Source organism: Pantoea sp. SIMBA_079, from assembly GCF_046940275.1.
GTDB classification, from domain to species: Bacteria; Pseudomonadota; Gammaproteobacteria; order Enterobacterales; family Enterobacteriaceae; genus Pantoea; species Pantoea borealis.
In genome coordinates this window covers 1-57,671 of record NZ_JAWRYR010000012.1, presented here as the reverse complement: position 1 = coordinate 57,671, position 57,671 = coordinate 1, and the positions used below count along the sequence as shown (strand labels likewise).

Annotated in this window: 47 protein-coding genes; 33 read left to right on the top strand and 14 right to left on the bottom strand. The window is 58.2% G+C overall.

Annotated elements, in window-relative coordinates; genetic code table 11:
- Positions 1 to 34: 34 nt before the first annotated feature.
- Both yfhb and tadA read left to right on the top strand, forming a co-directional pair.
- Complete coding sequence (yfhb, locus tag SB719_RS15045; RefSeq protein WP_065648661.1) at positions 35 to 673, top strand: phosphatidylglycerophosphatase C; 639 nt, start codon at positions 35 to 37, stop codon at positions 671 to 673.
- 57 nt (positions 674 to 730) lie between these two features.
- Positions 731 to 1,225, top strand: a complete 495-nt coding sequence (gene tadA / locus SB719_RS15040) for a tRNA adenosine(34) deaminase TadA (RefSeq protein WP_075050724.1) — start codon at positions 731 to 733, stop codon at positions 1,223 to 1,225.
- Here tadA and mltF read toward each other — a convergent pair.
- Positions 1,222 to 2,679: a membrane-bound lytic murein transglycosylase MltF gene (gene mltF, locus SB719_RS15035; protein ID WP_065648663.1), complete on the bottom strand. Its 1,458-nt coding sequence runs from the start codon at positions 2,677 to 2,679 to the stop codon at positions 1,222 to 1,224. The two genes, tadA and mltF, sit on opposite strands and share 4 nt — an antisense overlap.
- Before the next feature lie 270 nt (positions 2,680 to 2,949).
- Here mltF and purL point away from each other — a divergent pair, with 270 nt between their 5' ends.
- From purL to glnB, 5 genes are all read left to right on the top strand, one after another.
- Positions 2,950 to 6,840, top strand: a complete 3,891-nt coding sequence (purL, locus tag SB719_RS15030) for a phosphoribosylformylglycinamidine synthase (RefSeq protein ID WP_293006058.1) — start codon at positions 2,950 to 2,952, stop codon at positions 6,838 to 6,840.
- A gap of 568 nt (positions 6,841 to 7,408) precedes the next feature.
- Complete coding sequence (locus tag SB719_RS15025; RefSeq protein WP_304233991.1) at positions 7,409 to 8,839, top strand: sensor histidine kinase; 1,431 nt, start codon at positions 7,409 to 7,411, stop codon at positions 8,837 to 8,839.
- The gene (gene qseG, locus SB719_RS15020) at positions 8,836 to 9,510 is read left to right on the top strand and encodes a two-component system QseEF-associated lipoprotein QseG (RefSeq protein WP_065648667.1); all 675 of its coding nucleotides are present in this window, start codon (positions 8,836 to 8,838) and stop codon (positions 9,508 to 9,510) included. Before SB719_RS15025 ends, qseG begins: the two co-directional genes overlap by 4 nt.
- Positions 9,507 to 10,838, top strand: a complete 1,332-nt coding sequence (gene glrR, locus SB719_RS15015; RefSeq protein WP_065648668.1) for a two-component system response regulator GlrR — start codon at positions 9,507 to 9,509, stop codon at positions 10,836 to 10,838. Before qseG ends, glrR begins: the two co-directional genes overlap by 4 nt.
- An 81-nt stretch (positions 10,839 to 10,919) precedes the next feature.
- A complete protein-coding gene (gene glnB / locus SB719_RS15010) occupies positions 10,920 to 11,258 on the top strand; it encodes a nitrogen regulatory protein P-II (protein ID WP_007886217.1) in 339 nt (112 codons plus the stop codon).
- A 58-nt stretch (positions 11,259 to 11,316) separates the two neighbouring features.
- Here the strand turns inward: glnB and hmpA are convergent, their stop codons facing one another.
- Positions 11,317 to 12,501, bottom strand: coding sequence for an NO-inducible flavohemoprotein (gene hmpA / locus SB719_RS15005; protein WP_065648669.1), 1,185 nt, complete (start codon positions 12,499 to 12,501; stop codon positions 11,317 to 11,319).
- A 324-nt stretch (positions 12,502 to 12,825) separates the two neighbouring features.
- Here hmpA and glyA point away from each other — a divergent pair, with 324 nt between their 5' ends.
- Positions 12,826 to 14,079, top strand: a complete 1,254-nt coding sequence (gene glyA, locus SB719_RS15000) for a serine hydroxymethyltransferase (RefSeq protein WP_065648670.1) — start codon at positions 12,826 to 12,828, stop codon at positions 14,077 to 14,079.
- A gap of 166 nt (positions 14,080 to 14,245) precedes the next feature.
- The gene (locus SB719_RS14995) at positions 14,246 to 15,394 is read left to right on the top strand and encodes a 3-phenylpropionate MFS transporter (RefSeq protein WP_065648671.1); all 1,149 of its coding nucleotides are present in this window, start codon (positions 14,246 to 14,248) and stop codon (positions 15,392 to 15,394) included.
- Here SB719_RS14995 and csiE read toward each other — a convergent pair.
- Positions 15,376 to 16,644 (bottom strand): stationary phase inducible protein CsiE, encoded by a 1,269-nt coding sequence (csiE, locus tag SB719_RS14990; RefSeq protein ID WP_065648672.1) that lies wholly within the window; start codon positions 16,642 to 16,644, stop codon positions 15,376 to 15,378. The genes SB719_RS14995 and csiE overlap by 19 nt on opposite strands.
- A gap of 158 nt (positions 16,645 to 16,802) precedes the next feature.
- Between csiE and SB719_RS14985 the strand changes: the two genes are divergently transcribed.
- The 3 genes from SB719_RS14985 (at position 16,803) to SB719_RS14975 (ending at position 19,598) form a co-directional block, all read left to right on the top strand.
- A complete protein-coding gene (locus tag SB719_RS14985; RefSeq protein WP_304233937.1) occupies positions 16,803 to 17,429 on the top strand; it encodes a DUF1007 family protein in 627 nt (208 codons plus the stop codon).
- Positions 17,420 to 18,394 carry a nickel/cobalt transporter gene (locus SB719_RS14980; RefSeq protein ID WP_293006068.1) on the top strand — a complete coding sequence of 325 codons (975 nt, stop codon included), beginning with the start codon at positions 17,420 to 17,422 and terminating at the stop codon, positions 18,392 to 18,394. The genes SB719_RS14985 and SB719_RS14980 overlap by 10 nt, the downstream gene beginning before the upstream one ends.
- A 190-nt stretch (positions 18,395 to 18,584) precedes the next feature.
- Complete coding sequence (locus SB719_RS14975; protein ID WP_065648675.1) at positions 18,585 to 19,598, top strand: TIGR04086 family membrane protein; 1,014 nt, start codon at positions 18,585 to 18,587, stop codon at positions 19,596 to 19,598.
- A gap of 45 nt (positions 19,599 to 19,643) precedes the next feature.
- On the opposite strand, the gene suhB is transcribed toward SB719_RS14975, so the two are convergent.
- The gene (suhB, locus tag SB719_RS14970) at positions 19,644 to 20,447 is read right to left on the bottom strand and encodes an inositol-1-monophosphatase (RefSeq protein ID WP_065648676.1); all 804 of its coding nucleotides are present in this window, start codon (positions 20,445 to 20,447) and stop codon (positions 19,644 to 19,646) included.
- A 121-nt stretch (positions 20,448 to 20,568) separates the two neighbouring features.
- Between suhB and trmJ the strand changes: the two genes are divergently transcribed.
- The 5 genes from trmJ to sseB all read left to right on the top strand — a co-directional run bounded on the left by trmJ (position 20,569) and on the right by sseB (position 25,469).
- Positions 20,569 to 21,312, top strand: a complete 744-nt coding sequence (gene trmJ, locus SB719_RS14965) for a tRNA (cytosine(32)/uridine(32)-2'-O)-methyltransferase TrmJ (RefSeq protein WP_039385614.1) — start codon at positions 20,569 to 20,571, stop codon at positions 21,310 to 21,312.
- A 140-nt stretch (positions 21,313 to 21,452) separates the two neighbouring features.
- Positions 21,453 to 21,950 (top strand): Fe-S cluster assembly transcriptional regulator IscR, encoded by a 498-nt coding sequence (iscR, locus tag SB719_RS14960; RefSeq protein WP_065648677.1) that lies wholly within the window; start codon positions 21,453 to 21,455, stop codon positions 21,948 to 21,950.
- 179 nt (positions 21,951 to 22,129) lie between these two features.
- Complete coding sequence (locus SB719_RS14955; protein ID WP_412159368.1) at positions 22,130 to 23,302, top strand: IscS subfamily cysteine desulfurase; 1,173 nt, start codon at positions 22,130 to 22,132, stop codon at positions 23,300 to 23,302.
- Between the two features lie 61 nt (positions 23,303 to 23,363).
- Positions 23,364 to 24,650, top strand: a complete 1,287-nt coding sequence (gene pepB, locus SB719_RS14950; protein WP_313067021.1) for an aminopeptidase PepB — start codon at positions 23,364 to 23,366, stop codon at positions 24,648 to 24,650.
- 51 nt (positions 24,651 to 24,701) lie between these two features.
- The gene (sseB, locus tag SB719_RS14945; RefSeq protein ID WP_065648680.1) at positions 24,702 to 25,469 is read left to right on the top strand and encodes an enhanced serine sensitivity protein SseB; all 768 of its coding nucleotides are present in this window, start codon (positions 24,702 to 24,704) and stop codon (positions 25,467 to 25,469) included.
- Positions 25,470 to 25,753: 284 nt separating this feature from the next.
- Here the strand turns inward: sseB and sseA are convergent, their stop codons facing one another.
- Positions 25,754 to 26,596: a 3-mercaptopyruvate sulfurtransferase gene (sseA, locus tag SB719_RS14940; protein ID WP_412159367.1), complete on the bottom strand. Its 843-nt coding sequence runs from the start codon at positions 26,594 to 26,596 to the stop codon at positions 25,754 to 25,756.
- Positions 26,597 to 26,923: 327 nt separating this feature from the next.
- Here sseA and ndk point away from each other — a divergent pair, with 327 nt between their 5' ends.
- The 10 genes from ndk to SB719_RS14890 all read left to right on the top strand — a co-directional run bounded on the left by ndk (position 26,924) and on the right by SB719_RS14890 (position 39,333).
- Positions 26,924 to 27,355, top strand: a complete 432-nt coding sequence (gene ndk / locus SB719_RS14935; protein WP_039379630.1) for a nucleoside-diphosphate kinase — start codon at positions 26,924 to 26,926, stop codon at positions 27,353 to 27,355.
- Positions 27,356 to 27,542: 187 nt separating this feature from the next.
- Entirely contained in the window at positions 27,543 to 28,712 is a 1,170-nt protein-coding gene (locus tag SB719_RS14930; RefSeq protein ID WP_065648681.1) for a bifunctional tRNA (adenosine(37)-C2)-methyltransferase TrmG/ribosomal RNA large subunit methyltransferase RlmN, read from the top strand.
- 72 nt (positions 28,713 to 28,784) lie between these two features.
- The gene (gene pilW, locus SB719_RS14925) at positions 28,785 to 29,519 is read left to right on the top strand and encodes a type IV pilus biogenesis/stability protein PilW (protein ID WP_412159366.1); all 735 of its coding nucleotides are present in this window, start codon (positions 28,785 to 28,787) and stop codon (positions 29,517 to 29,519) included.
- Positions 29,509 to 30,534 (top strand): cytoskeleton protein RodZ, encoded by a 1,026-nt coding sequence (gene rodZ / locus SB719_RS14920; RefSeq protein ID WP_065648683.1) that lies wholly within the window; start codon positions 29,509 to 29,511, stop codon positions 30,532 to 30,534. The genes pilW and rodZ overlap by 11 nt, the downstream gene beginning before the upstream one ends.
- A gap of 38 nt (positions 30,535 to 30,572) precedes the next feature.
- Positions 30,573 to 31,694, top strand: coding sequence for a flavodoxin-dependent (E)-4-hydroxy-3-methylbut-2-enyl-diphosphate synthase (ispG, locus tag SB719_RS14915; protein ID WP_065648684.1), 1,122 nt, complete (start codon positions 30,573 to 30,575; stop codon positions 31,692 to 31,694).
- 107 nt (positions 31,695 to 31,801) lie between these two features.
- A complete protein-coding gene (hisS, locus tag SB719_RS14910; RefSeq protein ID WP_065648685.1) occupies positions 31,802 to 33,076 on the top strand; it encodes a histidine--tRNA ligase in 1,275 nt (424 codons plus the stop codon).
- 39 nt (positions 33,077 to 33,115) lie between these two features.
- Complete coding sequence (locus SB719_RS14905) at positions 33,116 to 33,733, top strand: YfgM family protein (protein WP_412159365.1); 618 nt, start codon at positions 33,116 to 33,118, stop codon at positions 33,731 to 33,733.
- A gap of 19 nt (positions 33,734 to 33,752) precedes the next feature.
- The gene (bamB, locus tag SB719_RS14900) at positions 33,753 to 34,934 is read left to right on the top strand and encodes an outer membrane protein assembly factor BamB (RefSeq protein WP_065648687.1); all 1,182 of its coding nucleotides are present in this window, start codon (positions 33,753 to 33,755) and stop codon (positions 34,932 to 34,934) included.
- 174 nt (positions 34,935 to 35,108) lie between these two features.
- Complete coding sequence (gene der / locus SB719_RS14895) at positions 35,109 to 36,593, top strand: ribosome biogenesis GTPase Der (RefSeq protein ID WP_065648688.1); 1,485 nt, start codon at positions 35,109 to 35,111, stop codon at positions 36,591 to 36,593.
- Positions 36,594 to 36,888: 295 nt separating this feature from the next.
- Positions 36,889 to 39,333, top strand: coding sequence for a glucose/quinate/shikimate family membrane-bound PQQ-dependent dehydrogenase (locus tag SB719_RS14890; RefSeq protein WP_412159364.1), 2,445 nt, complete (start codon positions 36,889 to 36,891; stop codon positions 39,331 to 39,333).
- Between the two features lie 40 nt (positions 39,334 to 39,373).
- On the opposite strand, the gene SB719_RS14885 is transcribed toward SB719_RS14890, so the two are convergent.
- The 3 genes from SB719_RS14885 to xseA all read right to left on the bottom strand — a co-directional run bounded on the left by SB719_RS14885 (position 39,374) and on the right by xseA (position 42,184).
- The gene (locus SB719_RS14885; RefSeq protein WP_292969911.1) at positions 39,374 to 39,700 is read right to left on the bottom strand and encodes a protealysin inhibitor emfourin; all 327 of its coding nucleotides are present in this window, start codon (positions 39,698 to 39,700) and stop codon (positions 39,374 to 39,376) included.
- Positions 39,697 to 40,710 carry a M4 family metallopeptidase gene (locus SB719_RS14880; RefSeq protein WP_293006080.1) on the bottom strand — a complete coding sequence of 338 codons (1,014 nt, stop codon included), beginning with the start codon at positions 40,708 to 40,710 and terminating at the stop codon, positions 39,697 to 39,699. Before SB719_RS14880 ends, SB719_RS14885 begins: the two co-directional genes overlap by 4 nt.
- 97 nt (positions 40,711 to 40,807) lie before the next feature.
- On the bottom strand, positions 40,808 to 42,184 hold the full coding sequence (xseA, locus tag SB719_RS14875; RefSeq protein ID WP_304233906.1) for an exodeoxyribonuclease VII large subunit: 1,377 nt from the start codon (positions 42,182 to 42,184) through the stop codon (positions 40,808 to 40,810).
- 169 nt (positions 42,185 to 42,353) lie between these two features.
- On the opposite strand from xseA, the gene guaB reads away from it, so the two are divergent.
- The 3 genes from guaB to SB719_RS14860 all read left to right on the top strand — a co-directional run bounded on the left by guaB (position 42,354) and on the right by SB719_RS14860 (position 46,424).
- The gene (gene guaB, locus SB719_RS14870) at positions 42,354 to 43,820 is read left to right on the top strand and encodes an IMP dehydrogenase (RefSeq protein ID WP_304233905.1); all 1,467 of its coding nucleotides are present in this window, start codon (positions 42,354 to 42,356) and stop codon (positions 43,818 to 43,820) included.
- Between the two features lie 72 nt (positions 43,821 to 43,892).
- Positions 43,893 to 45,473, top strand: coding sequence for a glutamine-hydrolyzing GMP synthase (gene guaA / locus SB719_RS14865; RefSeq protein WP_065648694.1), 1,581 nt, complete (start codon positions 43,893 to 43,895; stop codon positions 45,471 to 45,473).
- A 174-nt stretch (positions 45,474 to 45,647) separates the two neighbouring features.
- The gene (locus SB719_RS14860) at positions 45,648 to 46,424 is read left to right on the top strand and encodes a DUF3750 domain-containing protein (RefSeq protein ID WP_412159363.1); all 777 of its coding nucleotides are present in this window, start codon (positions 45,648 to 45,650) and stop codon (positions 46,422 to 46,424) included.
- 32 nt (positions 46,425 to 46,456) lie between these two features.
- Here the strand turns inward: SB719_RS14860 and SB719_RS14855 are convergent, their stop codons facing one another.
- From SB719_RS14855 to ppk1, 6 genes are all read right to left on the bottom strand, one after another.
- Positions 46,457 to 46,636 (bottom strand): hypothetical protein, encoded by a 180-nt coding sequence (locus tag SB719_RS14855; RefSeq protein ID WP_039379580.1) that lies wholly within the window; start codon positions 46,634 to 46,636, stop codon positions 46,457 to 46,459.
- A gap of 71 nt (positions 46,637 to 46,707) precedes the next feature.
- On the bottom strand, positions 46,708 to 48,141 hold the full coding sequence (gene mgtE / locus SB719_RS14850) for a magnesium transporter (RefSeq protein WP_065648697.1): 1,434 nt from the start codon (positions 48,139 to 48,141) through the stop codon (positions 46,708 to 46,710).
- An 85-nt stretch (positions 48,142 to 48,226) separates the two neighbouring features.
- Complete coding sequence (locus SB719_RS14845; RefSeq protein ID WP_065648698.1) at positions 48,227 to 48,412, bottom strand: YfgG family protein; 186 nt, start codon at positions 48,410 to 48,412, stop codon at positions 48,227 to 48,229.
- Between the two features lie 129 nt (positions 48,413 to 48,541).
- A complete protein-coding gene (gene tehB, locus SB719_RS14840) occupies positions 48,542 to 49,141 on the bottom strand; it encodes a tellurite resistance methyltransferase TehB (protein ID WP_065648699.1) in 600 nt (199 codons plus the stop codon).
- A 27-nt stretch (positions 49,142 to 49,168) separates the two neighbouring features.
- Positions 49,169 to 50,692 (bottom strand): exopolyphosphatase, encoded by a 1,524-nt coding sequence (gene ppx / locus SB719_RS14835; protein WP_292969900.1) that lies wholly within the window; start codon positions 50,690 to 50,692, stop codon positions 49,169 to 49,171.
- A 5-nt stretch (positions 50,693 to 50,697) separates the two neighbouring features.
- On the bottom strand, positions 50,698 to 52,758 hold the full coding sequence (ppk1, locus tag SB719_RS14830) for a polyphosphate kinase 1 (protein ID WP_065648701.1): 2,061 nt from the start codon (positions 52,756 to 52,758) through the stop codon (positions 50,698 to 50,700).
- A gap of 181 nt (positions 52,759 to 52,939) precedes the next feature.
- Here ppk1 and SB719_RS14825 point away from each other — a divergent pair, with 181 nt between their 5' ends.
- The 3 genes from SB719_RS14825 to pstB are packed head-to-tail and all read left to right on the top strand — an operon-like array spanning position 52,940 to position 57,411.
- On the top strand, positions 52,940 to 55,033 hold the full coding sequence (locus SB719_RS14825) for an ABC transporter permease subunit (RefSeq protein ID WP_412159362.1): 2,094 nt from the start codon (positions 52,940 to 52,942) through the stop codon (positions 55,031 to 55,033).
- Complete coding sequence (pstA, locus tag SB719_RS14820) at positions 55,030 to 56,631, top strand: phosphate ABC transporter permease PstA (RefSeq protein ID WP_412159361.1); 1,602 nt, start codon at positions 55,030 to 55,032, stop codon at positions 56,629 to 56,631. The genes SB719_RS14825 and pstA overlap by 4 nt, the downstream gene beginning before the upstream one ends.
- Before the next feature lie 12 nt (positions 56,632 to 56,643).
- Complete coding sequence (gene pstB / locus SB719_RS14815) at positions 56,644 to 57,411, top strand: phosphate ABC transporter ATP-binding protein PstB (protein WP_065648704.1); 768 nt, start codon at positions 56,644 to 56,646, stop codon at positions 57,409 to 57,411.
- Positions 57,412 to 57,671: the final 260 nt, after the last annotated feature.

Genomic DNA, 57,671 nt, shown 5'->3' with positions numbered 1-57,671 from the left:
TAGAGCAGCAACTGATTTAAAAAAGGAGAGAGGTTTGACACAGGACTCGCAACGCCGCGTCGTATTTTTCGACCTGGATGGCACGCTGCATCAGCAGGATATGTTTGGAACCTTTATGCGCTTTTTGCTGCGCCGGCAGCCGCTGAATCTGCTGCTGGTGGTTCCGCTGCTGCCGGTTATCGGGCTCGGGCTGCTGGTTAAAGGCCGGGCAGCGCGCTGGCCAATGAGTCTGCTGCTCTGGGCAATCACGTTCGGGCACAGCGAAACGCGCCTGCGCGCGCGTGAAGCGGAGTTTGCGCAGTGGTTCCGCGAGCGGGTAGTGGCGTTTCCGGTGGTGCAGCAGCGCCTGACAGATTACCTGCAGAGTGACGATGCCGATGTCTGGCTAATTACCGGCTCACCGCAATCACTGGTGGAGCAGGTCTATTTCGATTCCGCCTTTCTGCCGCGTGTGAAACTGATCGCCAGCCAGATGCGGCCAGGACGCGGCGGACGCGTGCTGGCAATGCGCTGCCTCGGCCACGAAAAGGTCGCGCAGCTGGAAGAGCAGATTGGCACGCCGCTGCAGCTTTACAGCGGCTACAGCGACAGCAAACAGGACAACCCGCTGCTGTTTTTCTGTCAGCATCGCTGGCGCGTAACACCGCGTGGCGAACTGCAGCAGCTGGAGTGAATCGCGCGGCGTTTTTGTCTATAATGCGCCGCCTTTTCATTCTGCAGGAGTTACCCGGTGAAACCACAAACTGATGAATACTGGATGCGTCACGCGCTGCAGCTGGCGCAGCGTGCCCGGGAGCAGGGTGAGGTGCCGGTCGGGGCTGTACTGGTGCAGGGAGAGCGGATCATAGGGGAGGGCTGGAACCGGCCCATCGGCCAGTGCGATCCTACCGCACACGCGGAGATCATGGCGCTGCGCCAGGGCGGTAAAGTGCTGGATAACTACCGCCTGCTGGATACCACGCTCTATGTCACGCTGGAGCCGTGCGTCATGTGTGCCGGTGCCATGGTACACAGCCGCATTACCCGGCTGGTTTACGGCGCAAAAGATGTCAAAACCGGTGCGGCCGGTTCACTGCTGGACGTGCTGGGGCATCCGGGGATGAATCATCAGATCGAGATCGCCTGCGGCGTGCTGGCGGAGGAGTGCGCCGGCATGCTGAGCGACTTTTTTCGTATGCGACGCGAGCAGAAGCGCGCGCTGCGTCAGGCACAGCGCGCAGATTAATTCATGGCGATTTTGGGCTCAACCGCCGGATAACCGGCGCCCAGCTCCGCTTCCAGCGCTGAACGCTGCGCCAGGCGCCGCTCCTGCTCCTGCAGATAGCCCACCAGACTTAGCTGATACTTACGGATATTCTCCACGTAGTTATACGCTTCGTGCCCGCGCGCATAGCCATAGGCGGTTTGCGCGTAGTAGCGCTTCTGACTGAGCATCGGCAGGCGCAGCTTCACATCAGCCCAGCTGTCAGGGTTGCCGCCCTGTTTCGCCGTCAGCCGGCGCACATCGAGCATGTGCGCATATCCCATGTTATAGGCCGCCAGCGCAAACCAGATGCGCTCGTCGTCAGGCACGCTCGCCGGCACTTTATCCATCATACGCTGCAGATACTCACTGCCGCCGCGAATGCTCTGCTCCGGGTCAAGCCGGTCATCAACATTAAGGCTATCCGCCGTGTTACGCGTCAGCATCATCATGCCGCGCACGCCGGTGGGTGAGGTCGCCTGCGGATTCCAGTGCGACTCCTGATAGGAGATCGCCGCCAGCAGACGCCAGTCCATGCTGGCAGAATACTTTTTAAACAGCGGTTTGATATCCGGCAGCGTATTGTCAATCGCGCGCAGGAAGGTGCGGGTATCGACATAATCAAATGTGCCAACGTGACCGAGGTATTTCTCCTCCAGTCGCGCCATCGTGCCTTCTTCACCCATCTGGCTGTAAAAATCGAGCATGGCCGCGTTAAGGCTGCTGTCATCATTGCGCGGCAGATACCAGGTCACCGGCTCTTCATCGGTGATATCAAAGGCGACCGCCAGCTGCGGGTGAATACGCTGCAGCAGGCCCACGGTAACCGAGTCGCCTACCGTGTAGTCAAGTTTGCCGTCAGCCACCGCCTCCAGCAGCGCTTTCTGTCCCTGATCGGTGGCGATTGCCCAGTCGAGATCGGGATAGCTGTTGGCTTTTTCTGTCCGCAGCGTTGAGAGATAAGCTGAGCCGGACTGCACCACCAGGCGGCCTTTCAGGTCGCCCAGCGTGCGCGGACGCGGTTTATCGATACGGTAAACCAGCTGCTGCGACACCGAATAGTAGCTGGGGCCGGCCTGATAGTGCGCCAGACGCTCGCTGTTATAGATAAGCCCGGCGGCGAGCAGATCGGCTTTTCCCTCATCGAGATCGTCAAACAGATCGCCCAGGCTGGGCCGCACAGTGACCTCCAGCCTGACGCCGAGGTAGTCTGCAAAGCGTTTTGCCAGCTCGTAATCCATGCCAGCCGGTGCCTGGTTGATGGTGTAATACGTCAGCGGCGAATTGACCGTACTGATGCGTAACACGCCGCGTGATTTGATCGCTGTCAGCGCGTCCCGATCGCCCCCGTACCAGGGGATTGCCGGCCATAGCGCCAGCGCCAGCAGCACGGTGATCAGACCGATGAACAGATAATTTAATTTTAGGCGTTTCAAATGGTTGTCTCTTAATGGCTCACAGGCCTCTGTCCTTTAAAGGCAGTATTGGTATTGTTTTTTACTCCCAGAGCGAGGGGCATTTTGCGCAACAAAGCGAAACAGGGCAACTCATATAGCAGGTTTTGCGCAAAATTCAGGCAAATCCCGTATGGCAGTTTTTCTGCGCAAACGGTTTCGTTACCTGCGCGCTTTCTCTATAATACCGCCCGTTTTCCCTGTTGCGCCCAATGAAGCGTCGCCCGGCGCTTCGAAGACGAGAGATCTTTAATGATGGAAATTCTGCGTGGTTCGCCCGCTCTGTCAGCATTTCGTGTAAACAAACTGCTGACCCGCTTTCAGAACGCTCATCTGCCGGTGAGTGATATTTACGCCGAGTATGTCCATTTTGCTGATGTTGCTGCACCGCTCAGCGCGGATGAACACGCCCGCCTGCAGCGCCTGCTGAAATATGGCCCTTCTCTCGCTGAACATGCGCCTCAAGGGCGTCTGCTGCTGATTACGCCGCGTCCTGGCACTATCTCTCCCTGGTCATCGAAAGCCACGGACATTGCTCACAACTGCGATTTGCCGCAGGTTAAACGCCTGGAGCGCGGCCTGGCGTTCTATGTTCAGGCGCCGCAGCTGACAGAAACGCAGTGGCAGCAGCTGGCTGGCCTGCTGCACGATCGCATGATGGAGTGCGTATTCAGCGACCTGCAGGCAGCAGAGCAGCTGTTTGCTCATCACACACCGCAGCCGCTGCAGAGCGTTGATGTGCTGGGAACCGGACGTCAGGCGCTGGAGCAGGCGAATACCACGCTGGGGCTGGCGCTGGCAGATGATGAAATAGACTATCTGCTGGATGCTTTTACCCGTCTGGGTCGCAACCCTAATGACATTGAGCTCTATATGTTTGCGCAGGCGAACTCAGAGCACTGCCGTCACAAAATTTTCAACGCTGACTGGATCATTGATGGCGAAAAACAGCCCAAATCGCTGTTTAAAATGATCAAGAATACGTTTGAGCAGCATCCCGATCACGTGCTGTCAGCCTATAAAGACAACGCTGCCGTGATGGAAGGATCAGACGTTGGTCGCTTCTACGCTGATGCACAGCAGGGCGAATACGCTTTCCATCAGGAAGCCGCGCATATTCTGATGAAAGTAGAGACGCATAACCATCCCACCGCTATTTCTCCCTGGCCGGGTGCTGCGACCGGCTCGGGCGGTGAAATTCGCGATGAAGGCGCAACCGGGCGTGGCGCCAAACCGAAAGCGGGTCTGACCGGCTTTTCCGTTTCCGATCTGCGCATTCCGGGCTTTGAGCAGCCGTGGGAAGAGGATTTCGGCAAGCCGGATCGTATTGTTACCGCTCTGGATATCATGACTGAAGGTCCGCTGGGTGGCGCAGCGTTTAACAACGAATTTGGCCGTCCGGCGCTGAACGGTTACTTCCGTACCTATGAAGAGCAGGTTAACAGTCATAACGGCGTTGAACTGCGCGGCTACCATAAGCCAATCATGCTGGCAGGCGGTATCGGTAATATTCGTGCAGACCACGTGCAGAAAGGCGAGATTGTCGTGGGGGCCAAACTGATCGTCCTGGGCGGGCCGGCGATGAACATCGGCCTCGGCGGCGGTGCAGCGTCATCCATGGCCTCCGGTCAGTCAGATGCCGACCTCGATTTTGCGTCAGTGCAGCGCGACAACCCGGAAATGGAGCGCCGCTGTCAGGAAGTGATCGACCGCTGCTGGCAGCTGGGCGAAGCCAACCCGATTCTGTTTATCCACGACGTCGGCGCGGGCGGTCTCTCTAACGCTATGCCTGAGCTGGTCAGCGATGGCGGACGCGGCGGTAACTTCAATCTGCGCGACATTCTCAGCGATGAACCTGGCATGAGCCCGCTGGAAGTGTGGTGTAACGAGTCGCAGGAGCGCTATGTGCTGGCCGTGGCGCCAGAGAAACTGGCGCTGTTTGATGAGCTGTGCCAGCGCGAGCGCGCCCCGTATGCGGTGATTGGTGAGGCTACCGAAGAGCAGCACCTGTCGCTGAGTGACAGCCATTTTGACAACAAGCCCATCGACATGCCGCTGGATGTTCTGCTGGGCAAAACGCCTAAAATGACGCGTGATGTCACGCGGCAGCAGGCAAAAGGCGATGCGCTGCAGCGTAGCGGCATCACAATTGCTGATGCGGTTAACCGCGTGCTGCATCTGCCTGCGGTGGCTGAGAAAACGTTTCTTATCACCATCGGCGACCGGTCGGTGACCGGTATGGTGGCGCGCGATCAGATGGTCGGACCCTGGCAGATCCCGGTTGCGAACTGCGCCGTGACCACGGCCAGCCTCGACAGCTATCACGGCGAAGCCTTTGCCTTAGGTGAGCGCGCGCCGGTCGCACTGCTGGATTTTGCAGCCTCCGGGCGTCTGGCAGTAGGCGAAGCCCTGACTAACCTGGCTGCTACTGCAATTGGCTCGCTGAAGCGCGTGAAACTGTCCGCGAACTGGATGGCAGCAGCGGGACACCCGGGTGAGGATGCCGGCCTGTATGAAGCGGTTAAAGCCGTTGGTGAAGAGCTCTGCCCGGCGCTGGGGATCACTATTCCGGTTGGCAAAGACTCAATGTCGATGAAAACCCGCTGGCAGCAGGGCAATGAGGAGCGTGAAATGACCTCGCCGCTCTCGCTGGTGATCACCGCTTTTGCGCGCGTGGAAGATGTCCGGCGTACCGTAACGCCGCAGCTGCAGGCGGATCAGGATAACCTGCTGCTGCTGGCAGACCTCGGCAACGGAGCCAATACGCTGGGTGCAACCGCGCTCTCGCAGGTCTATCGTCAGCTGGGCGATAAGCCGGCTGACGTGCGCGATGCCGCACAGCTGGCGGGCTTCTTTAATGCTATCCAGACGCTGGTCAGCGAACAGAAGCTGCTGGCCTACCACGACCGTTCCGACGGCGGCCTGCTGGTGACGCTGGCAGAGATGGCCTTTACCGGCCACTGCGGTGTTGAGGCGGATATCGCTGCGCTGGGCAGCGATGCGCTGGCGGCGCTGTTCACCGAAGAGCTGGGCGCGGTGCTGCAGATTAACGCAGCCGATCTGGCGGCGGTAGAGCAGGTATTTGCTGACCACGGTTTGCGCAGCGCGCTGCACGTGATTGGCAAGGCGCTGCCGGGCGACCGTTTTGTGATCCGCGCCGGCGAGCATCCGGTCTACAGCGAAAGCCGCACAACGCTGCGTACCTGGTGGGCCGAAACCACCTGGCAGATGCAGCGCCTGCGTGATAACCCGGCCTGTGCCGATCAGGAGCATGAAGCGAAGCAAAACGACAGCGATCCGGGTCTGAACGTTCAGCTGACCTTCCGTCCGGAAGAGGATGTGGCTGCACCGATGATCGCCACAGGCGTGCGTCCGCGCATCGCCGTACTGCGCGAGCAGGGCGTTAACTCGCACGTTGAGATGGCAGCCGCATTCCATCGCGCCGGCTTTACCGCCGTGGATGTGCACATGAGCGATCTGCTGGCGGGCCGTCGCGGTCTGGAAGAGTTCCATGCGCTGGTGGCGTGCGGCGGCTTCTCTTACGGTGACGTACTGGGTGCCGGCGAAGGCTGGGCAAAATCGATTCTGTTTAACGGGCGCGTGCGCGATGAGTTTGAAAACTTCTTCCATCGTCCGCAGACGCTGGCGCTGGGGGTCTGCAACGGCTGTCAGATGATGTCAAACCTGCGCGAAGTGATCCCCGGCAGCGAGCTGTGGCCGCGTTTTGTGCGCAATCAGTCTGAGCGTTTTGAGGCGCGTTTCAGCCTGGTGGAAGTGGCGGCCAGCCCGTCGCTGCTGCTGGAAGGGATGGCGGGTTCACGCATGCCGATCGCGGTATCGCACGGTGAAGGCTTTGTTGAAGTGCGTGATGGCGCCCATCTGGCCGCGCTGGAAGCAAAAGGCCTGGTCGCACTGCGCTTCACGGATAACTTCGGTAACGTGACCGAAAACTATCCGGCTAACCCGAACGGCTCGCCAAATGGCATCACGGCGGTGACGAACGAAAGCGGTCGCGTCACGATCATGATGCCGCATCCGGAGCGCGTCTTCCGCACCGTCAGCAACTCCTGGCATCCGGCGGAGTGGGGTGAAGACAGCCCGTGGATGCGTATTTTCCGCAATGCGCGTAAACAGCTGGGCTGATCTGCATTTCGCAGCAGGCAGATAAAAGAAACCACAAAGCCGCCGCAGGGCGGCTTTTTTGCAGGATTCAGGGCACGTGTCGCGATATACCGACAAATGAGCGACTGCACTGTCGCTATCAGGCGACACTTAACGCCCTGATTTTTATAATTAAGAAAAAACCTGATGAAATGCGTCGCTAAGCAGAGACACTTCTGCGCCGTCAGCAGGCTGCTTTCGTGATCCGGACGCCATTTTCCCTGGTGTAACTCTGATAAATAAAGAGTTTTAAAAAGTGGCACGATAGTTGCTATAATCAGCGCGTGGCTCATTCGCCTGTCTGTGATTGCCCCGTACTTTACGGCAGAGCTCACAGAACCCTGAATGACGCACCAAACGGAGCCTGCCGTCCACCTGACCGATAATCGCCTGCATTGCAGCGTTATCAAGCATCGGACGTAACGTTGAGTTAGGCTCCACCTCTTCTGAGCGGCAGACCTTCGGGTCTGCCGTTTGCATTTCCGGCTTTCTAAGCGCGCCAGAGTTAGCTAGCATGCCTGCAGCACCCTATTTGCGAGAGCGCGGCAGTATGAGATGGCGTCTGTTTCCCCGATCCCTGCGACAACTGGTCCTGATGGCATTTTTACTGGTGCTGCTGCCGCTGCTGGTGCTGGCGTGGCAGGCGTGGGAAAGCCTGTCAGCGCTCAGTAATCAGGCCGCCGATACGAACCGCAATACCTTTACCGACGTGCGGCGCAGCGAGGCGATGGCCCGCACCGCGCTGGAGCTTGAACGCAGCTATCGTCAATATTGCGTACTGGGTGATGCTGCGCTGATAAAACTCTATACCACGCAGTGGACCCGCTACGGGCAGATGCTGAACAGCCATGCGGCCAGTCTGCCGGAACTGCCCACCTTTACTCTGTTGCGCGGCACGCTGCCGCAGCTCGCCACAGCCGCCTGCGAAAATGGCACGCCTTCGGCGTCCGGGGCCGCTGCGCTGGATCGCTTTTCGGACGCTAACGCGCGTATGGTACAGGCGACGCGCGAGGTGGTGTTTTCCCGCGGGCTGCAACTGCAGCGTGATATCGCCGAGCGCGGCCAGTTCTTTGGCTGGCAGGCGCTGATCCTGTTTCTGATTACATTGATGCTGGTCCTGCTGTTTACCGGCATGATTATCGGACCGGTAAAGCGTGTGGAGCAGATGATCAACCGGCTGGGAGAAGGGCAGTCGCTGGAAAACAACGTCAGCTTTCGCGGACCGCGTGAGTTGCGCTCGCTGGGACAGCGTATTGCGTGGCTTAGCGAGCGGCTGAGCTGGCTGGAGGCGCAGCGACATGAGTTTTTACGTCATCTTTCGCATGAGCTCAAAACGCCGCTCGCCAGCCTGCGTGAAGGTACCGAGCTGCTGGCCGATGGCATTGCCGGGCCGCTTAATGCAGAGCAGCAGGAAATCGTCGCTATTCTGGACAGCAGCAGCCGCCATCTGCAGCGCCTGATTGAACAGCTGCTGGATTACAACCGCAAGCTGAACGAGATGCCGCTCAGCCCGGAACCGGTCGCACTGGATGCGATCGTGACTGCTGTGACCCGCATACATTCCCTGCCAGCCAGCGCCCGGCAAATAAAAACGCACGTTGATCTGCAGGCCACCTCCTGTCTGGCAGAAGCGACACTGCTGCAGCGCGTTATTGACAACCTCTACTCGAACGCCGTGAACTATGGGCGTGAATCCGGTAACATCTGGCTGCGCAGCCAGCAAAAAGGCGATCGGGTGTGGATTGACGTAGCGAACAGCGGTATCCCGATCCCGCCAGAGGAGCAGGCGATGATCTTTGAACCCTTCTACCAGGGCAGCCGGCAGCGGCAGGGGCCCGTAAAAGGCAGCGGTCTGGGCCTGAGCATTGCGAAAGATTGCCTGCGTCGCATGCAGGGCGATCTGCAGCTGGTCAGCCACAAAGAGGCAGATGTCTGCTTTCGCATTATTTTACCCGCCAGCGCCAGGAAGCCTGAATCATGAAACGCCTTATCAGACACGCACTTCTGAGCGTACTTATTTTGAGTGGCGTGAGCGCCTGCCAGCCGCATGCGGTGCCTGTGCCACAGCGTGAGCGGGTGAGCGTTGCTGAGCCCGCTACCCGGCTGCCTGACTACCTGACGACCGCCTGTCAATACGTATGGCCTGCGGAAACCTCAGCGGCGGTAAATAATCCGCTTTACTGGCAGCGTGCGATTGATTGCAGTGAACGTTTTACGGCCACGGAGGCCCGCGCGGAGGCGCGCCGCTGGCCGGTGCAGAACTGGGCGCGTGCCTTTAAGCAGGGCATCCTGCTGGCGAACGGTAACGTAACGCCGGTTGAGCGCCGGCAGTATATTGCCACGCTCGACAGCTACAGCGCAGACTTTCCCGCAACGGTACGTCCGCTGATCCAGCTGTGGCGCAGTAACCAGGCTGCACAGCTGGAGCTGAGCGCGGCGCGCAGCCGCTACAGCGCGCTGCAGCAGAGTCACGATAGCGAACTGGATGCCCTGCGTCATCAGCAGACCCGGCTGCATCAGGCGCTGAACGACACCCAGCGCAAACTGGAGCGGCTGACCGACATTGAACGCCAGCTCTCAGCGCGTAAAGCGCCGGACAGCAACGATAGCCCGCACAGTGAGGGCGAAACGCAGAGTGAGGAGCAGCCATGAGTTCACGCGCCCGTTTACTGCTGGTGGATGATGACCCCGGCCTGCTGAGGCTGCTCGGTATGCGTCTCACCAGCGAAGGTTTTCAGGTCGCTACCGCCGCCAGCGGAGCTGAAGCGCTGCGTCAGCTGCAGAAAGAGCCGGCTGATGTGGTCATCAGCGATTTGCGGATGGATGAGATGGACGGGCTGGCGCTGTTTGGCGAAATTCAGCGACGTCATGCCGGGCTGCCGGTAATTATCCTGACCGCGCACGGTTCCATACCCGATGCGGTGTCGGCCACGCAGCAGGGCGTATTCAGTTTTCTTACCAAGCCGGTAGATCGCGACGCGCTGTATAAAGCGATTGATGAGGCGCTGGCGTTGCGTGCCCCGGTCAGTGACGACCGGTGGCGTGAAGCGATTGTCACCCGGAATCCGCTGATGCAGCGGCTGCTGGAGCAGGCGCATATGGTGGCACAGTCGGATGTCTCCGTGCTGATTAATGGTCAGAGCGGCACCGGGAAAGAGGTGCTGGCACAGGCTATCCATGCTGCCAGTCCGCGCGCCGCAAAACCGTTTATCGCCATTAACTGCGGCGCACTGCCGGAGCAGCTGCTGGAGTCAGAGCTGTTTGGTCATGCGCGGGGTGCGTTTACCGGTGCGGTCAGCGCGCGCGAAGGATTATTCCAGGCAGCAGAAGGCGGCACGCTGTTTCTGGATGAGATTGGCGATATGCCGCCGGCGCTGCAGATTAAACTGCTGCGCGTGCTGCAGGAGCGTAAGGTGCGTCCGCTGGGCAGTAACCGGGATGTGGAGATCAACGTCCGTATTCTTTCTGCTACCCACCGCGACTTGCCTAAAGCGATGGAAAAAAAGAGTTTTCGGGAAGATCTCTATTACCGGCTTAATGTCGTGAATCTGAAGATCCCGGCGCTGCACGAGCGCGCTGAAGATATTCCGCTGCTGGCTAATCACTTACTGCGTCAGGCAGCCGAGCGCCATAAACCCTTTGTACGCAGCTTCTCCGCGGGTGCGATGAAGCGACTGGTCAGCGCCAGCTGGCCGGGTAATGTCCGTCAGCTGGTTAACGTGACTGAGCAGTGCGTCGCGCTGACCGTTGCACCCGTCATTGGCGAGGCGCTGGTGGAGCAGGCGCTGGCGGGTGAGAACACCGCGCTGCCCACCTTTGCTGAGGCGCGCAATCAGTTTGAACTTAATTATCTGCGCAAGCTGCTGCAGATGACCAAAGGCAATGTTACGCATGCCGCGCGTCTTGCTGGACGCAACCGTACCGAGTTCTATAAGCTACTCTCTCGTCATGAGCTGGATGCCAGCGACTTTAAAGCGTAGTTTGCCGCGTCACCGGCGCCGTTAGCGATATATACTTTCTGTTATCCGTCCGTCATGGAGGGAGCAAAAAAGGGATCTGCGATGAAAAAGATCGATGCAATTATTAAACCATTTAAACTTGATGACGTGCGTGAAGCGCTGGCGGAAGTCGGCATCACCGGGATGACGGTGAGCGAAGTCAAAGGCTTCGGACGTCAGAAAGGCCACACTGAACTCTATCGTGGCGCAGAATATATGGTCGATTTTCTGCCTAAGGTAAAAATCGAGATGGTCGTGGGCGATGATATCGTTGATACCTGCGTAGAAACCATCATGAAAACGGCGCAGACCGGCAAAATCGGCGACGGTAAAATTTTCGTGTTTGACGTGGCCCGCGTGGTGCGCATTCGTACCGGCGAAGAGGATGAAGAGGCGATCTGATCGTCTGCTCTGCATTACAGTAAAAGCCTGCCAGCCGCAGGCTTTTTTATTGTTGCGGTTACAGCACCTTATGCGGGCCGAAAACCTCATAGTGGATACGGTCCGTGGTGACGCCTGCGTCCAGCAGCTGGCGAGCAACAAACTGCATAAACGGCAGCGGGCCGCAGAGCCAGAACTCACGGTCCGGCTGGCTCAGTTCCGCTGAGACGCAGGCCAGATCCATCACACCCCCGGCATCATACTGACCGGCATCGTCGCTGGCAGGCTGGCGATACCAGACATGGCTGCAAAAATGCGGCAGGGTGGCTCCCAGCGTTGCGACCTCCTGCGCAAAGGCGTGCTGCGCGCCATTTTCCGCCGCGTGCAGCCAGGTTACGGCTGCCGGATGCTGCTGCTGCGCCAGCACGGCGAGCATCGCTAACATCGGCGTCTGGCCCACGCCCGCTGAGATCAGCGTGACGGGCGTCGCTGGCTCTGTCTGCAGCACGACATCACCCGCCGGCGCGCTGCACTGCACAATATCTCCTACCCGGGCGCAGTCGTGCAGCCAGCCGGACACGGTGCCGTGCGCTTCACGTTTGACCGCAATTCGATAGCCTTTGCCGTCAGGCGCGTGCGTCAGCGAGTACTGACGATGCTGCATAAATCCATTTTCTGTCAGACGCAGGCTGAGCGTCAGGTATTGTCCCGGCAGGAAACCGGCTACCGGCTGTCCGTCATTGGGCACCAGCTCCAGACTGGTGATCACGCTGCTCTCCGGCGTGATACGGCGGATACGGAAATCACGCAGGCCACGCCAGCCACCGGTTTTCTGTTCTGATGCCTGGTAAATGGCTTCTTCGCGCTGAATAAAAACCTGTGCCAGCAGCGCATACGCTTTGCCCCATGCCGCAAGCACCTCATCCCCGGGGTTCAGCTGCTCCTTAATGGTATCCAGCAGCGTCGCACCGACCAGATCATACTGTTCAGGCCGGATATTCAGGCTGGCGTGCTTCTGCGCAATTTTTTCTACCGCCGGCAGCAGTGCAGGTAAATCTTCCAGGTGGGTGGCGTAAGCGCAAATCGCATTAAACAGGGCTTCACGCTGATCGCCGCTGCGCTGGTTATTCATATTAAATACGTTTTTCAGTTCAGGGTGATCGTTCAGCAACTTGTGGTAAAAACAGCCGGTAAGAGCAGGCCCCATCTTTGCAATAGCGGGCACAGAAGAGTGAATAGTCGCGATAGTCTGAGCGTCAAGCATGGTGTGTTCCTCAGCGGATAACTTAAAAAGATGCATTTTAAATGCATCTTATGATGCGCGCGTCCGGCTGTAAACCGGATGCAACGGGTTTTATCGCAAAGCGGATCCATATTCCGTGCGATTCAGGCTTATCTTTCGGACCCTCACGCCATTTTTTTGCGCATCGCTGAAGCGTAAAAAAGCCGTTCCAGCGGCCTGCCAATCGTTTGCGTAAAAAGAGCGCCCTGGCGCTATCGTCCCCTGGCAAAACCGTTTACACTGTTGGCCTTCGCCCCTAAGCGGGGGCTTAAATTGCCGTTAAAGTTGCTGAGTCAGGAGATGCGGATGTTAAAGCGTGATATGAACATTGCCGATTATGATGCCGATTTGTGGCAGGCTATGGAGCAGGAGAAAGTGCGTCAGGAAGAGCATATTGAACTGATCGCTTCAGAAAACTACACCAGCCCGCGCGTTATGCAGGCGCAAGGTTCACAGCTCACCAATAAATACGCGGAAGGGTATCCGGGCAAGCGCTACTACGGCGGCTGTGAATATGTTGATATCGTTGAGCAGCTGGCTATCGACCGTGCAAAAGCGCTGTTTGGTGCAGATTTTGCCAACGTTCAGCCTCACTCTGGTTCTCAGGCAAACTTTGCTGTTTACACTGCACTGCTGCAGCCGGGCGACACCATTCTCGGGATGAATCTGGCGCACGGTGGTCACCTGACCCACGGTTCACCGGTCAACCTCTCTGGTAAACTTTACAACGTTATTCCCTATGGCATCGATGAAACCGGCAAAATCAACTATGACGAACTGGCCGAACTGGCACAGACGCATAAGCCAAAAATGATCATCGGCGGTTTCTCTGCTTACTCCGGCGTCTGCGACTGGGCAAAAATGCGTGAAATCGCTGACAGCATCGGTGCCTGGCTGTTTGTGGATATGGCTCACGTAGCAGGCCTGGTGGCGGCTGATGTGTATCCTAACCCGGTTCCGCATGCGCATGTCGTTACCACGACTACGCACAAAACGCTGGCGGGTCCGCGTGGCGGCCTGATTCTGGCGAAAGGTGAAGATGAGGATCTGTTCAAGAAGCTCAACTCTGCTGTTTTCCCTGGCGGACAGGGCGGCCCATTGATGCATGTCATCGCTGGCAAAGCTGTGGCATTCAAAGAGGCGATGGAGCCGGAGTTCAAAACCTATCAGCAGCAGGTCGCTAAAAACGCTAAAGCGATGGTGGAAGTCCTGCTGGAGCGCGGTTACAACATCGTTTCCGGCGGTACGTATAACCATCTGTTCCTGATCGATCTGGTGAGCAAAGGCCTGACCGGTAAAGAAGCGGATGCCGCGCTGGGACGTGCAAATATCACCGTGAACAAAAACAGCGTGCCAAACGATCCGAAAAGCCCGTTTGTGACCTCTGGCGTGCGCATCGGTACACCAGCGGTAACCCGTCGCGGCTTCAAAGAGGCGGATGTGCGTGAGCTGGCTGGCTGGATCGCTGACGTGCTGGATGATGTGAATGACGAAGCCACCATCGAACGCACCAAACAGAAAGTGCTCGATATCTGTGCCCGTCTGCCCGTTTATGCCTGACAGGTTTTAACGGATGAAAAAAGGATGGCTCCGGCCATCCTTTTTTATTTGTGTGCTTTCCACCGCTTAGCGCACAATTGATCCGCTCTGCGGGTTTATTTTTGGCCGGTGCTTTGCCACAGTAGCGCCCAAATCGCAGTCAGTGGCGCGCGCCACAGGAGAGAGCATGACCATCGCATCAGCCAGGTGGCTGGGACTGAGCTATTTCACCTACTTTTTTTGCTACGGCATCTATTTACCTTTCTGGAGTGTCTGGCTGCAGGGCAGCGGCCTGGATGCGGAAAAAATCGGCCTGCTGCTCGGTTGCGGCATGGTGGCTCGTTTCGCCGGCAGTCTGCTTATCGCCTCGCAGGTTAAAAATCCGGCGCAGCTGATTGTCGCGCTGCGGCTGCTGGCGCTTCTGACCGCACTGTTCGCCCTCGGCTTCTGGTTCGGCGGTCAGTGGCTCTGGCTGCTGCTGGTCATGGTGGGATTCAATCTGTTTTTCTCCCCGCTGGTGCCGCTGAGCGATGCGCTGGCGGCCACCTGGACGCGCCAGATTGGGCTGGCCTACGGCCCGGTGCGGCTATGGGGATCGCTGGCGTTTGTCATCAGCTCGGCGCTTACCGGCATGCTGGTCAGCGCTTACTCTTATCAGGCGATTTTGCTGCTGCTGAGCCTGGGCGTGATGGCCATGCTGAGCGGTATGCTGCTGCCACCGCAGACGCGTCCGCAGGGTGATGCGCGACAGGGTGCCAGCGGAGGCTGGGCAGCGTGGCGCGACCTGCTGCGGGAAAACAGCGTCTGGCGTTTTATGATCTGCGTTACGCTGCTGCAGGGCGCACATGCCGCCTATTACAGCTTCAGTGCCATCTGGTGGCAGCAGGCGGGCTACTCTGCCTCTGTGGTGGGGTATCTGTGGTCGCTTGGCGTGGTGGCGGAGATCGTGGTGTTTGCACTCAGCAGCCGGTTATTCAGACGCTGGAGCGCGCGCGATCTGCTGCTGCTTTCCGGCGTCTGCGCACTGATCCGCTGGACGCTGCTCGGGGCCACGACCGCGCTGCCGCTACTGGTTGTTGCTCAGATCTTGCACTGCGGCAGTTTTACTGTCTGTCATCTGGCGGCGATGCGCTTTATCGCTGCACGCAAAGGCACAGAGGTGATCCGCCTGCAGTCGCTCTACTCGGCGCTGGCAATGGGCGGCGGCATCGCCGTGATGACCATGATCTGCGGCGTCCTGTTTGCACATCTGCAGGGGCATCTGTTCTGGGTGATGGCACTGGTTGCGCTGCCGGCGCTGTTCCTGCGCCCTGCAGCTCAGAACTCCAGCAACTGAAGAATGCGCTGCTGCTGATGATCGCTCAGCGGCAGCTCTGCGTGGATCAGCGGCGGCGAAAAGAGCGGCAGCGAAATGGCATAGGGGGTGACCACCAGCGCCACATCGCGCGGTGCACCCTCACGCTGAAAGTGCAGCATATCCTGATAGGTAATATTGATCGGCAGCAGCGTCATGTCGCGCAGCTGCTGCTCCAGCAGCTGCTCCAGCGCAGCGTCCACGCCGGTCAGCAGCAGAACCTGCTTCTCCTGCAGCGCACTCTCCTGCATCATCCAGGCACCAAACAGCACGGCGACCAGGCTTGTCTCCTCGGCGCTGAACTGCGTGCCAAAGTCGCTGCTGAAATGGTACAGCGCGCGCTCGGTGGTGCGCATCAGTCGCGGATAGAGCCGCGCCACATCCAGCGCAACGCTGTTATCTATGCCAATCGAGAAATGGCTGCGGTCCAGCGCCTGCGCCAGGTGGGTATAGAGCTGTATCTTTAACTCATGCTGGTTGCGGATGCGCGTTTTTGCCAGCTGCTCAAAGCGCGCAATCAGCGCCTCTGTGGCGCTCATCAACCGGCGCGCCTGTGGCGCACTCAGCTGCGTGGCATCAGGGGCGTGGATCAGGCTGAACAGCAGCGTCCAGAAGTCGGTTTCGCTGGCATCAGGCATCAGGTGGCAGCGTTTCTGCCAGTGGTGGATAACATCATCTGCTGCGATACGCTCGGCTTTCTCTGACAGCCAGCTGCGCTGGCGCTCATTGAACAACGCCGCCTGACGTTGACAAAGGGCATATTTCATAAAAATAAGCAGAAAAAGCCGATCGCGTGGAGAGAAGTTGCGCATCAGCCGCAGGCTGCAGTGCTGGATCAGCGCCTGCAGGTTGATCTCATCCCACAGCGCTTTTTCAATCTTCAGCACTTTAAGCCGCTGGCGCAGTGCAGGAACAAAATGGTCGCAGACAAACGCCTGCGACAGACGCAGGGCGCGTCGCAGCCAGTGGATCAGGCAGAGTCTTCTGTCCAGTTCCGTACCGTGAATGCGAAAGCTGCCATCCACCATCTGATGTAGTTCCAGCTGATGAAAGCGCTGTATCTCATCACCCACATCCGCGATATCCTGACGGGCAACCGCAGGATCAACGCCGTTCAGCTGGCACAGTTTTTCGAGCGTCAGGGCGGGAGCGGGCAGAAATAACAGCAGTAACAGATGGCAACGTCGCTGGGAACGGCTGAAGAGTGGTGCTGTAGCAGGCGCAAAACTCATCACGTATTTTATCCGCAGCTCATTTTTCAGCTAAGAATAGCTAATATCGCGCTGAAATTACGCCATCAGTACAGACTTTTACTCAGAGCTTCAGGGCGGGTCACAGTTTTTTTCGGACCACGTAAACCTTTACCTTATAAATTGTTACTTTATAACATATGAAAATTGCGCTTTTACTGGTTACGCTGTTTTTCTCCGCTGCAGGTGCCTGTCATCCGCACAGTTTTATTGCGATGAAAGCAGAGCTGACAGGCGAAAACGATCGGCTGACCGGCATAAAAATGGTCTGGACGATGGATGAAATAACCTCCGCTGACCTGCTGTATGACGCCGGAAATGCTGAACCGGGTGACGTGGTATGGAAAAAGCTGGCGGCTCAGGTCATGGCTAACGTGCTGGGCCAGCACTATTTTACCGAGCTGTGGCAAGCGAAAACGCGGGTGAAATTTCTCAATCTGCCACAGGAGTATCATTTGTCGCGTAACGGACATAAGGCCGTACTGGAATTTATTATGCCGCTGGGCGAGCCGCAGCCGCTGGCCGGAAAGCGTTATCGTATGCTGACGTTTGACCCCAGCTACTTTGTTGATATGCAGTATGAGAATGCGCAGGATATTGCCATGGATGAGAATGTAAAGGCGCACTGCCAGCTGGCACTGACTACACCCCAGCCGGATGCTTCGCTGCAGCAGTATGCGCTCTCGCTGGATAAAGCTGACGCGCCGCCGGAAGAGATGGATCTGGGCCGACAGTTTGCTCAGACGGTGACGCTGATATGTCGCTGAATACCTCGCTTTCAGTCCGGCGTCGCTGGCCGCTGCCCGCCGCCGTAATGCTGCTGCTGGTCGCGATGCTGCTCTGGCACGCCTGGCCGCAGATCCTGCTGCAGAGTGTACTCTGGCAAAAAGTGCTTAATCAGGCAATGACACAGCTGCTGCAGCAGGTGGCGGCACAGCCACATCAGGCAGGGCTAACATTATTGCTGCTGAGCCTGGCGTATGGCGTGCTGCACGCGCTGGGGCCGGGACACGGTAAAGTGGTGATCGCCACTTTTTTAGCGACGCACCCGACACAGTTACGCACCAGCATCCGGCTGACTCTGCTGGCTGCACTGCTGCAGGGCGGTGTGGCGGTCGCTCTGGTCACGCTGATGCTGGTGGTACTGCAGACCTCATCGCGCCAGCTTCATCTCAGCAGCTACTGGCTGGAAAAAGGGAGTTATCTGCTGGTGATAGCGCTGGGTGGGTGGCTGGGCTGGCGTGCCGTGCAATCGCTGCGGTCAGCCCTGCGTCCGGCAGCAGGCGGGCAGATCCACGCGGTACATCCGCAGCATCAGCATGAGGCAGGTTGCGCGTGTGGTCATGCGCATGTGCCGGATGCGCGTCAGCTGGCACAGGCGGTGGACGTCAGGACGCAGCTGCTGCTGGTGCTCTCAATGGGGCTGCGCCCCTGTTCCGGAGCGCTGATGATGCTGTTATTCGCGAAAGTGATTAATGTCTATCTGTGGGGCGTGGCCGCCGCGCTGGCGATGGCGCTGGGTACCGCACTGACGGTCTCGCTGCTGGGCATTGTGGTTCAGCGTTCACGCCTGCTGGCCGCCAGGGTGAGCCGGTCAGCATCGGATCAAAAACGAACCGCCATCCTGATAGCGCTATTGATGTTACTGGGCGCCATCGCACTGATTCTGGCCGGACTGCTTTTGTGGCAGAGTGCACTACCCGCTGCCGGCGGCGGCCTGCGACCTTTTTAACGTGCTCCATAATAAACATCCGGACGCGTGTAATCGCCCGGATGTTTACGCTTCTTCTGTCTGAGAAAAATATCCTGCTGCCCGGCGCTGGTGTAATTAGCATTCTCTGTCTACGCTAAATGACATCAGCTGAGAATTTACTTTTTTAAAATAAACTTTTATCAGTCGTCGTTTTTGCGAGGAAAATACCATGCCTGAAATCCGGACTCATAATGGCATCACGGATACCGTGACCGATACACATACGGGCCTGCCGTTAAAGCGCATTTCCTGGAGTGCAATATTTGCAGGGGTTATTGCTGCGCTTATTGTTCATATATTACTGGGAGTATTAGGAACGGCAATTGGTGCCACGACCATTGATCCGCAGCAGGAGCAGAATCCTCTGGAGCATCTTGGCACGGGCGCACTGATCTGGACCGGTGCCAGCATGCTGATTGCAATGGCGGTAGGTAGCTATATCGCCGGCCGTCTGGCACAGCGTGAAGGTGCACTGCATGGTTTACTGATGTTTGGTGTCAGCACGCTTATTACTCTGTGGCTGGCCTTTTCACTGGCGAGCGGTATTATTGGCGGCGCCTTTAATATTCTGGGTTCAGGTGTAAACGCACTGGGTAATGGTATTTCTTCTGTTGCGCCTTCGCTAACCAATATGGCGAAAGAGAAACTGCAGGAAAATAATATTAACCTCGACGATCTGCAGAATGAGCTGGAAACCACGCTGCGCCAGACCGGCAAGCAGGAATTACAGCCAGAAAATCTGCAGCAGGATGCAAATAGCGAAGCAAACAACGCTGAAAATCAGGCAAAAAATACGGCACAAAATCCGCAGAATGCGGATGCCGATCTGAGCAACTGGTTTAAAGGTGTGCTGAGCCGTCATTCTGATACGCTGCAGGCTGCTGATCGCGATGCGCTGAAAAATATCATCAAAGCGCGTACCGGTAAGAGCGATCAGGAAGCAGAGCAGATTGTTAACCAGGCAGAGCAGAGCTATCAGCAGGCAATGCAGAAGTATCAGCAGCTGAAGCAGGAAGCGGAGCAAAAAGCGCGTGAAGCTGCAGAACAGGCTGCCGCTGCTACAGCGAAAGCAAGCTGGTTTACCTTCATCATGCTGATTATCGAAGCCGTACTGGCCGCGATTCTGGGTGGTGTGGGTCGCCGCACTCAGCCACGTCAGGTGTTAACGCACGAACGTCGTTAATCCGTACCTTCAAAAAAGGCGGCCCGTGGGCCGCCTTTTTTTTGCTTAGCGCTTCAGCGCTTCGCTCAGCTCTTCGCGCATGTTAGCCAGCATGGCTTTCACAACGCGCGGGTTACCGGCTACAAGATTACCTGAGTGCAGGTAACCGTGGTTGCCGGTGAAGTCGGTAACGAGACCGCCAGCCTCACGTACCAGCAGTTCGCCCGCGGCAAAATCCCATGGCTTCAGGCCAATCTCAAAATAACCATCTACGCGGCCTGCTGCCACATAAGCCAGATCCAGCGCCGCTGAACCGCTGCGACGGAAGTCTGCGCACTGGGTAAACAGTTTGCCAACAATGTTGATATACGGCGTAGCGTGCTGCTTGACCTTGAACGGGAAGCCGGTTGCCAGGATAGTGCCATCCAGATCGCGGGCGTTGCTGCCGCGCAGACGATAGCCATTCAGCTGTGCACCCTGACCGCGTACGGCAGTGAAGAGTTCATTACGCATTGGATCGTAAACCACGGCCACTTCAGTACGGCCTTTAATGCGCACGGCAATAGAGACGGAGAAGTGTGGCAGACGTTTGATGAAGTTGGTGGTGCCATCCAGCGGATCGATTACCCATTGAATGTCCTGATCCTCACCCGCCAGCTCACCGCTCTCTTCGGTGATGATGGTATGTTGTGGGTAAGATTTACGAATCACTTCGATAATCAGGCGTTCTGCGTCGCGGTCAACATTCGTAACGAAGTCGTTGCTGCCTTTCTGGCTGGCTTCGACAGCGTCCGGGGTTTCGTAATTTTTGGCAATTAAATTTCCGGCCTTGCGCGCTGCGCGCACGGCGATGTTGAGCATCGGATGCATCGGTATCTCTCGCTGGATGTTAAAGAACGGGGAAAACGGCGCGGAGTATAACAGCGTGTTCAGCAAATGTCCTGCATTTATGTTAGGATGCGCGCCATCATTTTCTCACCCGCTCATAATTATGCTGCAAAATATCCGAATTGTACTGGTTGAAACGTCCCACACCGGCAACATGGGTTCTGTTGCCCGCGCCATGAAAACCATGGGGTTAAGCAACCTTTATCTGGTGAATCCGCTGGTTAAACCTGACTCGCAGGCGATTTCTCTGGCGGCGGGTGCCAGCGACGTGATTGGCAACGCCCGCATTGTTGATACGCTGGATGAGGCGATCGCCGGCTGCAGTCTGGTGGTCGGCACCAGCGCCCGTTCACGATCGCTGCCGTGGCCAATGCTGAATTCACGCGAGTGCGGCATCAAGAGCGTGGAGGAGGGGCAGCAGGCACCGGTCGCGCTGGTGTTTGGTCGTGAGCGTGTCGGACTGACCAACGATGAGCTGCAGAAGTGTCACTATCACGTAGCCATTCAGGCCAACCCGGAGTACAGCTCGCTGAATCTGGCGATGGCGGTGCAGATCATCGCGTATGAAGTCCGTATGGCGTGGCTGGATGCGCAGGAAAAAGCGGCCCCGCAGCCGGAATATGAAGCCTCACCTTATCCGCTGGTGGACGATCTGGAACGCTTTTATCAGCATATCGAACAGATGATGCTGGAGAGCGGCTTTATCCGTACCGGCACACCGAGCCAGGTGATGAGCAAGCTGCGTCGCCTCTATACGCGTGCGCGTCCGGAACGCGATGAGCTGAATATTCTGCGCGGCATGCTCTCCTCCTTTGAAAAACCCAAAGGTGATAAGGGTAATAGTTGAGTAAAACGCCAGGTTAAATAGTTGAGTAAATTACTCGGTTAAATAGTTGACCAAAATACTCGGGAATGGCAGACTGCGCTGACTGACATTCCACTGATAACCCGCCTGCGCAAGGGCGGACGCCGACGAGGTTTTACGCTATGAGACTGACATCCAAAGGACGCTATGCCGTTACCGCTATGCTGGACGTGGCCCTGCATTCGCACGAGGGACCGGTACCGCTGGCGGATATTTCCGAGCGTCAGGGGATATCACTCTCCTATCTGGAACAGCTGTTTTCACGTCTGCGTAAGCATGGCCTGGTCGCCAGCGTGCGCGGCCCGGGTGGCGGTTATCTGCTGGGCAAAGAGGCCAGTGCGATCGCAGTAGGTGCAGTGATCACCGCGGTGGATGAGTCGGTGGATGCCACGAAATGTCAGGGCAAAGAGGGCTGTCAGGGTGGTGAACGCTGCCTGACTCACGTGCTGTGGCGCGATCTCAGCGAGCGCATCAGCGATTTCCTGAATAATATCTCGCTGGCTGAGCTGGTGAATAATCAGGAAATCCTGGATGTTGCTGACCGTCAGAACAGCGTGGATAACCGTCGTTTTCAGCAGCATCGCGTGCAGGAAACCATCAACGTTAATCTGCGTGCCTGATCGCAATCGCATTGCCTGACTGAAAACTGACTTTTTACAAAGCCCCGGGCGCTTAGCGATTAAGCCCCCGGGGCTTTGTGCTGTTAGCGCTTCTGCTACCGGCCGCATGACCGGTTTACTCTCCGCAGGCTGAATCATGCTATAAAGACCTGTGTTTTATTTTACGGAGTTACAGCGCCATGAAATTACCGATCTACCTGGATTACGCAGCGACTACGCCTGTGGATCCACGGGTCGCCAGCAGAATGATGCAGTGTCTGACGCTGGATGGCACCTTCGGTAACCCTGCATCCCGTTCCCACCGTTTTGGCTGGCAGGCCGAAGAGGCCGTGGATGTTGCCCGCAATCAGGTTGCGGCGCTGGTTAACGCCGACCCGCGTGAAATTGTCTTTACTTCCGGGGCAACCGAAGCGGACAACCTGGCCATTAAAGGGGCAGCACACGCCCGTCAGGCGCGCGGACGGCATATCATTACCAGCCAGACAGAACATAAAGCGGTACTCGATAGCTGCCAGCAGCTGGCCCGCGAAGGGTTTGACATTACCTGGCTGACGCCCGGCAGTGACGGCATTGTCACACCGGCTATGCTGGCTGCCGCGCTGCGCGACGATACCGTGCTGGTGTCGCTGATGCACGTCAACAATGAGACGGGCGTCATTCAGGATATTGCGGCGCTGGGCGCGCTCTGTCACGCACGTGACATTCTGTTCCACGTCGATGCCACGCAGAGTGTGGGCAAGCTGGCGCTTGACGTCAGTACGCTGCCGGTAGATCTGATGTCGTTTTCGGCGCATAAGCTCTACGGACCCAAAGGCATCGGTGCCCTCTGGGTGCGCCGTAATCCGCAGGTAAAAATTGATGCGCAGATGCACGGCGGCGGACATGAGCGCGGTATGCGTTCCGGCACGCTGCCGGTACATCAGATTGTCGGCATGGGTGAAGCCTATGCGCTGGCAGGCGAGGTGATGGCTGAGGAGATGGCGCGACTCGCCACGCTGCGTCAGCGACTCTGGCAGGGCATCAGCAGCCAGCTGAGCGGCGTACAGCTCAACGGTACACTGGCGCACAGCGCGCCAAACATCCTCAACATCAGCTTTGCGCAGGTTGAGGGTGAAACGCTGATTATGGCGCTGAAAGATCTGGCGCTTTCGTCCGGCTCTGCCTGCACCTCGGCGAGCCTGGAACCTTCGTACGTGCTGCGCGCCATGGGCGTTGAGCCGGAACTGGCCTACAGTTCGCTGCGCTTTTCGCTCGGACGCTTCACCACGCAGGAGGAGATTGACTACGCCATTGCGCTGGTCAATAAAGCTGTCAGCCGGATGCAGGCCGTTGCCCCGGCAGCGGCCCGCTGATCCATGCCACTCTGCGCCGGTCTGGCGCGGAAATGAGACCAAACGTAAACGGAGCGACGCGATGACAACACAACCGATGAATATTACGCTTAGCGCTCAGCCCGCTGATGCGCGCTGGGGCGAAAAAGCGCTGCTAAGCAGCACTGAGAGTGGTATGACGCTGCACCTCACGGGCACCGATGCTCTGCTGACGATTCAGCGTGCGGCGCGCAAGCTCGACAGCCAGGGGATCCGCCACGTCGCGTTGTGCGGTGACGACTGGGATCTGGAGAAGTGCTGGGCATTCTGGCAGGGCTATCGCAGCCCGAAAGGAAAGCGTCAGGTTGAATGGCCGCCGCTCAGCGAGAACGATCGTGCTGAGTTCGATCGGCGCTTGCAGATTGTAGACTGGGTGCGCGATACCATTAACCTGCCCGCGGAAGACCTGAGTCCGGAGCAGCTGGCGCACAGCGCTATCGATCTGATCAGAGAAGCAGGCGGCGATGCCGTCAGCTATCGCATTACCAAAGGTGAAGATCTGCGTGAGCAGGGGTACAGCGGGATCCACACCGTAGGCCGCGGCTCATCGCGCGCGCCGGTGCTGCTGACGCTTGACTTTAACCCGACCGGTGACGCAGATGCGCCGGTTTACGCCTGTCTGGTCGGTAAAGGGATCACCTTTGATACCGGCGGCTACAGCCTGAAGCAGAGCGCCTTTATGGACTCCATGAAGTCCGATATGGGCGGTGCAGCGACCGTTACCGGCGCACTGGCGCTGGCGATTGCCCGCGGGCTGACGAAGCGCGTAAAACTCTATCTCTGCTGCGCCGATAATATGGTCAGCGGCAATGCGTTTCGTCTCGGCGACATTATCCGCTATCGCAATGGTAAAACCGTTGAAGTGATGAATACCGATGCCGAAGGGCGTCTGGTGCTGGCAGATGGCCTGATTGACGCCAGTGCGCAGCAGCCGGAACTGCTGATTGATGCTGCCACGCTGACCGGCGCCGCCAAAACGGCACTCGGCAACGACTATCACGCGCTGTTTACCTTCGATGACGTACTGGCTGAGTCGCTGCTGGGCAGCGCCACTGGCGAAAACGAGGCGTTCTGGCGTCTGCCGCTGGCGGAGTTCCACCGCAGCCATCTGCCGTCAAATTTTGCCGATCTCAACAACATCGCCAGCCCGGCTCACGCCGCCGGTGCCAGCAGCGCGGCAGCGTTCCTCTCATGGTTTGTTGAAAAATATCAGCAAGGCTGGCTGCATATCGACTGCTCCGCAACCTATCGCAAAAGCGCGGTGGATCAGTGGTCAGCGGGCGCAACCGGACTCGGCGTGCGCACGCTTGCCAACCTGTTACTGAAATAATCCCGCCCCGGGCAGGCTCTCTCCTGCCCGCTTTTTTGGAATGAAACACGCATGAGTAATCGTCTTGAAGAGGTGCTGAAGCTGGCCGCCACCGAGCCGGCGCATCGCCCGGAGTTTTTTCAGCTGCTGCTGGCTGCGGATGTCTGGGTGCCAGGTGAAAGCCCGGCTGAACAGTTTAATGCGACTTCGCCCGTCGAGTTACAGCACTGGGAGAAAGAGGGAGGCGGCAGCGTGATCCCGTTCTTCAGCTCTGAGGCGGCGATGCGCGAGGCGATAGCGGATGAGCAGCCGTGGCTGCGGCTGCCGGCGCGTACGCTGTTTGAGATGACGCTGGGTGAAACGCTGTTTCTGAACCCGAAATTACCAGCCGGTAAAGAGTTTACCCCTGGTGAGATCGCGCATCTGCTGGGTGAAGAGGGGAGTGCGCTGAGCCAGCAAACCGTGCTGGAGGGCGGTCATGCGCTGCTGTTATCTGAGGTGGCTGAACCGCCGGCACAGATGATCGACTCCCTGACCCGGCTGTTTGCTAAATATAAGCAGGTGCGCCGCGCCTATATTGCCAGCCTGCGGGAAAGCATGACGGAGGCGCCCAATCTGCTGATTGGTATTGAAGCTGACAGTGATATTGATGAGATAATTCAGGCAGCAGGCAGCGTGGCAACCGATACGCTGGCTGATGATGCGCCCATTGATATCTGTGAAGTGGATGCCGGACAGCAGGGCGTCAGCCACTTTTTTACCGCACATATCACCCCGTTCTATGAGCGGCGCTGGGGCAGCTTTTTGCGTGATTTCAAAGGCAGCCAGCGCATCATTTAACCATCGCATGCTGATGCGTATGGCTCCCGTGCCGCACGTCATACGGGGCGCATTAATGCGTATGGCTCTGAAATCACACGTAACACGGGGCGCATTAATGCGTATGGCTCTGAAATCACACGTAACACGGGGCGCATTAATGCGCCCCCTACGGGGATGGGTGCAAAATCTTCTGTAGGGGCGCCATTCATGGCGCCCTGGTTTCAGGCGGGTACGCAGTACGCATCAGGTGCGAAATCCCCCACAGGGGCGCCATTCATGGCGCCCTGGCTTCGGGCAGGTGACTATTTTTCGATCGGTAAATCGTCGCGGCTGCCCCATTCACCCCAGGAACCGTCATACAGCGTTGCATCACGCACGCCCAGCGCCGTCAGTGCCAGAATCAGGACTACCGCCGTTACGCCCGAGCCGCAGCTGGCAACAATGGGCCGGTCCAGCGCCACTCCTGCCTGAGCAAACTGCTGGCGCAGTTCAGCATCGGGTTTCAGCGCGCCGTTTTCCACCAGACTGTTCCACGGCAGATTAAGGCTGTGCGGAATATGTCCGCGCAGCAGGCCGGGACGCGGCTCATCTACCTCAGCGTTAAAGCGGTTTGCCGCGCGTGCGTCTACAATCTGCGCGCCTCCCTCATGGCTGAGCAGCAGCACATCGTTCAGTCGTTTCACCTGGCTGCTGTCCATGTGTGCCGTAAAGTCTCCTTCCGGCAGCGTTACCGGACCCTCTGCCGTAGCGAAACCTGCGGCTTTCCAGCCCTGCAGGCCGCCTGCCAGAATGGAAACCCGTTCGCAACCAAAAGTACGCAGCATCCACCAGGCGCGTGGGGCAGAGAAGAGGTTACCCTCGTCATACACAATCAGGTGCTTATCCTGCACCACGCCCAGTTCGCGCATTGCGACGGCAAAACTTTCAGGACGGGGCATCATATGCGGGTAAGGGCTGGTGTGATCGGAAAGCGCTTCAATATTAAAGAAAGCTGCCTGCGGCAGGTGACTGGCCAGATACTCTGCGGTGATATCGCGCACTGCATCCTGACCCGGCGGAACCATACGCGCATCCAGCACCTGGACTTCTTCATCATCGCAGTGCTCATGCAGCCACTCAGCAGATACAAACAGGGGAGCCGTCATTGCCATCTTCTCTCTTATCGGGGAAAAAGCCAGTCTCCGGGAATGTGCAGGCTATCTCAAGCCCGTAATGGCGAAAGTGAGCACCTCAGGATGAAATTACGCCACATAGTCTGCTGCCTGTGTCGGGTCTGTGGCACACGCGGCTAAACCGCGGCAGAACGCCAGACCGGCGCATTACTGTGCGGCCTGCACCAGCAAAAAGTAATTATTTTCAATAATTCCACCAATCACTCATAGGCAACACGCGTCGATCTCCCTATAATCGGCGCGTTTTTCTTACCGGGAGAGGGTTCCCGGTTTATTCAGGATGCTAATTCAGAGGTAATCATGGCAATCGAACGTACTTTCTCCATCATCAAACCAAACGCCGTTGCTAAGAACGTTATCGGTGCTATCTACAACCGTTTTGAGAGCGCGGGCTTCAAAATCGTTGGCGCAAAAATGCTGCACCTGACCAAAGAGCAGGCTGAAGGCTTCTATGCTGAGCACAAAGGCCGTCCATTCTTTGATGGTCTGGTTGAGTTCATGACCTCTGGCCCGGTAGTGGTTTCTGTTCTGGAAGGCGAAAATGCCGTTCAGCGTCACCGTGACCTGATGGGTGCGACCAACCCGGACAACGCACTGGCAGGCACCCTGCGTGCAGATTACGCAGACAGCTTCACCGAAAACGCGACCCACGGTTCTGACTCTGCAGAGTCTGCTGCCCGTGAAATCGCTTACTTCTTCGCTGAAAACGAAGTCTGCGCGCGCACCCGCTAAGTGCATTGCAGCTGAAGCGGACAGGGGAGTTTACACCTTTTACCTCGGCGTAAAACGGTTACCCTGGCATCGTGCTGCAGTTATAGTACAATAATGCGCCCCTGTTGAGCCTGGCTCAGCCGGGGCGCTGTTTTTTCTTCTTTCCTAACCAGAGCCGTAACGTGTAACAACGAGGCCAGAGATTATTATGTCCGAACAGATTGTGACGCCAGCTGCCGCGTCTCCCGCCGTGGTTTCTCCTAAAAACGAAAAAATTAATCTGCTTGATCTGAACCGCCAGCAGATGCGCGAATTTTTTATCGAAATGGGCGAGAAGCCGTTCCGTGCCGATCAGGTCATGAAGTGGATTTACCACTACTGCTGCGACGATTTCGAGCAGATGACGGATATCAACAAAGTGCTGCGCGGCAAGCTGATGCAGCGCGCAGAGATCCGCGCGCCGGAAGTAGCGGAAGAGATGCGCTCCAGCGACGGCACCATTAAATGGGCGATTCGCGTAGGCGATCAGCTGGTGGAGACGGTCTATATTCCGGAAGCGGAGCGCGCCACGCTATGCGTCTCCTCTCAGGTGGGCTGTGCGCTGGAGTGCAAATTCTGCTCCACGGCGCAGCAGGGTTTTAACCGCAACCTGCGCGTTTCCGAAATTATTGGTCAGGTGTGGCGCGCGGCCAAAATTATTGGCGCCGCGAAAGTGACCGGCCAGCGTCCCATCACCAACGTGGTAATGATGGGCATGGGTGAGCCGCTGCTCAACCTGAACAACGTCGTGCCGGCGATGGATATTATGCTGGATGATTTTGGCTTTGGCCTCTCCAAACGTCGCGTCACGCTCTCAACTTCAGGCGTTGTACCCGCGCTGGATAAGCTTGGCGATATGATCGACGTGGCGCTGGCGATCTCGCTGCACGCTCCAAACGATACGATCCGTGATGAGATCGTGCCGATCAACAAAAAGTACAACATTGAAACCTTCCTGGCCGCGGTGAAGCGCTATATCGGCAAATCGAATGCGAATCAGGGCCGCGTGACCATTGAGTATGTGATGCTGGATCATATCAATGACAGCACTGACAATGCGCATGAGCTGGCAGCGCTGCTGAAGGAGACACCCTGCAAAATCAACCTGATCCCATGGAACCCCTTCCCGGGCGCACCGTATGGCCGCAGCTCCAACAGCCGTATCGATCGCTTCTCCAAAGTGCTGATGGATTATGGCTTTACCACCATTGTGCGTAAAACCCGTGGTGATGACATTGATGCTGCCTGCGGTCAGCTGGCGGGCGATGTGATCGACCGTACCAAGCGTACGCTGCGTAAAAAGATGGCAGGTGACGCTATCTCTGTGAAGGCGATCTGAAACCGCACGCCCGCAGATTCGCTGCGGGCGTAATGCATGGCACTCTCCCGGTTTATTCGCAGGGAGAGCGCTATGTTAAAAGGATTAGGGATCGCCGTGGTGGCTGGCTTTGTTGTAACCGGGTGTGTCACTGGCTCGCCATCGCATCGCGCAGCAGATATTCGTCTGCAGCTGGGACTGCACTATCTGGCAGCGAACAATCTAGCCGCTGCTGAACGCAATCTGCTGCAGGCGCAGCGCGTTGCTCCTGAAGATTATCGTGTGCCCCTGGCGCTGGCGCGGGTCGCTCAGGCGCAGCAGAATAGTGTACAGACACGCCGGTACTACCAGCGGGCACAACAGTTAGCGCCCGCTAATGGTTATGTCGCTAACAATTACGGTGCGTTTCTCTGCGGATTAGGGCAGTATGGCGAAGCGCATCAACAGTTTAAGCTGGCAAATGCGGCACCAGAGAGCGATGCCCGTCAGGATGTCCTTCTGATTTCAGGCTATTGTTATCTGCAGGCGGGCAATGAGGCCGCCGGGCGCAAACTGCTGCTGCAGGCGCTGAAAACCGCACCTGAGCAGGGAAACTGGCTGCTGGAGGAGGGTGAACGGCAGCTGATGCAGCCGGCAGGAAACAGGCTTTCCGTGCTTTTAGAACTCTACCATCAGCGTCTGCCCGCAACGGCAGAGAGCCTGTGGTTACAGATACGTTTCGCCGCGCAACAGGGAAACGCTGCTGACGTTACACGTTATGGCGACCGGTTGGCGCGAAGTTTTCCACAATCGATACAGTACCAGCGTTATTTAGCTAATGAATACTGAAGCCACTCAAGAAAACTCTGCAGTACATTCCACAGGTGAACGCCTGCGTCTGGCCCGTGAGCAGATGGGGCTGACGCAGCAAAACGTCGCTGAGCGCCTGTGCCTGAAACTTTCCACCGTGCGGGACATTGAAGAGGATAAGTCGCCGGCCGATCTCGCGTCGACTTTTCTGCGCGGTTACATTCGTTCCTATGCCCGTCTGGTTCATGTACCGGAAGACGATCTGCTGCCGATGATGGCGAAGCAGGCACCGGTGCGCGCAGCTAAAATTGCGCCGATGCAGAGCTTCTCGCTGGGCAAGCGCCGCAAAAAGCGCGATGGCTGGCTGATGATCTTTACCTGGCTGGTGGCGTTTGTTGTTATCGGCCTGACCGGCGCCTGGTGGTGGCAGAATCATAAGGCCTCACAGGACGATCTGGTCTCGATGGCCGATCAGAACGGCAGCAGCGACAGCGGTCAGTCTATCCCGCTGGGCGATACCAGCACGGATAGCATGAGTGACAGCGACACCAATGCCGCGGGCACGCCGGTTGATAACGGGGCAGGGGCAGTGACGTCCCAGAGCAGCAGCACCGCAGGCAGCGCGGATAACAGCGCTAGCGCGCCGGCGGCCTCTTCTGCCGCCGCGGGCGACAACGCGGTGGTGTCTCCGTCGCAGGCGCCGGTTGATAACACGCCGCCAGCGGCCACCTCGCCGGCACCGGCCAACAGCGTTGCGGCCGGCAGCATGCCAACGGCGAATGCTGCTGTCAGCCAGCCCGCAGGCGATCCCAATGCTGTCGTCATGAATTTCAAAGCCGACTGCTGGCTGGAAGTCAGCGATGCAACCGGCAAGAAACTGTTCAGCGGGATACAGCGCAGCGGCGGCAAGCTCAGCCTCTCCGGCACACCTCCGTATCGTCTGAAAATTGGCGCACCGCGCGCGGTTGACGTGCAATATCAGAATCAGCCCGTTGATTTAAGTCGTTTTATCCGTAATAACCAGGTTGCCCGTCTGACGCTGGGTGCGCAATAACGCGCAGCGCGCTTTCCGGGGAATTGTGGAGAGAAAATATGCATAACGAAGCACCCATTATCCGTCGCAAATCAACGCGTATTTACGTCGGCAAGGTGCCAGTCGGCGATGGTGCACCCATCGCCGTTCAGTCCATGACCAACACCCGCACCACCGACGTGGAAGCCACGGTTAACCAGATCCGCGCGCTGGAGCGTGTGGGTGTGGATATCGTACGCGTCTCGGTGCCAACCATGGACGCGGCGGAAGCCTTTAAACTGATTAAGCAACAGGTCAACGTGCCGCTGGTAGCGGATATTCACTTTGACTACCGTATCGCCCTCAAAGTGGCAGAATATGGCGTCGACTGCCTGCGTATCAATCCGGGCAACATCGGCAACAACGAACGTATTCGTCAGGTAGTGGACTGCGCTCGCCACTATAACATCCCGATTCGTATCGGGGTGAATGCCGGTTCGCTGGAGAAAGATCTGCAGGAAAAGTATGGCGAACCCACGCCGCAGGCGCTGCTGGAATCCGCTATGCGCCATGTCGATCATCTTGATCGCCTGAACTTTGATCAGTTCAAAGTCAGCGTTAAAGCCTCTGACGTATTTCTGGCCGTAGAGTCTTACCGCCTGCTGGCGAAAGCGATTGATCAGCCACTGCATCTCGGGATCACCGAAGCGGGCGGCGCGCGTGCCGGCGCGGTGAAATCGGCCATCGGCCTCGGTCTGCTGCTGGCAGAAGGTATCGGTGACACGCTGCGTATTTCACTCGCGGCCGATCCGGTAGAAGAGGTGAAGGTTGGCTACGACATCCTGAAATCGCTGCGTATCCGTGCGCGCGGGATCAACTTTATCGCCTGTCCGACCTGTTCACGTCAGGAGTTTGACGTGATCGGTACCGTAAACGCACTGGAAGAACGGCTGGAAGATATTATTACGCCGATGGACGTCTCCATTATTGGCTGCGTGGTCAACGGTCCGGGCGAAGCGACCGTGTCGACGCTGGGCGTCACCGGTGGCAGCAAGAAAAGCGGTTTCTATGAAGATGGCGTTCGTCAGCGCGATCGTCTCGACAACGATGACATGATCGATCAGCTGGAAGCGCGCATTCGGGCCAAGGCATCCATGCTGGATGAGAGCCGCCGCATCAGCGTGCAGCAGCTGGAAAAATAATCAGGCGGTACGCGCCCGGCGCGTACCAGTTTATGAATGAACCTGTGCGGTTTCATCCTCATAAGGTATGATGCCGGACAGGTTTTTTTGTATTAAGAGATTTTAACGTGGCGAAGAATATTCAAGCGATTCGCGGGATGAACGACTTCCTGCCAGCCGATACCGCAATCTGGCAGCGTATCGAGGGCACCCTGAAGCAGGTGCTGGCCAGCTATGGCTACAGTGAAATCCGTCTGCCAATCGTCGAGCATACCCCACTGTTCAGCCGCGCCATTGGTGAAGTCACCGATGTGGTTGAAAAAGAGATGTACACCTTTGAAGATCGCAACGGCGAGAGCCTGACGCTGCGTCCGGAAGGCACTGCGGGCTGCGTGCGTGCCGGCATTGAACATGGCCTGCTCTATAACCAGGAGCAGCGCCTCTGGTATGTCGGACCGATGTTTCGCTATGAGCGTCCGCAGAAAGGGCGCTATCGCCAGTTTCATCAGATGGGCGTCGAAGTATTTGGCCTGCAGGGACCGGATGTTGATGCTGAGCTGATCATGATGACCGCTCGCTGGTGGAAAGCGCTGGGCATCGCCGATCACGTTGAACTGGAGCTGAACTCCATCGGCTCTCTGGCGGCGCGTGCAGACTATCGCAGTGCGCTGGTGGCGTTTCTGGAGCAGCATCAGGATGTGCTGGACGACGATTGCAAACGCCGTATGTACACCAATCCGCTGCGCGTGCTGGACAGCAAAAACCCGGAGATTCAGGCGCTGCTGAATGATGCGCCAACGCTGGGTGAGTTTCTTGATGAAGAGTCGCGTGCCCATTTCACCGGGCTCTGCGCGCTGCTGGATGATGCCGGTATTCGCTATCGCATTAACCAGCGTCTGGTTCGTGGTCTCGACTACTACAACCGCACTGTTTTTGAGTGGGTCACCAGCAGCCTCGGCTCGCAGGGTACCGTATGCGGCGGCGGGCGTTATGATGGCCTGGTCGAACAGCTGGGCGGACGTGCCACGCCAGCGGTAGGATTTGCCATGGGCCTGGAGCGGCTGGTGCTGCTGGTGCAGGCGGTGAATCCTGAATTTGAACCGACGCGGGTTGTCGATGTCTATGTTATCGCTTCAGGGCAGGGCGTTCAGTCTGCGGCTATGCAGCTGGCGGAAACGCTGCGTGATGCGAACCCGGCGCTGAAGCTGATGACCAACTTCGGCGGCGGCAACTTTAAGAAGCAGTTTGCCCGTGCAGATAAATGGGGCGCACGCATTGCGCTGGTGCTCGGTGAGGATGAAGTGAAAGCGGGTCAGGTGGTGATTAAAGATCTGCGCACCGGCGACCAGCAGACGCTGGCTCAGCAGGACGCCGCTGCGACGTTGCAGACGCTGCTGCAGTAAGCAGCACGCGGCAACAGCCATTTTAAGGAGAGGGATTGCGTGGAAGTTTACAGCAACGAGAATGAACAGGTTGATGCGCTGCGTCGCTTTTTTGCCGATAACGGCAAAGCGCTGGCGATTGGCGTGGTAGTAGGGATTGCGGCGCTGGGCGGCTGGCGCTACTGGAGCTCACAGCAGGACAACGCCGGTAAAGCCGTGTCAGCGCAGTATCAGCAGCTCACCAGCGTGATGCAGGCAGATAAACCCGAAAGCCTGGAGGCTGTTGCCAGCTTCGCCAGCGAAAACAGCAATACCTATGGTGCGCTGGCCGCGCTGGACCTGGCGAAACAGTACGTTGAGACCAGCCAGCTTGATAAAGCGATTGCGCTGCTGCAGAAAGGGTTGAGCGACACCAAAGATGCCAATCTGCAGGCGGTTATTAATCTGCGTCTGGCGCGTATTCAGCTGCAGCAGAAGCAGGCTGATGCCGCCCTGACAACCCTGGATAACGTCAAGGGTGACGGCTGGAGCGCTATCGTGGCCGATATTCGCGGTGAAGCGCTGCTGAGCAAAGGCGACAAGCAGGGCGCGCGCGATGCCTGGAGTAAAGGCGCAGGTTCGCAGGCTTCTCCGGCACTGAAGCAGATGCTGCAGATGAAAATAGATAACTTAAGTTAAGCCAGACAAGAGAGCGCACATGGAATTACGTAAATACCTGCTGCCAGGGCTGATTTCCGTCACTCTGCTCAGCGGTTGCTCGCTATTCAGCGGCGAAGAAGATGTAGTGAAGATGGCTCCGCTGCCGAAAGTGGAAAATCAGTTCACGCCGGAAACTGTCTGGAGCACGTCAGTAGGCGACGGCATTGGCGATTTCTACTCCAACCTGCATCCGGCATGGCTGGACGGCACCGTTTACGCTGCCGACCGTTTTGGCGTGGTAAAGGCGCTGGATGCCAGCAACGGTAAAGAGAAGTGGAAAGTCGATCTCTCTGAGAAGACTGGTTTCTTCTCGAAAAACATCTCTGCGCTGCTCTCCGGCGGCGTCACCGCCAGCGGCGATCGGATCTATATTGGCAGCGAGCGCGGGCAGGTATTTGCACTCAACAGCAGCGACGGCTCGCTGGCGTGGCAGACCAAAGTCGCCGGTGAAGCGCTCTCCCGTCCGGTGGTCAGCGATGGCCTGGTACTGGTTCACACCAGTAACGGTATGCTGCAGGGTCTGGACCAGAGCAGCGGTGCGGTAAAATGGACCGTTAACCTCGATATGCCGGCGCTCTCGCTGCGCGGCGAGTCTGCGCCTGCGGTCGCCTTTGGCGGCGCTATCGTTGGCGGTGATAATGGTCGCGTCAGCGCGGTGATCCTGAACCAGGGTCAGCTGATCTGGCAGCAGCGCATTTCACAGCCAAGCGGTGCGACGGAAATCGATCGTCTGAATGATGTCGACACTACGCCGGTTATCGTGAACGGTGTGGTCTATGCGCTGGCGTACAACGGCAACCTGACCGCGCTCGACCTGCGCTCCGGTCAGATCATGTGGAAGCGCGAAATCGGCGGCGTCAAAGATCTGATTGTCGATGCCGGACGCATCTACCTGGTGGATCAGGACGATCGCGTAATTGCGCTTAATGCCGATGGCGGCGTGGCGCTGTGGCGTCAGAGCGATCTGCTGCACCGTAACCTGACGGCGCCGGTGCTGTTCAACGGTTATCTGGTGGTGGCAGACAGCGAAGGTTACGTACACTGGATCAACACGCTGGATGGCCGCTTTGTGGCGCAGCAGAAGCTGGACAGCGACGGTTTCCAGACCGAGCCGGTTGTTGCCGGTGACAGGCTGCTGATTCAGGCGAAAGGTGGCGAGGTTTACGCCATCAGCCGTTAAGGTCAAAGCGTGCGGGAAAGGACTTCCGTCATCAATTGCGGCTCCTGATTCGTCAGGAGCCGTTCTGTTTTTTATCAGGCGTGATATTCTAGGCGCCTTAAGCCTGAAGCGGGCGACAAATGTCGTTATACTCACGCCATTCGGGCGATTCATTTTTAAACTGAGGCAAGTGTTATGGTACCTGTGGTCGCGCTGGTTGGGCGTCCCAATGTGGGGAAATCCACGCTGTTTAACCGCTTAACGCGCACCCGTGATGCGTTAGTGGCCGATTTCCCTGGACTGACTCGCGATCGCAAATATGGTCGCGCCGAAGTGGAAGGGCGCGAATTTATTGTTATCGATACTGGCGGTATTGATGGCACCGAAGAGGGCGTGGAAAACCGCATGGCGGAACAGTCGCTGCTGGCGATTGAAGAAGCGGATGTGGTGCTGTTTATGGTGGATGCCCGCGCGGGCGTGATGCCGGCAGATCAGCAGATCGCCAATCATCTGCGCTCCCGTGAAAAAGCAACGTTCCTCGTGGCAAACAAAACGGATGGCCTGGATGCCGATGCCGCCGTGCTGGACTTTTACGCGCTTGGTCTGGGTGATATTCATCCGATTGCCGCGTCGCACGGTCGCGGCGTTACCTCGCTGCTGGAAACCGCGCTGCTGCCGTGGATGGACGTGGCAGACCCGCAGGAAGTCACCGAAGAGGATGAAAACGAAGCCTACTGGGCCGCGTTAGCCGCAGAAGAGAATGGCGAAGAGGCTGAAGAGGAAGAGGCGTTTGATCCGACCGGCCTGCCGATTAAGCTGGCTATCGTGGGCCGTCCTAACGTAGGTAAGTCAACGCTCACTAACCGTATTCTTGGTGAAGATCGCGTAGTGGTCTATGACATGCCGGGCACGACGCGTGACAGCATCTATATCCCGATGGAGCGTGACGAGCGGGAGTATATCCTGATCGACACCGCCGGGGTGCGCAAGCGTGGCAAGATCACCGATACCGTTGAGAAGTTTTCGGTGATTAAAACCCTGCAGGCGATTGAAGATGCTAACGTCGTGATGCTGGTGATTGACGCGCGTGCCGGTATTTCCGACCAGGATCTCTCGCTGCTGGGCTTTATTCTCAACAGCGGACGCTCGCTGGTGATCGTTGTAAACAAATGGGATGGTCTGTCGCAGGAAGTGAAAGATGAAGTGAAAGAGACGCTGGATTATCGTCTCGGCTTTATCGATTTTGCCCGCGTACACTTTATCTCGGCGCTGCACGGCAGCGGCGTAGGTAACCTGTTTGAATCCGTAACGGAAGCGTACGACTGCTCAACCAAACGCGTCAACACCTCTATGCTGACGCGCATTATGAACATGGCAGCAGAAGATCATCAGCCGCCGCTGGTACGGGGCCGTCGCGTTAAGCTGAAATACGCTCACGCCGGTGGTTATAACCCGCCTATCGTGGTCATTCACGGTAATCAGGTAAAAGATCTGCCTGATTCCTACAAGCGCTATCTGATGAACTACTTCCGCCGCTCGCTGAACGTGATGGGTACGCCAATCCGTATTCAGTTCAAAGAGGGTGATAACCCGTATGCCGGCAAACGTAATCTGCTGACGCCGACGCAGCAGCGCAAGCGCAAGCGTCTGCTGGCGCACCTGAAGAAGAATAAGCGTTAACTAAAAAAGAGCCCGCCGGGCTCTTTTTTTTTGCCTGTGATTTAACAGCCGCTTAGCACCGCAGATGTAGCAAAAATGCTATTGGCCGGTAAACCCTGCGTTATGATCGTTCACTTTTAATTGTACCATCTGGTACAATCCTGCCGCCTTATGGTGAGCTCGCCCCGATATACCGCGTTCTCATGCATGAGTGCGTGGTAGCGGGCTGCTTCGCAGTCCGTCATTAAATAAAGTGCTGCAGTGTCCCGCGACAGAGCCGGACAGGCGGCATGCAGTATTTTTCAGGAGAGTTTGTGTGAAGGCAGAACATTCCACTCGCCCCGGCAGGGGACTCAGTGCCTGGTCCGTGCTGTTCGGGCTGGTGCTGCTGGCGATCGGCCTGTTTTTCGCTATTGGCGGCGGTAAACTGGCGGCGCTGGATGGCAGTAAATATTTTCTGATTGCCGGTATCGTTATGATCGCGTCGGCGATCCAGTTTATCCGGCGCAAAGCGTCAGCGGTAACGCTGCTGGCGCTGGCGTTTATCGGTACCCTGATCTGGGCGGTGATGGATGCCGGCTGGCACTTCTGGCCGCTGGTTTCCCGGCTGATGGTGCCGGCAGGCCTGATGCTGTTTGCATTTCTGACGTGGCCTGCGCTGCGTAAAAGCGAAGGCAAAGCGCCGCTGGCAACGCTCTCTTATGCGCTGTCAGCGCTGATTGCGGCTGGCATGGTCGCCACCGTGGTGCAGATGTTTCAGCCGCATCCGACCGTGGCCTTTACCGGTTCACAGCTGCCGCTGATCCCGGCAGATAAAAGCAAACCGCAGCAGGACTGGAGCAGCTACGGCCGCACGCCGGAGGGCGATCGCTTTGCGGCGATTGACCAGATCACGCGTGACAACGTTAAGGAACTGCAGGTTGCCTGGACCTTCCATACCGGTGACACGCCGCTCAGTCCGACCGGCAATGGCGCTGAAGATCAGCAGACGCCGCTGCAGGTAGGCAACACGCTCTATATCTGCACGCCGCATAACAATGTGATTGCAGTGGAAGCGGACAGCGGTAAGCAGATCTGGAAGCGTGAAATCAATGCGCAGGCGGAAGTGTGGAACCGCTGCCGCGGTCTGGCCTATTTTGACGCCACCAAACCGGTAACGCAGCCCACGCAGCCAGGCTCCACGCCCGTGCCGCCACCGGTACTGGCCGCAGGCGACAGCTGCCAGCGCCGTATCCTGATGAACACCATCGATGCGCGTCTTATCGCAATTAATGCCGACAACGGTGAGTTCTGCGCCAGCTTTGGCAACAACGGTGTGGTTGATCTGAAGCAGGGGCTGGGCAAGGCGCCCGATCCGCTCTATCAGCTGACCTCCGCTCCGCAGGTTGCCGGTACCACCGTGGTAGTCGGCGGTCGCGTGGCGGATAACGTGCAGACCGATATGCCAGGCGGCGTACTGCGCGGCTTTGATGTGATCAGCGGTAAAATGCGCTGGGCGTTTGATCCGGGCAATGACGATCCGAATGCGGTACTGATGCCGGGCCAGGATTATACCCGCAGCACGCCAAACTCCTGGGCGCCGCTCTCCTACGATCCGGCAATGAACACCGTATTCCTGCCGATGGGCAGCTCGTCAGTGGATCTGTGGGGCGCGAATCGCACAAAACTCGATCACACTTACGGCGCATCAATCCTCGCGCTGGATGCCACCACCGGTAAACAGAAGTGGGTCTATCAGACAGTTCACAACGACCTGTGGGACTTTGACCTGCCGATGCAGCCAAGCCTGGTCGACTTCCCGATGAAGGATGGCACCACCAAACCGGCGGTGGTCATCGGGGCAAAAACCGGCATGATCTGGGTGCTGGACCGCCTGACCGGCAAGCCGCTGACCAAAGTGGAAGAGCGGCCGATGCCGCAGGGCCACATCCCGAACGAGCAGTACACCAAAACCCAGCCGCACTCGGTTGAGATGCCCAATATCGGCAATCAGACGCTGACGGAATCCGATATGTGGGGCGCGACGCCGTTTGACCAGCTGGCGTGCCGTATCGCATTTAAAGGCATGCGCTATGACGGTCTGTTCACCGTACCGGACACGGACAAGTCGCTCAGCTTCCCGGGGTCTCTGGGTGGTCTGAACTGGGGCAGCATCTCATTTGATCCGAACAACCAGTATATGTTCGTCAATGATATGCGTCTCGGCCTGTGGGTGCAGATGATCCCGCAGGACACAAGCAAAGTGGCCCGCGGCAGCAACGGCGGTGAGTCGGTGAACACCGGTATGGGTGCCGTACCGCTTAAGGGCACGCCATATGCGGTGAACAAAAACCGCTTTATGTCGCCGCTCGGCATTCCGTGCCAGGCCCCGCCTTTTGGTACGCTGTCAGCCATCGACATGAAAACGCGCCAGATCGTCTGGCAGGTGCCGGTGGGTACCGTGCAGGATACCGGCCCGTTTGGTATCAAAATGCACGCGCAGATGCCGGTAGGCATGCCAACGCTGGGCGGTACGCTGGCAACGCAGGGCGGACTGGTGTTTATCGCCGGTACCCAGGACTACTACCTGCGCGCCTTTGACAGCTCAACCGGTAAAGAGGTGTGGAAAGCGCGCCTGCCGGTCGGCAGCCAGGGTGGCCCGATCAGCTATGTCTCGCCCAAAAATGGCAAGCAGTACATCCTGATCTCTGCCGGTGGCGCACGCCAGTCGCCGGATCGCGGGGATTATGTGATTGCCTACGCGCTGCCAGACAGCAAGTAAGAGCAGCAGGGCCGGCAGACAATGCCGGCCTTTTTTTTGCCTACTCCCCGTTCTGCCACAGCGCCTGCAGCGCTGGCGGCGCATCCTTTTCCGCCACATAAATCACAATGGCACCTGCTTCATGGTGAGTGGCGTAGGTGATCTGAATACGAAAATAGTGCTGATCGCCACTGCCTGCGGTGCTGGCTTGCTCCGCCTGCTCTCCGAAGGGCAGCGCCTGCTCCAGCACCTGACAGACCCGCTGTTTCTGCGGCTCCGGCAGCTGGGCCAGCGCAAAACGCCGCTCTTTACGCAGTTTGGGGATAAAGGCGAAACCGCCCTCCCGCGCCAGCTCTATAATGGCGTCATCCGTCAGTTCTACGTTCACTTCACACCCACCTCTTGCCAGGCGGCCCTGATCTGCTCCGCGACCTGCCGATCAAAGCGTTTCGCCGCATGCTCAACGGTAAAGCGGGCAAAGGTGCTGAAATCAGCATCCTGCGGCAGGGTTTTGTCACACAGCGTGTCATACCATGCCTGGCCGGCGCGTTCCCACGCAAAGCCGCCCAGCGCGGTGGCCGCGAGATAAAACGCGCGGTTGGGAATGCCGGAGTTAAGATGCACGCCGCCGTTGTCATCACGCGTTTCGATATAGTGCGCCATATCCGCAGGCTGCGGATCTTTGCCCAGCAGCGGGTCATCATAGGCGGTGCCGGGTGCAGACATTGAGCGCAGACCGCTGCCGTTAATGCCTTTGGCCAGCAATCCTTCACCGATGATCCAGTCCGCTTCCTCCGCGCGCTGCTGGCGCTGATACTGTTTTACCAGTGAGCCAAAGACATCAGACATCGACTCATTCAGCGCGCCCGCCTGCTGAAAGTAGATCAGGCCCGCTTCGCTTTCCGTGACGCCGTGCGTCAGTTCATGGGCCACCACGTCAATCGCGATGGTGAAGCGATTAAAAATCTCGCCGTCACCGTCACCAAAGACCATCTGCTGGCCGTTCCAGAAAGCGTTCTGGTACTCCTGGCCATAATGCACGGTACCGTCCAGCTTCAGCCCTTTGTTGTCGAGCGAATTACGCTGATAGACGTTCCAGAAAAAATCATAAGTGACACCCAGATAGTCCCAGGCTTCATCAGCGGCCACGTCGCCATTGCCGGGCTGACCTTCCTGACGTATCAGCGTGCCGGGCAGCGTCTGGCTATGCCCGGCATCAAAAATGGCGCGCAGTACCTCGCCTGGCCGGGCAATATCCGCCGGGGCGACAACGCGGTGCGGCTCCGCCATCAGCTGCTGAACGTGGGTAAGCGTACGGCGTGCCGACGCCTGTTGCGGCCCTGCACAGTTATCGATGATATTACGCAGAATATAGGGGGGGATTACGCTGTATGACATGCCGGACTCCCTGAGTGATGGGTATGCAAAGAGTATAGACCGGGGGCAGGCAGAGCAGGGGGGCGTGAAAGCAGGGAGAGCATCTCTCCCTGCTGGCTTAGTCAGACCGGCGGGATGTGCGGCGGCGCTTCAGCGGCGTGAGGGCAGTGACTTCGCTCTCTACCCAGCCATCCTGCAGCCGGGTGCGCAGTCTGTCGCCCGGCTGCAGCGGGGCGATCTGTTTTACGACTTCGCCCTGCGTATCGGTGGTAACGCTGAAGCCGCGCGCCAGCGTCGCCAGCGGGCTGACGCCCTCCAGCTGTGCCATCAGCGTGCCAAAGCGCTGGCGATCCTGCCCCAGCTGCTGCGTCATGCTCTGCTGCAGCCGGTAGTGCCAGTGCGTGAGCTGCTGCTGCGCGCGCAGGATGCGTCCCTGCGGCTGCTGCGCACTGAGCCGCTGCAGCAGCCGATCCTGCTGCCGCTGCGCGCTGCGCAGTTGCCGATCGGCGGCGGCGGCTAAGCGACGCTGCAGCTGAAACAGGGCGGTCTGCTGGCGAGCCAGGCGCAGCTGCGGATGCTGCTGCTGCAGGCGATGCTGAAGCTGGGTGAGATAACGCTGCTGCCCGGCAAGGTAGTAGTCCATCGCCATCTCCATGCGCTGCTGCTGTGACTGCAGCTGGCGCAGCAGTTCGACCTGATTGCGGCTGACGATCTCAGCGGCGGCAGAGGGCGTGGGCGCGCGTAAATCCGCGACAAAATCGGCAATGGTGACATCCGTTTCATGTCCCACGGCGCTGACCACCGGCAGGCGGCTGGCAAAAATCGCACGCGCCACGCGTTCATCGTTAAAGCACCAGAGATCTTCCAGCGAGCCGCCGCCGCGGCCGACAATCAGCACGTCACATTCGGCGCGCTGGTTGGCCAGTTCGATGGCACGCACGATGGCAGCCGGCGCATCAGCACCCTGCACCACAGTGGGGTAGATAACCACCGGTAATGAGGGATCGCGGCGGTGCAGCACGCGCAGCACATCATGCAGCGCGGCGCCGGTTGCGGAGGTGATCACCCCGACCTGACGGGCCGGATCGGGCAGCGGCTGCTTGAACTGCTGATCGAATAACCCTTCTGCGCTGAGCTGCGCTTTCAGCTGCTCAAACTGCTGCTGCAGCAGGCCTTCACCCGCCGGATGCATGCTTTCAACGATTAACTGATAGTCGCCGCGCGGCTCATACAGCGTGACGCTGGCCCGTACCAGCACCTGCTGCCCGTGCTGCGGACGGAACGTCACGCGCCGGTTGCTGTTGCGAAACATCGCGCAGCGCACCTGGGCACCATCATCTTTCAGCGTAAAGTACCAGTGGCCGGACGCGGGCTGCGTGAAATTAGAGATCTCAGCGCTGAGCCACACCAGGCCCATCTCATTTTCCAGCAGCGTGCGCACCGTGGTATTGAGGCGGCTGACGGTAAAAATATTGGCGGTTGCAGGTAGTGACATGTGATGAGGATCAAATTTTAAATCAGAGGGTTAATTCATCGATACTACAGGGCTGCTGCGCAGGATCAAGACTTTTTCTGAAAAAGCAGTAGAGGCAATCGATTTCGTCCTGTATAATGCCGCGGCAATATTTTATCTGTTTTCAACGCCCCCAGGTGGAGATATTGCAATGCTAAGAATCGCGAAAGAAGCCCTCACATTTGACGACGTCCTGCTCGTTCCCGCTCACTCCACTGTATTGCCTAACACCGCTGACCTCAGCACCCAACTGACCAAAAACATCCGTCTGAACATTCCTATGCTCTCTGCTGCGATGGATACCGTGACCGAAGCGGGCCTGGCGATCGCGCTGGCACAGGAAGGCGGCCTCGGCTTTATCCATAAAAATATGTCGATTGAGCGTCAGGCTGATGAAGTGCGTAAGGTGAAAAAGCATGAGAGTGGCGTGGTAACAGAGCCGCAGACCGTGCTGCCGACCACAACGCTGGCGGAAGTGAAAGAGCTTACCGACCGTAACGGCTTCGCCGGCTATCCGGTCGTCAACGCCGGTAACGAGCTGGTGGGGATCATCACCGGTCGCGATGTACGCTTTGTGACCGATCTGACGCTGCCGGTTACCGCGGTTATGACGCCGAAAGAGCGTCTGGTCACGGTAAAAGAGGGTGAAGCGCGCGAAGTGGTGCTGCAGAGGATGCATGAAAAGCGCGTTGAAAAAGCGCTGGTCGTGGATGAGAGCTTCCACCTGCTGGGCATGATCACCGTAAAAGATTTCCAGAAAGCTGAACGTAAACCCAACGCCTGTAAAGATGCGCAGGGCCGTCTGCGCGTGGGCGCGGCGGTGGGTGCCGGCGCCGGTAACGAAGAGCGCGTGGATGCGCTGGTTGCCGCTGGCGTTGACGTGCTGCTGATTGACTCTTCGCACGGCCACTCCGAAGGCGTGCTGCAGCGCATTCGTGAAACCCGCGCCAAATATCCCGATCTTGAAATCATTGGCGGCAACGTTGCCACCGGTGCCGGTGCCCTGGCGCTGGCTGAAGCGGGTGTGAGCGCGGTGAAAGTGGGTATCGGTCCGGGCTCTATCTGTACCACCCGTATCGTGACCGGCGTAGGCGTACCGCAGATCACCGCTGTTTCTGACGCCGTGGCGGCGCTGGAAGGCACCGGTATTCCGGTCGTGGCTGATGGCGGTATCCGCTTCTCTGGCGATATCGCTAAAGCGATCGCCGCAGGCGCAGCCGCTGTGATGGTGGGCTCCATGCTGGCCGGTACCGAAGAGTCTCCGGGCGAGATCGAACTCTACCAGGGCCGCGCCTTTAAATCCTACCGCGGCATGGGCTCGCTCGGTGCGATGTCCAAAGGTTCTTCTGACCGTTACTTCCAGACTGACAACGCCGCAGACAAGCTGGTACCGGAAGGCATTGAAGGCCGCGTTGCTTATAAAGGTCGCCTGAAAGAGATCGTTCATCAGCAGATGGGTGGCCTGCGCTCCTGCATGGGCCTGACCGGCTGCGCGACCATTGATGACCTGCGTACCAAAGCGGAGTTTGTTCGCATCAGCGGCGCCGGTATCAATGAGAGCCACGTGCACGATGTGACCATCACCAAAGAGTCACCGAACTACCGCATGGGTTCCTGATCCCTGAAGATTTCCCGCCCGGCTCTGGCCGGGCGCTTTTATTGTTAAGTCCCTTCCACTGGAAATGCCTCAATGACGACTGAAAATATTCATAAACATCGTATCCTGATCCTCGATTTTGGTTCGCAGTATACGCAGCTGGTTGCGCGCCGCGTGCGTGAGCTGGGCGTCTACTGCGAACTCTGGGCGTGGGATGTCACCGAAGAGCAAATCCGTCAGTTCAACCCAAACGGGATTATCCTGTCAGGTGGCCCTGAGAGCACCACCGAGCTGGACAGCCCGCGTGCGCCTGAGTATGTCTTTAACGCCGGCGTGCCGGTGCTGGGCGTCTGCTACGGCATGCAGACCATGGCGATGCAGCTGGGCGGCAAGGTTGAAGGCTCAAACGAGCGCGAGTTTGGCTATGCGCAGGTGGAAGTCACCACCCAGAGCGCGCTGGTGCGTGATATCGAAGATGCGATCAGCGCCGCCGGCAAGCCGCTGCTGGATGTCTGGATGAGCCACGGTGATAAAGTCACCGCGATCCCGGCTGACTTCGTCACCGTTGCCAGCACTGAAACCTGTCCGTTTGCCATCATGGCCAATGAAGAGAAGAAGTTCTACGGCGTGCAGTTCCATCCGGAGGTGACGCACACCCGTCAGGGACTGCGCATGCTGGAACGCTTTATCCGCGATATCTGCGGCTGTGAAGCACTCTGGACGCCGGCGAAAATCATTGAAGACGCCGTTGAACGTATCCGCCAGCAGGTAGGCAGCGACCGCGTGATCCTCGGCCTTTCCGGCGGCGTTGACTCCTCGGTAACCGCCATGCTGCTGCACCGCGCTATCGGCGATCGCCTGACCTGCGTATTTGTTGATAACGGTCTGCTGCGCCTGAATGAAGCAGAGCAGGTCATGGATATGTTTGGCGATCATTTCGGTCTGAACATTGTCCATGTACCGGCGGAAGCGCGTTTCCTCGATGCGCTGGCGGGTGAAAACGATCCGGAAGCCAAACGTAAAATCATCGGCCGCGTATTTGTCGAAGTGTTCGATGAAGAAGCGCTGAAGCTGACCGAAGTGAAGTGGCTGGCGCAGGGCACTATCTATCCGGATGTGATTGAGTCTGCCGCCTCTGCCACCGGCAAAGCGCACGTCATCAAATCGCACCATAACGTGGGCGGCCTGCCGAAAGAGATGAAGATGGGCCTGGTTGAGCCGCTGAAAGAGCTGTTCAAAGATGAAGTGCGCAAGATCGGTCTTGAGCTGGGTCTGCCGTACGACATGCTTTACCGTCACCCGTTCCCGGGTCCGGGTCTCGGCGTGCGCGTGCTGGGCGAAGTGAAGAAAGAGTACTGCGATCTGCTGCGCCGCGCCGACGCCATCTTTATTGAGGAGCTGCGCAAAGCGGATCTCTACAATAAAGTGAGTCAGGCGTTTACCGTGTTCCTGCCGGTGCGCTCCGTCGGCGTGATGGGCGACGGCCGTAAGTATGACTGGGTCGTCTCACTGCGTGCGGTGGAAACCATCGACTTTATGACCGCACATTGGGCGCATCTGCCATACGACTTCCTGGGCCGCGTCTCCAACCGCATCATCAATGAAGTCAGCGGCATCTCCCGCGTGGTGTATGACATCTCCGGTAAGCCACCGGCGACGATTGAGTGGGAATAATCCCTTTCTGACACAAAGCCCGCCGCGTGCGGGCTTTTTTTATGGCTGAAACACAGCGGCAGCGCACAATGATGTGTTTGCCGGCGCGTTGCGTGCCAGCGCATAGTTGGTGAATAAACAGGCGCCGTTTTGCTGCATAATAGCGCACTCTTTTTCTGCCCCGGATAACCCTGAATGCTGCCTGTAAAACTTATCCTGCTGACTTTTCTTTGCGCCGTGATCCTGTCGCTGGCGGCGAGCCTGGCGCAGGCAACGCGCAGCGGCGACCTGCAGACCGGGCAGGGCGGCTGGGCTACCGCGCGGCGCGACTCCGCCGGACTGGCACCCGATCCGCAGCGCTACGCCAGCGAGGCGGTGGTGCAGGTCTATGCGGCTCCCACTTACGGCTGGAAAGGCGCAGTGGCGGTGCATCCGTGGATCATCTTTAAGCGCGCCGGCGAGACGCAATATAACCGCTATGAGGTGATCAGCTGGGGCAGCGGTGACAAGGTGCGGCGCAACCGCAATCTGCCGGATGGCTACTGGTATGGCGCCCGTCCGCGCCTGCTGGTGGATCACCGCGGGGCGGCAGCGCAGGCGCTGATCCCGCAGATTGAGGCGGCAATCCGCTCTTACCCGTGGCCCGCCACCTATCGCGCCTGGCCGGGGCCAAACAGCAATACCTTTCTGGCACACATCGGTCGCGAAGTGCCGGCGCTGAAGCTCGACCTGCCGGCAAACGCGGTCGGCAAGGATTACCGCTCGCTGCTGCACCCGGTCGGGCTGCCGCCCTCGGGGCGCGGTCTGCAGCTGTCGCTGCTGGGCGTACTGGGCGTGACGGTCGGTGCAGAAGAGGGCGTAGAGATGAATATACTGGGACTTAATCTTGGCGTGGATTTCACACCGCTGCGGCTGCGGCTGCCGTTTATCGGCGGCATCGGCCGGGAGAACGTGCAGAAGGATAATCCCTGACGGGGCGCCGCGGAGTGCGGCGCGCCGGGCACTCAGCAGACGCCGAAGTCGCCCTCTTCATGATAGAGGTTGACGCTGTCTGCTTTAATCTCTATCTCTTTTTTCAGCGGGTCGTCGATGCGGGCGCACCAGAGCATATCGCCCTCTGCACGCAGCACCTGCATTTTAGGACCACCGGTTTTTGACTGCACAAAATCGCCTGCGTTAAACATGCTGTGTCTCCATCAGATAAAGGATATGAGTGAGTGTAGCTGCGCCGGCATAAAGGCGCAGCTATTGTGACTCAGTGCGGCAGTAAAAACAGCGTGGCCAGACCGAGAAAGATAAAGAAGCCCCCGGTGTCGGTAAGGGCGGTGATCAGCACGCTGGACCCCACCGCCGGATCGCGCTTCATTTTGGTCATGATCAGCGGAATTAATACGCCCATCAGCGCCGCCAGCAGCAGGTTCAGCACCATCGCCAGCATCATCACGCCGCCAAGCTGAATATTGTCATACATCAGCCAGGTAATGCCTCCCATGATGCTGCCCCAGAACAGGCCGTTGATCAGCGCCACGCCCAGCTCGCGGCCTATCAGGAACGAGAAGTTACCGGGCTCCACCTGATGCAGCGCCAGCGCGCGCACAATCATGGTAATGGTCTGGTTACCGGTATTGCCGCCAATGCCGGCCACAATCGGCATCAGGGTCGCGAGCGCCACCAGCTGCGAAATAGTCGCTTCAAACAGGCCGATGACGCGCGAGGCGATAAACGCGGTGCAGAGGTTAATGGCCAGCCACGTCCAGCGCTTGCTGACCGCTTTACGCACCGGTGCAAACACATCCTCTTCCTGGCTGATACCGCCCATTTTGCGGATGTTGCTCTCATTCTCCTGGTTCACCAGATCGATCACATCTTCTACAGTAATGCGCCCAATCAGTTTGCCTTTGGCGTCGGTGACAGCGGCAGAGATCAGGTTATAGCGCTCAAAAGCGCTGGCGGCATCCTCGGCGTTATCATTGAGCTGAAACGTAGTGGGGCGGGGATTCATGACATCTGCGACCAGCGTTTTAGGTTTGTTCAGCAGAATATCGGTCAGCGGCAGCTCACCGAGCAGCTGATTCTGTGCGTTGGTAATAAAAATTTTATCGGTGCCGTTGGGCATGCTGCTGCGTTTGCGCAGAAAGCGCTGTACCGTGGCAAGGGTAACGTCGGCGCGCACGGTGAGAATATTGAAATCCATGATGCGGCCTACGCGATCGCGATCCAGCTCAATCACATCAAGCAGGCGCGCGCGCAGCTGCGGCTCCAGCGTGGTCAGCAGGCGGCCGGTGAGATCGCGCGACAGATAGCGTGCCAGATAAACCTGATCGTCAATATCCAGCGGTTCAATCGCGCGCAGGATCTCGCGATCGCTCATGCCGTCAGTCAGGCTCTCCCAGACGGTTTCTGAGGCTTCAACCAGCACGCGGCCACGCTGTTCTGAGGGCACCAGCTGCCAGAGCGCCCGGCGTTCCTCTTCCGGCAGCGCTTCCAGAATATCAGCGAGGTCGGCGGCATGCAGCGGCGCCAGCTCCTGCTCCAGCTGCTGACGCCAGGCGGCCACTTCGCGCAGCTCTGCGGCGCTGAGGTCGACAGATTTATCCAGCAGGACATCCACTAAGTCCTGTTTGCTTAGCAGCAGCGAGAGAATGCGCTGGCGGGATATGGTTAGTTGTTGTGCGTGCGAGGCAGACATAACGCGTCCTTTGTGTCTGTAAAGTCAGCACAAAGTGTAGCGTGTTACCGGCAGAACGGGCAGAACAAAGGCCGTAATTGCAGCGTCAGCGCGTGTCGCTGCTGCTCAGCGTCGCCGGTTCCGGCAGGGGCTTTTTCTGCTGATGATGCTCAATGGCACCGGGAATGATAAAAATCAGGCGACCAGCCAGAATAAAAAAGCTGATCAGCAAAACGATGCGGGTCATGGTGCCGGTTTTGGGACGTCTTCGTGGTGATAGGGCGCTGTTCACGCGGGTGTTCCTGTTGATACCCCTCAGGGCGATAACAATATTTAGTCACAGTTACCGGATGGGGTCAATCGCTGTATGAAAAATAAGCATTGAATGCGTGCGACAGGGGCCGCAGACCGCGGCCCTGCTTCAGTAACTCGCCTTTTGTGCCAGCAGGGTGGCAAACTGACATTTAATGCGGTTGCCGTCGGCGTCACGACGGTGCAGCTCGCCGACATCCTCGTTATATTTTACGATGTGCCAGTTGCGGTAGTAGTGGCTCAGCTCGCCCGATTTAAAGGTAAACGGGAACGCCTGCGTATTGGGGTAATCAGCGGTGCTCATCGCCGCCACAATCAGGTTGTAGCCATACTTCTGCGTACTGGCCTGCATATCGGCAATCAGCTGCGGGATCGTCTCCGGCTGCAGAAACATCATCACCACCGTTGAGAGCACAAACTGATAGCTGCCGTTGAAGCGCAGCTGGTTGAGATCGCACAGCGCTGTCTGAATATTCGGCAGCTGTTCGGTGGCAATAATGGTATTCAGGTAGTCAAGGCTTGCCGGATTAGCGTCCCAGGCGGTGACGTTAAAGCCGTGCTGGCTGAGATAAAGGCTGTTGCGGCCTTTACCGCAGCCGAGATCCAGCGCGTTGCCCGGCGTCAGCTTTGGCAGCGCCGCGCGCACTTCAGAGTGCGGCGGCGATAAATCATACTTTTCTGTAAACCAGTTATCAGGGCGTGTCGTCATCGTCAGACAGCGGGCTGACGGCCCGCGTTACTCCTCTTCCAGTAGCAGTTTCCAGCCGGTCACGTCGCTCCAGTACGCCTGCTCGCGCTCAAGGTCGAGCTGCACCAGCGTATTCTGGCTGAGGAAACCGGCCGGGAAGGTGAGCGTCCAGTGACCATCATCCGTTGAAAGCTTCAGTGCATCGGGGCGCGTGGTCGCCTGACGCTGGTTATTCAGCAGCGTGCCGAGGCGCAGCAGAAAAATCATCGGCAGCACCTGCTTTTTCTTAAACAGGGTAAAGCGCGGGATCTCATCCTGCTTCACCGCTTTACGATGGAAGCGTACCAGCGTGGCCAGCAGCATCTGTTGATCCTGGTTAAAGCCAGGCATATTAGAGTGCTGCAGGATATAGGCGGAATGCCGCTGCATACCACTGTGATTAATGGTCAGGCCGACCTCATGCAGCAGGGCCGCCCACTTTAGCAGGGCGGTCAGCTGCGGATTCGCCTGCTTCGGATTCTGCTCCTGCCACTGCAGATAGAGCTGCTCTGTGGTTTCCAGCACGCGGCGCGCCTGATCGCTGTCGATCACATAGTGATTCGCCAGGCTCTGCGCGGTACGGCTGCGGATATCCTGATGGCGGAAGCGCCCCTCCATCTCATAGAGAACGCCTTCGCGCAGCGCACCGTCAGAGAGACGCAGTTCGCGGATCGCCAGCGCGTCAAAGACGCCGCACAGGATCGCAAGGCCAGGCACAAACACCGCTTTGCGCTCTTCAGATAAGCCCGGCAGGCTCAGGGCATCAAAGGATTTATGCTTCAGCACTTCGCTGACCAGCATATCGAGATTGTCAGGCGTCACGCGCTTCTCTTTCTCGCCCATCGCCAGCAGCACTTCACAGGCGGCTTTGATACTGCCGGAAGCGCCCAGCGCATATTGCCAGCCGTGCAGGCGATATTGCCACGCCAGCGTCTCCAGCTTGTGGGTGGCGGCGAGGCGGGCGCGGCGAAAATTATCCTGACTGATTTCGCCTTGCGGGAAATAGAGATTAGCGAAGCTGACGCAGCCCATGCGGCGGCTCTCAACCAGCTGCGGCTCAAAATCCTCGCCGATCACCAGCTCGGTTGACCCTCCGCCGATATCAATCACCAGCTTGCGCCCTTTTTCCGGCTGAGTATGCTCAACGCCCATGAAAATCAGGCGCGCCTCTTCGTTGCCGGAGATCACCTCAATCGGATAGGGGATCACCTCTGCGGCGCGCTGCAGAAACTCTTCGGCATTGGTTGCGATGCGCAGCGTATGCGTGCCGACAATGGTCACGTTGGCGGCGCTAAAGCCCTGCAGGCGCTCAGCGAACAGAGCCAGGCAGCTCAGACCGCGCACAATCGCGTCTTCGCTCAGCCGGTTCTGCGCGTCAAGCCCGTCAGCCAGGTGCACCCGCTGCTTCAGACGCCCCAGAACCTGCATGGCGCCATCTACTACGCGGGCGATCACCATATGAAAACTGTTTGAGCCGAGATCGATGGCCGCAAATTCCTGCGGCTTCGGCGTACTCTTCGGAGTAATTGGCATAGGCGTTATTCAGGTTGTTCCAGTCTCTTGATGTAATCGTAAATCGCCAGCTGCGAGCGCACTTTCCTGCGATTGCCGCGCGGAACATAACGGTTACTCAGCTCTTTGTCTACGATACGTGCTTTCACCGTATCACTTAACAGAATGGCGATAATATCCAGAATCCGCTGTTTAAGACGTGGATCGAGCACCGCCACGGCGACCTCAATACGGTAATCGATGTTGCGCGTCATCCAGTCAGCCGAGGAGAGAAACACCTTTTTCTCGCCGCCATTTTCAAAAATATACACCCGGTCGTGTTCAAGATAACGATCAACAATGCTGGTAATGCGAATATTTTCACTGATGCCGGGCAGGTCCGGGATCAGCGAGCACATACCGCGCACCAGCAGGTTGATTTTCACCCCGGCTGCCGAGGCCGCATAGAGTCTGTCGACCAGGCCATTATCAACCAGGTTGTTGATTTTTAATGTAATACCGCACGGCTTGCTCTGCTGCGCATTGGCAATCTCTGTATCGATCAGCTGATAGAGCACGGCCCGTGAATTTTGCGGCGACACCATCAGATGTTCAAAGGTCACCGGGCGATAGGGGTTCTCAATGAAGTTAAATACGCGGCGCACTTCGTTCGTGATGCGCGCATCAGCGGTGAGCAGGGAGTAGTCGGTATAAAGGCGCGCGGTCTTCTCATTAAAGTTGCCGGTGCCGATATGCGCATAGCGCACCACCTCTTCATTTTCGCGACGGGAAATCAGAAACAGTTTGGCGTGAATTTTCAGACCAGGCGCAGAGAAGATAACGTGCACGCCCGCCTCAGTCAGCCGCTTGGCCCAGTGGATATTTGCCTCTTCATCAAAGCGCGCCTGCAGCTCAACCACCACCGTGACTTTTTTGCCGTTATGCGCTGCGTGGATCATCGCATCCATGATGCGGGAGTGTTTGGCCACGCGATAGATATTGATTTTAATCGCCAGCACGCTGGGATCGAATGACGCCTGACGCAGCAGCTCCAGCACATGCTCAAAGGTGTGATAAGGGTAGTAGAGCAGCACATCGCGATTGCGGATGGCGTCAAAGCCATTGCGGAAGCCATCAAAGCCGATATGGCGGATCTGCGGCAGCGGCCGGTTGACCAGGTTACTTTTGCCGACGTTTGGAAAGCCGATAAAATCTTTAAAGTTATGGTAGCGGCCACCCGGCACAATGGAGTCATAGTTGGAAATAGAGAGCTTGTGGCGCAGCATCTCCACCATGGCATCGGGCATGTCGCGCTGATAGACAAAGCGCACCGGCTCAGCAGTAAGACGCTGCTTCAGGCTGGAGGACATCAGCTCCAGCAGGCTCGACTCCATCTCCGTGACCAGATCATATTCGGCGTCGCGCGTCATTTTCATGGAGTAGGCATTCAGCGCATCGTAGTCGAAAAAGCCTTTGAAAATCTCGTCCAGACAGTAGCGCAGGATGTTATCCAGCAGGATCATCGGTTTGCGGCGGCGTGGCGACTCTGCCGGCAGGTTGATAAAACGCGGCACCTTGTCGGACGGGATTTCAAGCAGCGCATAGCGGATATCCTCGCCGCGGATAATCTCCACCGCCAGGTAGGTATAATCATCTTTGAGAAACTCAATCAGATCGGTGTCATGGTTGATCAGAATAGGCGTGACGTGCTGGCGCAGCTGATGCTTGAAATAGTGGCGCAGCCACTCCTGCTGATTAGGTGAAAGCTGACGCTCGTTGATCAGGAAGATCTGATTGCGCGCCATCTCCAGCAGCAGCTCATTGTAGAGTGCATCAAACTCCTGATCGGACTTCAGCACCCGCTGCTGGATCTTCTTCAGCAGATGCCGCAGGGGAGTGGGTTTACCCTGCTCTTCGCTGATCAGAATGCGCCGCTTTAGATCGGCAAAGCGCACTTTATAGAACTCTTCAAGGTTGTTGGAATAGATACCTAAAAACCGCATGCGCTCAATCAGCGGGTTACTTTTATCCGCCGCTTCCTGCAGCACACGTTCATTAAAGGATAACCAGCTTATTTCTTTTTCGATATACAGCTTTTCCTGACCCATTCTGACTCCGTGATGCTGTGGCGGGACAATATGTCCGGCGCAAGGCGCGCAGTGGTGCGGCTCCGCTCAGTCTCCCTCACCATTATTGCTAGAGTATGGCAGGCTTGTCCAACCGCAACAGTTGTCTTATCAACCCGCTACGGGCAACATAGCGACTCTCTAATCTGAATCCCTGACCGGCATGAGCATAAACCATATTCCTGTTGAATTTAATGACCGTCGCCGGCGCGCCATCGATCGCTTCGTGCGGCGCATGGTGACGGCGTGCGGCGCAGGAATATTGCTGCTGATGCTGCTGCTGTTCTTCTGGCTTATCTGGGTGGTTCTGCCCTTATTCAGCGCGCCACAGCTTCAGCCTGCGCTCAGTCAGCAGCTGTGGGATAAAACGCCGGCGCTGGCGCTGGGCAGCAGCGGCACATTGGGCTGGCGTATCAGCCCTCATGAAGCGCGCTTTATTCCGCTTAACGGCGACCCCGCCGGCCCGGCGCTGGCGCTTTCGGACGCGCCGCAGGCTGCCGTTACCAGCAGCGCTGCTGATGCAGTGTTACTCAACGTGCAGGGCGCACTGCTGTTGATGCAGCCGCGGATAGATCACCATCACGGCGAGTGGTATTTTCCGCTGGGCGATCGGCCGCTGCGGCTGCCGCAGGGTGCCGTCAGCCAGATGGCGCTGGCACAGACCGGCGAGGGGCAGTGGCGTATTGCTGCACAGACGCCAGCGGGGATCAGCGTGCTGACACTGGCTGGCCAGCAGCAGGTCAGCCAGGTCGTGCTGCCGCAGCAGCACGCTGATCAGCTGCTGCTGTCGCCTGACGGCACGCAGCTTTTTACCAGTCGTGAGCGCCAGCTTCAGGTGTGGCAGATTAGCGCCGGGGGCGCAGAGCTGCGTGAAACGCAGGCGCTGACGCATCCGGTTGCGAGCCTGCATATGCTGGCGGGGGGCCGATCGCTGCTGATCAGAGACGATCGCGGTGTCAGCCAGTGGTTTGCCATTACCGGCGAGCGCGGTCCGCGTCTGCAAAAAATCAAAACCTGGCACGGCTCACAGGGCGCGCAGGGTGTGGTGACGGAGCCACAGCGCCGGGTATTTGCCAGCTGGGATGGGCAGGGCGTGCTCAGCCTGTTTGCCAGCAAACAGTCAGGGCCGATCCTGACGCGTCAGCTGGCACCGGGTATTCAGGCGGTCGCCTTTTCGCCGCGCGGTGACGGGCTGATTGTCGAGCGCGCCGGGCACTGGCAGCAGTTCCGGCTTGATAATCCGTGGCCTGATGTTACCTGGCGTAACCTGTGGCAGAAAATCTGGTACGAGAATTATCCGCAGCCCGACTGGGTGTGGCAATCCACCGCTGCCGGCGACAGCTATCAGGCGAAATTCAGTCTGATTCCGCTGGTCATTGGCACGCTCAAAGCCGCCGCGCTGGCGCTGCTGTTTGCCACGCCGCTGGCGCTGGCTGCGGCTATCTACACCGCCTGGTTTATGTCGCCGGGCCTGCGGCGCTGGGTTAAGCCTGGTATTGAGATGATGGGCGCGCTGCCGAGTGTGGTGATTGGCCTGATTGCCGGTATCTGGATGGCACCGCATATCAGCCACGCGCTGGCGGGCGTACTGCTGCTGCCGGTGATACTGGCCGCTACGCTGCTGCTGTGCGGCGTGCTGAGCCCGCGTCTGCCGGCGCGCTGCCGTCGCCCGGGTGTTGAGGTGCTGTTACTGCTGCCGCTGCTGCTGCTGGTCACGCTGCTGACGCTATGGCTGGCGGCCCGGCTCTGGCCGGACGCCGGTGAACAGCTTATCCACTACGAACAGCGCAATCTGCTGGTTGCCGCGGTGGCAATGGGGTTTGCGCTGGTGCCGCTGATATTTACCCTGGCGGAAGATGCGCTGTTCAGCGTACCGGGGGCGCTCGGACAGGGCTCACTGGCGCTGGGCGCCACGCCGTGGCAGACCCTGACGCGGGTGGTGCTGCCTGGTGCATCGGCAGGCATTTTCGCGGCACTGATGATCGGTTTTGGCCGGGCGGTGGGGGAGACGATGATCGTGCTGATGGCCACCGGCAACACGCCGGTGAGTGAAGGCGGGCTTTTTGCCGGGCTGCGGGCGCTGTCAGCGAATATCGCAATAGAGATGCCGGAGGCGGCAGCGGGCAGCGCACACTACCGCATTCTGTTTCTCAGCGCGCTGCTGCTGCTGCTGTTTACGCTGGTTATCAACACGGTGGCAGAAGTGATCCGCCAGCGGCTGCGCCGGCGTTACGGTCAGCATGAGGGACAGGCATGAAAAACGCACATCGTCAGAACGATCGCTGGCGCTGGCTGACGGCGGGGGCGGTGGCTGTCTGTTTGCTGGCGTTTACGCTGCTGATTGGTCTGCTTGGCTGGCAGGGGGGGCGTGCATTCTGGCCGCAGCCGGTGGATCGCTATCAGTTTCAGGCCCCTGGCACCGCGCCGGTTACGCTACTGGGCGAAACGCTGCAGGCAGAGCGGCAGAGCACCGGATGGCGCTATCTGGTGAAAACCGGCAACCGTGATTTTGCTGCCCCTGATTTCCGCGTGATTTACAGTCGCGCGCCAGCTGTTGCTGAACAGCCGCGTGACGTGCTGGTGCTGCAACGGCGCAACGGCGGTAACGCTTACGGCTGGCTGGTGGCGCTGCGGGAAGACAACGAGACACTTACCGCACATAATCGCGATGCGCTGCTGCAGCAGCGCCTGCAGCAGGTACAGGAGCAGCTGCGTCAGGCTGAGAATATTCGCCGTGTCGATATGGCGCGTCTTAACGCGCAGCTGGAAAATCTGCAGCAGCAGGCGGATGAGCAGCAGCACGAGCAGCGTTTTGGTCTGCAGCAGCAGTCAGAGTTTGATGCCAACAGCGCAGCCCTGCATCGTCGCTTCAGCGCGCTGGCTGAGCAGCTGGCGCATCTGCAGCGGGCGAGCCAGCGCGATACGCTGATCCTCCGCGACGCGCAGGGGACGGAACATACCCTGCCGCTGGCGCAGATTGTGGCGGCCTGGTATCCCAATAACATGAGCGTGACGCAAAAAGCGCAGCACTTTTTCCGGCAGGTGTGGCAGTTTGTCAGCGATTCACCCGCGGCAGGTGGCAGCGAGAGCGGCGCGTTTCCGGCTATTTTTGGTACGGTGCTGATGGTGGTGCTGATGTCGGTCATCGTTATGCCGCTCGGCGTGGTGGCCGCCGTCTGGCTGCATGAGTATGCCGGACGTCATACCCTGACGCGGCTGGTGCGCATCGCCGTGGTGAACCTTGCGGGCGTGCCCTCTATTGTTTATGGCGTATTTGGCCTCGGCTTTTTTGTCTGGCTGATTGGCGGCACGCTCGATCAGCTCTTTTTTTCCCGGACGCTGCCAAACCCGACCTTTGGTACACCCGGCCTGCTGTGGGCGTCGCTGACACTGGCGCTGCTGACGCTGCCGGTGGTGATTGTGGCAACAGAAGAGGGATTGTCACGGATACCCGATACGCTGCGTCAGGGATCGCTGGCGCTGGGGGCCACGCAGGCGGAAACGCTGTGGCGGGTGGTACTGCCGCTGGCGGTGCCGGCGATGCTCACCGGGCTGATTCTGGCGGTAGCGCGCGCGGCGGGAGAGACTGCGCCGCTGATGCTGGTCGGCGTGGTTAAAATGGTGCCGGAGCTGCCGGCAGACGCCGTGTTTCCTTATCTGCATCTTGACCGCAAATTTATGCACCTCGGCTTTCAGATTTACGATCTGGCCTTTCAGAGCCCGAACATCGATGCCGATCGGCCGCTGGTTTACGCCACCGCACTGCTGCTGGTAATGATCATTCTGTCGCTGAATCTGCTGGCGATGGTACTGCGCCACCGGCTGCGGGAGCGTTACCGGCTGATGACGCACTAATAAGGTTGGAACATGACGTCCGATGAGAACATTGCGCTACGCGTAAATAAATTATCGCTCTGGTACGGCGAGCGCCAGGCGCTGAACGCTATCGATCTGCAGATCCCGAAAAACCGTATCACAGCGCTGATTGGCCCCTCCGGCTGCGGAAAATCCACGCTGCTGCGCTGTTTTAACCGTATGAACGACATGATTAGCGGATGCCGTACCGAAGGGGAAATTCTGCTGGACCAGCTGCCGGTGATGCAGGCGGGGCAGGATTTGCCGGCGCTGCGGCGGCGCATCGGCATGGTGTTTCAGCGTCCTAATCCGTTTCCCAAATCGATTTATGAGAACGTGGTATATGGCCTGCGTCTGCAGGGCGTGCGCGATCGCCGCGTTTTAAATGAGGCGTGTGAACGCGCACTGCGCGCGGCGGCGCTCTGGGGAGAGGTGAAAGATCATCTGGCGCAGAATGCGCTGACGCTCTCCAGCGGCCAGCAGCAGCGGCTGGTGATCGCGCGGGCCATTGCGATTGAGCCGGAAGTTCTGCTGCTGGATGAGCCGACCTCTGCGCTCGATCCTATCTCTACGCTGGTGATTGAAGAGCTGATGACCACGCTGAAAGCGCATTTCACGCTGGTGCTGGTGACGCATAATATGCAGCAGGCGGCCCGCGTGTCTGATTACACCGCGTTTATGCATCAGGGACAGCTGATTGAGTTTGGAGATACCGATCGGATTTTCACCGCACCCGGCGTGCGCCGCACCGAAGAGTACATCACCGGCCGGTTCGGTTAATGCCGGTTACCGGAGGCGTCATTGCGTTCCGCACGCGAATCAACCCAGGGGCGCATGAATGGCGTCATTAGGTTCCGCACGCGAATTAACCCAGGGGCGCATTAATGCGCCCCCTACGGGGGGGATAAATGTAGGGGGCGCATTAATGCGCCCCGGGTTGCGGGGTATCGAACGGGCGTCGTCGCGTTCCGCACGCGAATCAACCCAGGGGCGCATGAATGGCGTCATTAGGTTCCGCACGCGAATTAACCCAGGGGCGC

Coding starts and splice junctions, on each gene's coding strand:
- purL (WP_293006058.1), top strand. CDS start 2,950: ATGATGGAAATTCTGCGTGGTTCGCCCGCTCTGTCAGCATTTCGTGTA.
- SB719_RS15025 (WP_304233991.1), top strand. CDS start 7,409: ATGAGATGGCGTCTGTTTCCCCGATCCCTGCGACAACTGGTCCTGATG.
- qseG (WP_065648667.1), top strand. CDS start 8,836: ATGAAACGCCTTATCAGACACGCACTTCTGAGCGTACTTATTTTGAGT.
- glrR (WP_065648668.1), top strand. CDS start 9,507: ATGAGTTCACGCGCCCGTTTACTGCTGGTGGATGATGACCCCGGCCTG.
- glnB (WP_007886217.1), top strand. CDS start 10,920: ATGAAAAAGATCGATGCAATTATTAAACCATTTAAACTTGATGACGTG.
- hmpA (WP_065648669.1), bottom strand. CDS start 12,501: ATGCTTGACGCTCAGACTATCGCGACTATTCACTCTTCTGTGCCCGCT.
- glyA (WP_065648670.1), top strand. CDS start 12,826: ATGTTAAAGCGTGATATGAACATTGCCGATTATGATGCCGATTTGTGG.
- SB719_RS14995 (WP_065648671.1), top strand. CDS start 14,246: ATGACCATCGCATCAGCCAGGTGGCTGGGACTGAGCTATTTCACCTAC.
- csiE (WP_065648672.1), bottom strand. CDS start 16,644: ATGAGTTTTGCGCCTGCTACAGCACCACTCTTCAGCCGTTCCCAGCGA.
- SB719_RS14985 (WP_304233937.1), top strand. CDS start 16,803: ATGAAAATTGCGCTTTTACTGGTTACGCTGTTTTTCTCCGCTGCAGGT.
- SB719_RS14980 (WP_293006068.1), top strand. CDS start 17,420: ATGTCGCTGAATACCTCGCTTTCAGTCCGGCGTCGCTGGCCGCTGCCC.
- SB719_RS14975 (WP_065648675.1), top strand. CDS start 18,585: ATGCCTGAAATCCGGACTCATAATGGCATCACGGATACCGTGACCGAT.
- suhB (WP_065648676.1), bottom strand. CDS start 20,447: ATGCATCCGATGCTCAACATCGCCGTGCGCGCAGCGCGCAAGGCCGGA.
- trmJ (WP_039385614.1), top strand. CDS start 20,569: ATGCTGCAAAATATCCGAATTGTACTGGTTGAAACGTCCCACACCGGC.
- iscR (WP_065648677.1), top strand. CDS start 21,453: ATGAGACTGACATCCAAAGGACGCTATGCCGTTACCGCTATGCTGGAC.
- SB719_RS14955 (WP_412159368.1), top strand. CDS start 22,130: ATGAAATTACCGATCTACCTGGATTACGCAGCGACTACGCCTGTGGAT.
- pepB (WP_313067021.1), top strand. CDS start 23,364: ATGACAACACAACCGATGAATATTACGCTTAGCGCTCAGCCCGCTGAT.
- sseB (WP_065648680.1), top strand. CDS start 24,702: ATGAGTAATCGTCTTGAAGAGGTGCTGAAGCTGGCCGCCACCGAGCCG.
- sseA (WP_412159367.1), bottom strand. CDS start 26,596: ATGACGGCTCCCCTGTTTGTATCTGCTGAGTGGCTGCATGAGCACTGC.
- ndk (WP_039379630.1), top strand. CDS start 26,924: ATGGCAATCGAACGTACTTTCTCCATCATCAAACCAAACGCCGTTGCT.
- SB719_RS14930 (WP_065648681.1), top strand. CDS start 27,543: ATGTCCGAACAGATTGTGACGCCAGCTGCCGCGTCTCCCGCCGTGGTT.
- pilW (WP_412159366.1), top strand. CDS start 28,785: ATGTTAAAAGGATTAGGGATCGCCGTGGTGGCTGGCTTTGTTGTAACC.
- rodZ (WP_065648683.1), top strand. CDS start 29,509: ATGAATACTGAAGCCACTCAAGAAAACTCTGCAGTACATTCCACAGGT.
- ispG (WP_065648684.1), top strand. CDS start 30,573: ATGCATAACGAAGCACCCATTATCCGTCGCAAATCAACGCGTATTTAC.
- bamB (WP_065648687.1), top strand. CDS start 33,753: ATGGAATTACGTAAATACCTGCTGCCAGGGCTGATTTCCGTCACTCTG.
- der (WP_065648688.1), top strand. CDS start 35,109: ATGGTACCTGTGGTCGCGCTGGTTGGGCGTCCCAATGTGGGGAAATCC.
- SB719_RS14880 (WP_293006080.1), bottom strand. CDS start 40,710: ATGTCATACAGCGTAATCCCCCCCTATATTCTGCGTAATATCATCGAT.
- xseA (WP_304233906.1), bottom strand. CDS start 42,184: ATGTCACTACCTGCAACCGCCAATATTTTTACCGTCAGCCGCCTCAAT.
- guaB (WP_304233905.1), top strand. CDS start 42,354: ATGCTAAGAATCGCGAAAGAAGCCCTCACATTTGACGACGTCCTGCTC.
- guaA (WP_065648694.1), top strand. CDS start 43,893: ATGACGACTGAAAATATTCATAAACATCGTATCCTGATCCTCGATTTT.
- SB719_RS14860 (WP_412159363.1), top strand. CDS start 45,648: ATGCTGCCTGTAAAACTTATCCTGCTGACTTTTCTTTGCGCCGTGATC.
- SB719_RS14855 (WP_039379580.1), bottom strand. CDS start 46,636: ATGTTTAACGCAGGCGATTTTGTGCAGTCAAAAACCGGTGGTCCTAAA.
- mgtE (WP_065648697.1), bottom strand. CDS start 48,141: ATGTCTGCCTCGCACGCACAACAACTAACCATATCCCGCCAGCGCATT.
- tehB (WP_065648699.1), bottom strand. CDS start 49,141: ATGACGACACGCCCTGATAACTGGTTTACAGAAAAGTATGATTTATCG.
- ppx (WP_292969900.1), bottom strand. CDS start 50,692: ATGCCAATTACTCCGAAGAGTACGCCGAAGCCGCAGGAATTTGCGGCC.
- ppk1 (WP_065648701.1), bottom strand. CDS start 52,758: ATGGGTCAGGAAAAGCTGTATATCGAAAAAGAAATAAGCTGGTTATCC.
- SB719_RS14825 (WP_412159362.1), top strand. CDS start 52,940: ATGAGCATAAACCATATTCCTGTTGAATTTAATGACCGTCGCCGGCGC.
- pstA (WP_412159361.1), top strand. CDS start 55,030: ATGAAAAACGCACATCGTCAGAACGATCGCTGGCGCTGGCTGACGGCG.
- pstB (WP_065648704.1), top strand. CDS start 56,644: ATGACGTCCGATGAGAACATTGCGCTACGCGTAAATAAATTATCGCTC.